This is a genomic window from Polaribacter sp. MED152 (genome assembly GCF_000152945.2).
GTDB lineage: Bacteria > Bacteroidota > Bacteroidia > Flavobacteriales > Flavobacteriaceae > Polaribacter.
Window position 1 is genome coordinate 2,465,317 of sequence record NC_020830.1, and the last position, 57,671, is coordinate 2,522,987.

Consider the following 57,671-nt stretch of genomic DNA (forward strand, 5'->3'; position numbering starts at 1 on the left):
GTAAATACTGTAGAATCTTTAATACCTAAAATAACCAGGTTGCCTTCTTCACCAAAAATTTCTAAAAATTTGTTGTATTCTAAATTAGCTTCATGATTTTCTGGTAACAAATTAGCTTCTGTATATGAAAATTTCATATACTTCATTTGAGAAGCCAACAAAGCTGTAATTATTGCAATGCCTATTAAAACCAAATAACGGTTTCTTAAGATGATACCTGCAACTTTAGTCCAAAAATTCATTCACTATTTTTATAAAGGGTAATTGTATTGATAAAAAAAGAGTGTTTGTAAAACACTCTTTTAATTTTGCTTTCGAAATCTTAGATTGTCATGATCTCTTTTTCTTTGACAGCTAATTTTTCATCTATATTTTTAACGTAGGTATCTGTTAGCTTTTGAACATCATCTTCAGCTATTTTTTTCATATCATCAGAAATCTCTACTTTTTTAATATCGTTATTTGCATCTTTTCTAGCATTTCTAACACCAACTTTAGCATGTTCTGCTTCTGCTTTTGCTTGTTTTGCTAATCCTTTTCTGCGTTCTTCAGTTAATGGTGGTACATTAATCATAATTAAATCACCATTATTCATTGGGTTTAAACCAAGATTTGCAATTTGAATTGCTTTTTCTATTGGTTGTAACATGTTTTTCTCCCAAGGTTGTATGCTTAAAGTTCTAGCATCTGGCGTATTTACATTTGCTACTTGGCTTAATGGAGTTTGAGAACCATAATAATCTACCATAACTGTACTTAGCATAGCAGGTGTTGCTTTACCAGCTCTAATAGATACCAATTCTTTTTCTAAATGCGTAATTGCATTACCCATTGCTTCTTTAGCCGTATCTAAAATAAATTCAATTTCTTCGTTCATCTTTTTAAAATTTAAAAAGTTAGATTTTAATTTTCTACAATTGTACCAACCTTTTCTCCAGAAACTAATCGAATTAAGTTTCCTTGTTTATTCATATCAAAAATAATGATTGGTAATTTATTTTCTTCACTTAATGTAAAAGCAGTCATATCCATAACTTTTAAACCTTTATTTATTACATCTTTAAATGTAATAGATTCAAATTTTACAGCATCTTTTACTTTTTCTGGGTCTGCATTATACACACCATCAACTCTAGTACCTTTTAAAATAGCATCTGCTTGTATTTCTATTGCTCTTAAAACAGCTGCTGTATCTGTCGTAAAATATGGGTTACCTGTACCAGCACCAAAAATAACAACTCTTCCTTTTTCTAAATGACGAATTGCTTTTCGTTTAATGTAAGGTTCAGCAACTTCTTTTATTTCTAAAGCAGTTTGTAGACGGGTGTGTACATCTTCATCTTCTAAAGCACTTTGCAATGCTAAACCATTTATACAAGTAGCTAACATACCCATATGATCACCTTGAACACGATCCATACCATTTGCAGCACCTGCAACACCTCTAAAAATATTTCCACCACCAATTACAATAGCAACTTCAATACCTTTTTCTACAACCTCTTTAATTTCTTTAGCATATTCTGCAAGGCGTTTAGGGTCTATTCCATATTGACGTTCACCCATTAACGCTTCTCCACTTAATTTTAAAAGGACTCTTTTGTATTGCATTTTATATTGCTGTTTGAATTTCTTTCTTAAAAATAAGAAATTTTGAGTTGTGCAAAATTAATGTTTTTTTTTATTTATAATGAAATGTGTCTTATAGTTTTAGTTTTTAAATATTTAACTAAAACGAAATAACTGAAATTGAACTATTTAAACTTTTGTGGGCTTAATTAAATTGACTAATTTTGCACTCGATTTTTTAAGAACTAGAGATTAATAAGAAATGAATATTACAAAAGAAAACGTAGATGCATTAAATGCAGTTGTAAAAGTTGATATTGTTGCAGATGACTATCAAGCTAAAGTAACAGAGGTTTTAACAGATTATCGTAAAAAAGCAGACATTCCAGGTTTTAGAAAAGGTCATGTACCAATGGGAATGATTAAAAAGCAGTATGGTAAGTCTGTAATGATCGATGAAGTTAACAAACTTATACAAGATTCATTAAATAAATTTTTAACTGAAGAAAAGTTAGATATTTTAGGGAACCCTTTACCAAGAGTAAACGAAGACTTTAATTGGGATGCAGATACTTTTACATTTGAATTCGAATTAGGTTTAGCACCAGAATTTGATGTTGATTTATCAGCAAAAAACAAAGTTAAACAGTACAATATTGTTGCTACTGAAGAGTTGATTGATGAAGAAGTGAAAAATATTCAGACTCGTTATGGAAAAATGAGTGCCATAGAGGAAGCAACTGAGCACTCTAATGTAACTGGTACTTTTGTAAATGAAGAAGCAGGTATCAACAAAAAATCTACTTTCTTAGTAAATGATTTAAAGGGTAAAAAGAACGAGAAAAAAGTAATTGGTGCTAAAGTAGGCGATGTTATAGAATTAGGTACTAAGAAACTTTTTGAAGACGATCATAAATTACAACACATTTTAGGTGTAGAGCATGATGTAATTCATGATTTAGATGTAACAGTAACTTTAACTGTAGAAGATATTACTAAAACAGAACCAGCTGATTTAGATAAAGAATTGTTCGATAAACTTTTTGTAGATGGTAGTGTTTCTACTGTAACCGAATTAAGAGAAAAAATTAAGGAAGATGCAGAAAAACAATTCGCACAACAAGGAGATCAGCAATTGTTAAATGCTGTACAAGAGTATTTAATTGAAAATACAAAGTTTGATTTACCTGCAGAATTTCTTAAAAAATGGTTAGCAACTGCTGGTGAAAAAGAATTAACAGCTGAAGAAGCTGCTGCTGAATATGAAAAATCAGAAAAAGGATTACGTTATCAATTAATCGAAGGTAAGATTATGAAAGATAATGATATCAAATTAGATTATAAAGAATTAGTAGATTATGCTAAAGGATTTATCCGTCAGCAAATGGCTCAATTTGGTAACATGAATCCAGAAGAAAAAGAGTTAGATGATATTGCTGGTAGAATCTTACAAAACCAAGATGAAGCTCAAAAATTGCAAGGGCAATTAATTAGCCAGAAATTGTTAGCTTTCCTTAAAGAAAACATGAACTTTAAAACAAAAGAAGTTACTTACGAAGAGTTTATTAAAGAAGTTTATAAATAAGCTTAAGTAGCAATCTAAAAGTAGTTTTAGAATGCAATAAATATTAAAAACCTGAGCTTTTGAGCTCAGGTTTTTCGTTTTAAAATGTAACACAATATTAAGAGAATAGTTCTTATCTTTACACAACCAATAATTTAAAGACTTTAAGACATGAATTACGGAAAAGAGTTCGAAAAATACGCTACTAAACATCATGGTATTAGTAGTACTAGCTATACAAAAATCACAAGTAGTTTAACTCCATATATTATGGAAGAACGCCAAATGAATATTACTCAAATGGATGTTTTTTCGCGTTTAATGATGGATAGAATTATATTTCTAGGAACAGGAATTAATGATCAAGTAGCAAATATTATACAAGCACAGTTATTGTTTTTAGAAAGTGTAGATGCCAATAAAGACATATCAATTTACATTAATTCTCCAGGAGGAGGTGTATATGCAGGTTTAGGTATTTATGATACCATGCAATTCATAAAACCAGATGTTGCTACAATTTGTACAGGTATGGCTGCATCTATGGGAGCTGTTTTAATGTGTGCAGGAGAAAAAGGGAAACGTTCTGCTTTACCTCATTCAAGAATTATGATTCATCAACCTTTAGGAGGTGCTCAAGGTCAGGCTTCAGACATCGAAATTACTGCAAGAGAAATCTTAAAATTAAAAGATGAGTTGTATGCAATTATAGCGAATCATTCAGGTCAAACTGTAGAAAAAGTACATAACGATTCTGATAGAGATTATTGGATGAAAGCAGATGAAGCTAAAGAATATGGAATGATTGATGAAGTTTTAGCTAGAAAATAAAGCCCAAACATCAATTAAAGCAAAAGTAAAAAGCAGATTATAATGTCGAAAGAAGAAAACTTAGAATGTTCATTTTGTGGACGTAAAAAAGCCGAAACAGATTTACTAATTGCTGGTATGGATGCCCATATTTGCGATAAATGTATAGAGCAAGCACATGGTATTGTAGAAGAGGAAATTTCGGAAGCAAAAACATCTAGTTTATCTAAAGATTTAACGCTAAAAAAACCATTGCAAATAAAGGAGTTCTTAGATCAATACATTATTGGTCAAGATGAAACTAAAAGAGCAATGGCTGTTGCAGTTTACAATCATTACAAAAGATTATTACAAGATAAAAATACAGAGGATGATGTAGAGATTGAAAAATCTAACATTGTTTTAGTGGGGGAAACTGGTACAGGTAAAACCTTGGTTGCAAAAACAATTGCAAAAATGTTGAATGTGCCTTTTTCTATTGTAGATGCAACAGTTTTAACACAAGCAGGTTATGTTGGTGAAGATGTTGAAAGCATTTTAAGTAGGTTGTTGCAGGTTGCAGATTATGATGTAGAAAAGGCAGAAAGAGGTATTGTTTTTATAGATGAGATTGATAAAATTGCCAGAAAAGGTGATAATCCATCAATTACTAGAGACGTTTCTGGAGAAGGTGTACAACAAGCATTATTAAAACTACTAGAAGGTTCTGTGGTAAATGTTGCGCCTAAAGGAGGTAGAAAACATCCAGAGCAAAAATTTATAGAAGTAAATACCAAAGATATTTTATTTATTGCTGGTGGGGCATTTTCTGGTATAGATAAAATTATTAGCAAACGTTTAAACAGGCAAGCTGTTGGTTTTGGTGCATCTTTAGAAGAAGACAAGTTAGATGAGGATAATTTATTACAATACATAACACCTTTAGATTTAAAATCTTTTGGATTAATTCCTGAGATTATTGGGCGTTTACCAGTATTAAGTTACATGAATCCTTTAGATGCAAAAACGTTAAGAGCTATTTTAACTGAGCCAAAAAACTCTATTATAAAACAATATGCAAAGCTGTTTGTAATGGATGATGTTAACTTTACCATAGATGAAGAAGCTTTAAATTATATTGTAGAAAAAGCGGTTGAGTATAAATTAGGTGCAAGAGGATTACGTTCTTTATGCGAAGCTATTTTTACAGATGCTATGTTCGATTTACCAAGTTCAGAAGAAAAAGAATTTAATGTAACCAAAGATTACGCAGAAGCTAAACTATCTAATACAACCTTAAAAAAGTTGAGAGCAGCTTCATAAATTATCAAATTATAAAATACTAAACCTCGCTATTTAATTTTAGTGAGGTTTTTGTTTTTATACAATTTCGTTTTATAAACAAAGTTTATATTTGTTTACTGTTTTACAAAATTAAATCATGATTTCTAGAAGTACCATAGACCGAGTTTTTGAATCTGCAAGAGTAGAGGAGGTTATTGGTGAGTTTGTTCAGCTTAAAAAAGCAGGAAGTAATTTTAAGGGGTTAAGTCCTTTCACAGATGAAAAATCGCCATCATTTATGGTATCTCCTGTAAAACAAATTTGGAAAGATTTTTCTACCGGAAAAGGGGGTAATGCTATTTCTTTCTTAATGGAACATGAGCATTATTCGTACCCAGAAGCCATAAAGTGGTTGGCAAAAAAGTACAATATAGAAATAGAAGAAACTGAGCAAACAGATGAGCAAAAAGCGCAAATGAATGAGCGTGAAAGCATGTTTCTAGTTTCAAAATTTGCTAAAGATTATTTTCACGATTTAATGCTAAACACCAACCAAGGTAAAGCCATTGGTTTAAGTTATTTTAAAGAACGTGGTTTTACAGATGAAACTATTAAAAAGTTTGATTTAGGCTATTGTTTAGATGAATGGGATAATTTTACAAATGCAGCTTTAGCCAAAGGTTACGATTTAAAATATTTAGCCTCTACAGGTTTAACAATTGTAAAAGAAAACAAACAATTCGATCGTTTTAAAGGCAGAGTAATGTTTCCTATACATTCCATGTCTGGTAGAATTTTAGGTTTTGGAGGTAGAATTCTAAAAGCCGATAAAAAAGCCGCAAAATATCTTAATTCTCCTGAAAGTGATATTTATCATAAGAGTAAAATTCTTTACGGAATTTATCAGGCCAAAAAAGAAATTGCCAAACAAGACAATTGTTATTTGGTAGAGGGTTATACAGATGTAATTTCATTTAATCAATCTAATGTAGAAAATGTAGTAGCCTCTTCAGGTACAGCATTAACTTCAGATCAAATTCGTTTGGTAAACAGGTTAACCAAAAATATTACAGTTCTTTTTGATGGTGATGCAGCAGGAATTAGAGCTTCAATTCGTGGTATAGATTTAATTTTAGAGCAAGGAATGAACGTTAAAGTGGTTCAATTTCCTGATGGTGAAGATCCTGATAGTTTTGCAAAAGCGCATACCAATTCTGAGCTTAAAGCTTATCTAGAGGATTCTGCTCAAGATTTCATCAACTTTAAAGTTTCACTTTTATTAAAAGATTCTAATAATGATCCTGTAAAAAAGGCAGGTGTAATTAGAGATATTGTAACTAGTATTTCTAAAATTCCAGATTCTATTCAACGTGAAGTTTACATACAAGAATGTTCTAGAATTATGGAAATTTCTGAACGTGTTTTGTTTAGTGAATTGGCACAACTTTTAAAGAAAGAGGTTACTAATAAAGCTAGAAAAAGTAAACCTCAAGCATCTTCTAATCAAGATCCAAACCAACCACCTCCTGAGTATTTTGCAGAACTAGAACAGGCACAAATGGGTGTAGTAAAAGGTGGTGCAGTTGCTTTTAAAAAGGTAGATGAATTATCTATATTAGAAAGAGAAATTATTAGAATTTTGTTGCTTTACGGTAATGAGCAAGTAGATTTTATAGAAGAAATTATAAATGTTGATGAAGATGGTAAAGAAACCATAACAACTAGAAAATATCAAAACACGGTTTCTGCAGAAATATATGTGCATTTGCATGATGATGAAATCGAATTTTCGAATGATATTTTTCAAGAAATATATACAGAAGTTATTCATCAAATAAATCAATCAGACAAATTAAATATTGATAGTTTAGTCAATCATCCAAATCCTTCTATTGCGAATACAGTAACTTCTATTTTAATGGATGAAGAAAAACATCAATTAAGTAATTGGGAAGGTCAAAACATTTTTGTAACCAAAGCAACAGAAGTGCTATACAAGGCTGTAAATGACTCTGTTTTTAACCTAAGAAGAATTTTAATTGGTAAAAAAATAGAGGAGTTAATGAATGAAGCTAAAGACAATGAAGCTCCTATTTTAGATTTAGAGATGATTAAAGACTATACTTCACTAAAAATGAAGCTATTTAATAAACTTAATAGAGTAGTTTAATTAAGAGTTTACCATATTTCAATACCTTATTTTAAGATAACAATAAATTATAGATATTGATATTTATATTTCCATAAAACTTTCCAAAAAGGGTGTATATCCTTTGTTTCAACAAGGGTTTCGTAGTATTTTTGAACAGAAAAAGTTAAGCTACAGTGAAACGAATAGTAAGTATTATAAAGATTGCCCACTTGTTTTTAAAACTGCCTTTTGATATTTCAAATGGTTCAAAAAAGAAGTCATCAATTAGAATAAAAAAGTTAATGATATCTGCACGTTTGTTGTAAAAGCAAAATGTAAAGTGAATTGATTCAGAATGTTATCTTAATATTAACATTCATTCTAAAACTTTAAATAAAACCTTCTAATAATACCTGTTAATTGTTTTTTTGTATATTTGGCGCAAGAAAAAGAAATCGCACATTATGAAAAGAGTATTACAAATTTTAAAAATTATTCAACTATTTATTTTCTTACCATTCGAAATTTCAAATGGTTCTAAGAGAAGAGCTTATATGAGAATTAAGAAAATGATGGTTGCAGCTAACCTTTTATAAAGGTAAGTAACAAAATAAAAAACGGGCTATTAAAATTTACTAGCCCGTTTTTTATGTTTTTATTTTAAATCTTCAGGAATTTCGCAAACAGGTATTGGTTGCATTTTATGCTGATTAATTCTATTTAGTCTTGTATAGATTTTGTAGACTTCTAGTTCTCTTCCAGAAAAGTCATTTTCACTTTTTCCTTCGTCTTGCATTTTCATAGCCCATTCTAATTCATCGTAAGAAGCTCCAATTTGGTCTTCATCAGTTCTACTATCGCCAAATAAACCATCTGTGGGTTGTGCAATTTGTATAGAATTTGGCACACCTAAATGTGCTGCTAATGCATAAACTTCAGATTTCATTAAATCTGCAATCGGACTTAAATCTACACCACCATCACCATATTTTGTGTAAAAACCTACACCAAAATCTTCAACTTTATTTCCTGTACCAGCAACTAAAGAACTGTTAATACCTGCTAAATAATACAAAGTTGTCATTCTAAGTCTTGCTCTTGTATTGGCTAAAGATAAATCTACTTTTGCTTGGTCATCTATTGTAGGTACAGCACTTTTAAAATCTTCAAAAGTAGAGGTTAAATCAACGCGAACTTCATTTACATTATCAAAACGTTCTTTTAATTGTGCAATATGTTCTTCTGCTCTAGAAACTTGACTAGCTGCTTGATGAATTGGCATTTCTACACATAAGGTTGGTAAGCCTGTTTTTGCACATAAAGTAGAAGTTAATGCAGAGTCTATACCTCCAGATACACCAACAACAAAACCTTTTACACCAGCATTAGTTGCATAATCTTTTAACCAATTTATAATATATTCTGCTACTTTTTCGGTATTCATTGATAAACTATTTTAGTATTTTTATCGTTCTTTATTTCAATCACTAAGATACAAAGAATATGAGATTTTACTTTGCGCTATTCATGGTTTTGATGTTATTTTTTTCTTGTTCTGATAAAAATAAGTCGCAAATAGATGTTTCTAACATAAAAGTCGATTTTTCAATAGAACGATTTGATGAAGATTTTTATAATGCGAACAAAGAATCTCTGAGTAATGTAAAACAAAAATATCCATATTTATTTCCTTATTCACTTACAGATAGTATAGCGCTTTCTAAAATTAATGATGCACAAGAAAGAGAATTGTATAAAGAAACGAGACAGGTTTATGAGAATTTAACCAAGTTAAATAAAGATCTAACCTCGTTATTTAAACACGTAAAATATTATTATCCTTCTTTTGAATCACCTAAAGTGATTACCATGCTTAGTAATATCGACTATGATAATCGAGTAATTTATGCAGATAGTTTATTGCTAATTTCATTAGACGCTTATTTGGGTAAAACTCATCGATTTTATGCCGATTTTCCCAATTATATTAAAGAAACCAATACCGAAAACCATATTGTAGTAGATGTTGCAAATGCTATTATTGATAGTCAAATGCCAACATCAATGCAAAGACGCTTTGTAGATAAAATAGTTTATGAGGGTAAGAAAGCATATTTATTAAACAGCTACTTACCTTATGTTTCAGAAGCGATTAAAATGGGCTATTCACTAGAGAAATTGAATTGGGCAAAAATGCACGAAGAACAAATTTGGATGTATTTTATAGAAAAAAACTTATTGTTTGATACGAATTCAAAACTGAGTCAGAGGTTTATAGATAATGCACCTTTTTCCAAATTCTATACTGCAGAAGATAAAGCTACACCAGGCAGAATTGGTGTTTGGTTAGGTTGGCAAATTGTTACTTCTTATATGCAACATAATGATGTATCTTTGCAAGAATTATTGAAAAAAGATTCAGAAGAAATCTTTAATAAATCAAAATACAAACCCAAAAAATAATGGCTGTTCTACATAATTCTGAGGTAAAATTTAATATAGGTTTAGACGAAAATAAAGTTCCTGAAGAAATTTCATGGACTGCAGAAGATGGTGGCATTCAAGATGATTCATCAAAAGCAGTAATGATTTCTGTTTGGGATCATAAGAAAAAAGATACTTTACGCATGGATTTGTGGACCAAAGACATGCCTGTTGATGAAATGAAACAATTTTATCATCAAACCTTAGTGTCTATGGCAGATACTTTTGAAAGAGCTACAGACGATCAAAAAATGAGTGCAACAATGCGTGATTTTTGCGATTATTTTGCAGAAAAGCTAGAGCTTAAAAAGTAAGGTTTATCCTTTTTTTATTTGGTTGATGATATTAATGTAATCTTCAGGATTATTTACAAAATCAAGTTCGGAAACATCAATAACTAAGGTGTTCAAATTTTGTTGGGTGCTTATAAAGCTCTTATAACCATCGTGTATTTTTTGTAGGTAAGAAGCTTCTATATTTTGCTCATACTCTCTACCTCTTTTTTTGATATTTTCTAAAAGACGGGTGGTGTTCTGATATAGATATACATACAAATCAGGTTTAGTAATCTCTTTATACATTAAATCGAACATTTTCCGATACAATAAGTACTCATCGTTTTGCAAAGTAATTTGCGCAAATATTAATGATTTAAAGATGTAGTAATCTGAAACCACGAAGTTTTTAAACAGATCTAATTGGGCCAAATCATCTGATAATTGTTGATATCTATCTGCCAAAAAACTCATTTCTAAAGGAAATGCAAAGCGCTCTTTATCTTCATAAAATTTTGGTAGAAAAGGGTTGTCTGCAAAGCGTTCTAAAACAATTTTTGCGTTAAACTCATCAGACATCATTTTAGAAAGTGATGTTTTACCTGCACCAATGTTACCTTCAATTGCAATGTAATTGTACTTCTCAGAAATAGGTATTGGCCTATTCAAATTTTCGTTTACTACTGAGATTTCAGAAGAATCATTACAATTTTGTAAACAAACTCCAATTTTTTGTTTGGCTATAGGATGTATAACAGAACCTGCAATTTCGGCTAATGGTACCAGAACAAATTTACGTTCTAGCATCTTAGAATGAGGTACAATTAAGGTTTTAGAAAAGATGATTTCATCATCAAACAATAAAATATCAATATCTATATTTCTATCTGCATAACCATCAGAATCATTACGCTCTCTGCCCAATGTATTTTCTATATCTAGCAGAATTTGCATTAATTTTTCTGGTGGATGGTAAGTGCTAATTTTAAGGCAAATATTATAAAAATCATTACTATCAAAACCCCAAGATGAAGTATTGTAGATAGAAGAAATACTTAGAACAGCTCCTGCTTTATCAGCAATAAGTTCTATTGCTTTTTGTAGGTGATTTAATCTGTTTCCTTGGTTTGTACCTAAGGATAAATAGGTAATTCTTTGAATTTTCATAAGAATCACAAAGAAACAAAAAAGCATAAAAAAATCGCCAATTAATATTGGCGATTTTTACTATCTATTTAAAAAGAATTTAATCTTCTTTTCTTTCTCTAGGTTTACGATCATCACGTTTGTTGTCACGTCCACGATTATCTCTTCCTCTGTTGTTGTCTCTTCCACGATTGTTATCTCTTGGAGCTCTTTCTTTATAACCTTCTGGTTTTGGTAAAAGTGCTTTTCTGGATACCTTTTCCTTACGTGTTCTTGGGTCTATACCAAAGTATTTAACATCTAAAACATCACCTAAATTAACAACGTCAGTAACATTGTCTGTGCGTTCCCAAGCTAATTCACTAACGTGTAATAAAACCTCGTTTCCTGGAGCTTCTGTATATTCTACAACTGCACCAAAATCTAACATTTTAATTACTTTAACTTCGTATACAGAACCTTTTTCTGGTTTAAAAAGCATAGATTCAATTTTAGTAATCACAGCATCCATTCCTGCTGGTTTTGTACCTAAAATTTCAATAATACCTTCTTCTGTTACTGGGTCTTCTGTAATTACAATTGTAGTTTCAGTTTCTTTTTGTAACTCTTGAATATGTTTACCTCCTGGACCTATAAACGCACCAATTAAATCGTTTGGAATACGTCTAGTAATCATTTTAGGAGCATGTGCTTTTACATCGCTGTTAGGAGTTTCAATGGTATCTGTTAACTTCCCTAAGATATGTAAACGTCCATCTCTTGCTTGTTTTAATGCTTTTACTAAAATCTCATAACTTAATCCTTTGATTTTAATATCCATTTGACAAGCTGTGATACCATCTGCAGTACCTGTAACTTTAAAGTCCATATCTCCTAAGTGATCTTCATCACCTAAAATATCAGATAAAACTGCATGATTTGTACCATCAGAAATTAACCCCATTGCAATACCAGAAACAGGTTTTTTTAATTGTACACCAGCATCCATCAATGCCATAGTTCCAGAACAAACAGTTGCCATAGAAGAAGAACCATTAGATTCTAATACTTCTGATACTACTCTTACTGTATATGGGCAATCAGCAGGAATCATTCCTTTTAATGCTCTTTGTGCTAAATTTCCATGTCCAACTTCTCTTCTAGACGTTCCTCTTATTGGACGTGCTTCACCCGTTGAAAAAGGAGGGAAGTTATAGTGTAAATAGAAAGTTTCTTCACCTTCATAAGATGGCATATCTATTTGGTTAGCTTCTCTACTTGTACCTAAAGTAACTGTTGCTAAAGCTTGAGTTTCTCCACGTGTAAAGATTGATGAACCATGAGTTGATGGTAAGTAATCTACCTCACACCAAATTGGTCTAATATCTGTAGTTTTACGTCCATCTAAACGTAAACCTTCTTTTAAAGTTAAATCGCGAATTGCATTTTTTTGAGCTTTCGCAACATATTTAGAAATTAAATTTCCATATTCAGCTTGCTCTTCTTCAGAAAATGAATTTTTAACTTCTTCTTTAATTTCACTAAAAGCTGCACTTCTTTCGTGTTTAGCAGAACCTGCTTTCGCAATTTCGTATGTTTTATCATATACTAAATCATGAATCTTTTTCTCTAAATCTTCATCATTAGTTTCTGGTGTGTATTCACGAGTTTCTTTTTTACCAAAAGCTTCAGCTAAGGCTACTTGTGCAGCACACTGTACTTTAATAGCTTCATGAGCAAACTTAATTGCTTCAGCCATTTCTTCTTCAGAACACTCATCCATTTCACCTTCTACCATCATTACAGAATCTGCAGAGGCACCAATCATCATATCAATATCAGCTTCTGCTAATTGTGCTCTTGTTGGGTTGATGATAAATTCACCATTTACTCTACCAACTCTTACTTCAGAAATTGGGCATTCGAATGGTAAATCTGATAACTGAATAGCAGCAGAAGCAGCTAAACCAGCCATTGCATCTGGCATAACATCATCATCATGAGACATCATCTGAATCATAACCTGAGTTTCTGAATGATAATCTTTTGGAAATAATGGACGTAAAACACGGTCTACTAAACGCATTGTTAATACTTCACCATCACTTGGTCTTGCTTCTCTCTTAAAGAAACCTCCAGGATAACGTCCTGCAGCAGCAAATTTTTCTCTATAATCTACAGTTAATGGTAAGAAATCTACATCTTTCTGTTCGTAGTTAGAAACTACTGTACATAATAACATACATTTACCTGACTGAACAACAACTGAACCATGGGCTTGTTTTGCAAGCTTACCAGTTTCTAATGAGATGGTTCTTCCATCTCCAAGGTCTATGACCTCTCTAAATACTTTTGGAATCATAAATGAATTCTAAATTTTTAATTACTAATTTTTTGTTGTTGTGTTGTAGTTGTTGTGTGTTTTTTCCAATGGAAATACAAAAGGGTTGTTACTTCTTTTGATTTTTTTATAAAGTGTCTGTTTTCATCAACAGAAATTAAGTACTTTAAATAAAAAAGAGGCACGTTTATAGAGCCTCTTTATTGTAAGAAATTATTTTCTAATTCCTAATTCTTTAATAATTGCACGATATCTTGCAATATCTTTTTTCTTTAGATAATCTAATAAACTTCTACGCTTACCAACCATCATTACTAAAGAACGCTCTGTATTAAAATCTTTACGATTGTTTTTTAAGTGCTCAGTTAAGTGGTTAATTCTGTGCGTGAATAACGCAATTTGACCTTCTGAAGAACCAGTATCGTTTTTTCCTTTACCGTGTTTTTCGAAGATGCTTTCTTTTACTTCTTTAGTTAAGTACATGCCAATATTATTTAAATGATTTTTATGTATATCAATGATGTATTCATTGAAGGTGCAAATATAGTCTTATTTTTTAGAATAACTAATTGAACTTAAACCTTTTTATTTAGGCTCTTACAGGTATATTTTGAATTAAATCTATATATAAGTTTACTTGTTTTTTTAATTCTTTACGCTCGTAAATAGCATCTAAAAATCCATGTTCTAAAACAAATTCTGATTTTTGAAATCCTTCTGGTAATTCTTTACCAGTAGTATCTTTTACTACTCTTGGTCCTGCAAATGCAATTAAAGCATTTGGTTCTGCTATATTGATATCACCCAACATTGCATAAGATGCAGTTGTACCTCCTGTTGTAGGGTCTGTACATAAAGAAATGTAAGGTATTTTAGCTTCTGCCAATTGTGCTAATTTTGCAGAGGTTTTTACCAATTGCATTAAAGAAAGCGAAGCTTCCATCATTCTGGCTCCTCCAGATTTTGAGACCATTAAAAACGGAATCTTATTTTCTATAGAGTAGTTAATTGCTCTTGCAATTTTTTCTCCAACAACAGATCCCATAGAACCTCCAATAAAAGCAAAATCCATAGCAGCAATTACCAAATCTTTACCTAAAGACTTACCAACTGCAGTTCTTACAGCATCTTTTAGCTTTGTTTTTTCTTGAGCCGCTTTTAATCTGTCTGGATATTTTTTTGTGTCCTCAAATTTTAGAGGATCTTTTGATGTTAGTGATTCGTTTAATTCTTCAAACTTATTGTCGTCAAAGAATAATTCGAAGTATTCCTTACTACCAATTCTTACGTGATAACCATCTTCTGGACTCACATAAAGATTTTTCTTTAATTCTTCTGTATCTATAATTTTACCACTAGGTGTCTTATACCAAAGACCTTTAGGAGTATCTTTTTTTTCTTCTGTTGGTGTTTGTATTCCTTTATCAGTTCTTTTAAACCAAGCCATATAGTTTACTTTTAATTTACTTTTTTACAATTTAATATTTCTTTTTCATCCTAAAGCAAGTGCACAAATATAAGTGTTTTTGTGAACTATCAATATTTCTTTAATTGTTTATTTTTGAGTGTTTTGCATAAAAAAAGCATTTTGATTTTTACATCAAAATGCTTGTATTATTGTAATTAGTTCTGTTTATAAAGTATCTACATTATTTAAATCTGCAAATGCTTGTTTTAAACGCGCTTTAAACGTTTCTTCTCCTAAACGTAACCATTTTCTTGGATCGTAATATTTTTTGTTAGGTTGGTCTGCACCATCAGGATTACCAATTTGAGTAGCTAAATAATCTGCTTTACCTTGCATGTAATCTCTAATTCCTTCTGTAAATGCAAATTGTAAATCTGTATCGATGTTCATTTTTATAACTCCATAACCTATAGCCTCTCTAATTTCCTCTAAAGTAGAACCAGAACCACCATGAAAAACAAAGTCGATATGATTTTCTTCCACACCATATTTTTTGGTGATGAATTCTTGAGAATTCTTTAAAATTTTCGGTGTTAATTTTACATTACCTGGTTTGTAAACTCCATGCACATTACCAAAAGCTGCTGCAATTGTAAATTGTGGAGATACTTTCATTAATTCTTCGTACGCATAAGCTACTTCTTCTGGTTGTGTGTATAATTTAGAAGCATCTACATCTGAATTATCTACACCATCTTCTTCACCACCTGTAATACCTAATTCTATTTCTAAAGTCATACCCATTTTGCTCATTCTAGCTAAGTATTCTTTACAAATCTCTATGTTTTCTTCAATTGGTTCTTCAGATAAATCAATCATATGAGAACTGTATAAAGGTTTTCCAGTTTCTTCGAAGTGTTTTTCTGATGCATCTAATAAACCATCAATCCATGGTAATAATTTTTTTGCACAGTGATCTGTGTGTAAAATTACAGGCACTCCATACGCTTCTGCTAATTCATTTACATGTTTTGCACCAGCTATACCACCAGCAATTGCAGATTTTTGATTTTCGTTAGATAAACCTTTACCTGCATTAAACTGAGCACCACCATTTGAAAACTGAATAATTACAGGAGCATTTAATTCTTTTGCAGTTTCTAAAACAGCATTAATAGTATTAGAACCAACAACATTTACTGCTGGTAATGCAAAGCCTTTTTCTTTAGCGTAGTTAAATATTTCTTGAACTTCTTTACCTGTTGCAACACCAGGTTTTATGTTGTGACTCATTTTTTTTATTTTAATTGATAGATTTCAAAAATACTAAAAATTAACATGTTAATTTTAAATAGCTCCTGATAAAATAACGAAAACGTTTCCTTTTAAAAAGGATAATTGATACCTATATTGTATACTGCATTGCTAAAATTGTAGTTTTTAAACCATTTATTTTCGTTTAAATACGGTTCATAGGTTTTGAAACCAACATCAAATCTTAAGATTAAAAAATTAAAATCTAATCTTGCTCCAACTCCAGAACCTATAGCAATATTTTGTAAAGAGGAGAAACTGTTTAGTTTTTCATTATCATTTACAAAACTAGAGCCAGAGATATCCCAAATGTTTCCTGCATCTACAAATAGTGCTCCTTTTAATCTACCAACTACATCAAATCTATATTCTAAACTTGTTAAAAATTTGAAACTACCTATATTAAATTCTAAACCATTATCTCTTGCTCCAGGTCCTAATTCATAAGTCTGCCAAGCTCTAATATCATTTGATCCACCAGCAAAATAGGCTTTTACAAACGGAATGTTAGAATCATCGTAAGTAAAAATAGCTCCTATAAAAGTTCTAAATGCAAAAACAGAATTGTTACCCATGTCCCAAAACTTTTTGTACTCAATATCTGTTTTGAAGTATTGTGCTAAAGGAATATTTAAAAAAGTCTTTTTATTATTAGCGTTTCTTTTATTTGATAATAAACCTAAGAAATTACCCGAGTTTGCAACTCTAGCTCTAAAAAAAGAAAAGTTATTATCTTTAAAACTGGTCTGGTTATTATAGGTAAATGAATAGGCTAAAATCGGGATTAAAAAATCGGAAGTAATAATATTATATCTGTTTAAAATATTTAAACTTGTATTGTATTCATCTGGATTTGATGCTTGGAAATTAGCGTCATTAACAACAGTATTCATAAAAGAAACAGCGCCATCAGGTAACTGTAAATCTGCATTATTGTTATTGTAAATTTTAGCAATATCATTTAAAGTTTCGTACTCAGAATTATAGATATTAAAAAAACTGCCTACATTTAAATTCTTAATATATTGCGTGTTTAAAATCTCTAATTGAATAGTTTTAGTTGGTGTATATTGCCATTTATAATCGGTTAAAAAAGTAAAGGTTTGCCTATCTAAACCAATGTTTTTTTGAAAACTAGAACCTAAAGAAAATAAGGTTCTTGGAGACATTTCTTTTGGTACGAATTTGCTCAAACCGAAAGGCGCAATAAACCTTGGAATTTCTAAAGATAAGTCTGAACCAATTTCCCAACCAGGACCATTTTGTGAATTAAACCAAGAGCCTAAAAAAGACATTTTAGCCAATTCTGCGCCTTTAAATGTATTTCTATTGGTAAGTGAAAATTTACCTGATACTCCAATATTTCTAATATTAGAATGGGTTAGTTCTGTTTCAAAACCTAAAGTGTATTTTTCTAAAGGCGATAAAAAAACATCCATTATTAATTCATCTTCAGAACCTGGAGTTGAAGAGAATTTAATATTTGTCGACTTAAAATTTTTAAGAGATTTTAAATTTATTCTTGTTAAATTATTTAAGGTGTCTTTATAAATTTCTCCCTTTTTTAAAAAGATATTTTCTGATAAATATTTTGGGTTATACAAGATCTTATCATAAGCAAAAAAGTTTATGCCCTTATAATTTGTAGAATCTGAAAACGTCTCTGAGTTATTATCAAAAGAATAATCTGTAATAACATTTATTTCTTTAATGTTATGAACTCTGTAAGGTTTTTCTAAGTATCTACCATTATCTTCTATAAGTCTGTTTGCAGATATTAAGAAGTCTACGTTTGTTTTGTAATCTGTTCTAGTAGAGTCTACATAAAACCCAAGAGCAGATTCTGTAAAATTATAAATTCCGTTATTTCTAAATAATTTTACGACTTCACTAGCTTCGTTTCTAAAGGTTTGATCTATGTACTGATCTCCTTTTTTTAGTAAACTAACTCTACCAGATTTTTGATAAATAGAATCTAAAACAGGTGACTTTATTTTAATGTTTATGGTGTCAAAAAGGGTAGGTCTACCTTTTTTAATTTCATAAGTTACTTCTGCTTTTTTGTTGATCGTATCAATTTTACTGCTAACAGTAGATTTAAAGTAACCTTGAGTTTTGTAAAATGCCGCTAAATTTTCTGTCGTTTGTTTTACTTTTTTTTCGTTCAATAACTTAGGTTCATCAAAATTTAAAAACCATTGATTTAAATTAATAAAAGAATTGGCATAAGCTATACTTTGCTTTTCAGAAAAAACACTTTTTACAAATTTGTAAGAGGTAGGGTGCTCTAAGGCCCAATTAGATGGTGTTTTAGGTTTGGTATGGTTTCCTAAATTGTGTACATACAATCCAAAAGGCATTCCTAAAAAACGAGAATTTGGTTTTTGAAGTATGTATTTCTGTAACTCAGTACCATTTGTTTTTGTGCTGTCAATTACAATTAAATTTTTTGTAAGTAGGTATTGCCCATCAATAACATGTTCTGTAGAATTACATGAAATTAAAAAGAGAATTAATAAAAAATAAAACGTAAGTTTTTTCATTATTTTAGCAATCCAAAGAAAATCAAAAATAGTATTTTCTTATGGTTTATTTTTATTTACATCCAATTAATGAGCATCTCCAAAAATCAACTTAAAGTTATAACTAGTTTGTCTCAAAAAAAGTATAGAGAAAAACATGGTTTATTTATTGCAGAAGGCGTAAAAGTAGTAGAAGAGCTTTTGCAATTTTCGTTAAAAGTGATGCAATTGTTTGCTTTAGATGGTTATGATTTGGAAGGTTATGAGGATGTAGTAACTCGAATTTCTGAAGCAGAGTTGAAAAAGATAAGTAAACTAAAATCACCTAACAAAGTAGTGGGGCTTTTTAAAATTCCTGATGAACAACAGTTACAACATAAAGGGTTTATTTTAGCATTAGATGAAATAAATGATCCTGGAAATTTAGGTACTATAATTCGTCTGTGTGATTGGTTTGGAGTACAACAATTGGTTTGTTCTAAGAACACTGTAGATTGTTACAATCAAAAAGTTGTGCAGGCTAGTATGGGTTCTTTAACTCGTGTTTCTATTAAATATTTAGATTTAGAAGCCTATTTAAATTCAACTAAAACTCCTATTTATATTGCTGATATGCAAGGTTCAAATGTTTATAGTTCTCAATTACCAGAGGAAGCAATTTTAGTTATGGGTAATGAAGCAAATGGAATATCTGATGCAGTTAGAGCAATTGTACAAAATAAAATATCCATTCCTAGATTTGGAGATACCCAAGAAACAGAGAGTTTAAATGTTGCAACTGCAACAGCTATTTTGTTAAGCGAATTTAAAAGAAGGTAGTTTACTCGAAAGCAAAGTTTAGAAAAATACCACGAGTTCCCATAAAGTTTACAGGAGCTGTCCACTGGCTATTTGGGTTGTCATCGTATTTAATTTCGTTGTTAAATGCAAAAACGCCACGAATGGAAGGTGAAAACTTGAAGAAGTTCAAATAAATATCTATACCCATACCAACTTCGTACATAAAATTATGCGATTGCATTCTAAACTGTCCTGCAGAATTATCATCTTGATTTTCTGCATTACTAGAAAAATTATAATCGTAAGAAACTCCAGCTAAAACATAAGGTCTTATATTTTTGTATCTATCTGTACTAAATTTTAAGATAACAGGTACATGTAAGTAGGTAGAGCCAATTTCTCTAACACTGTCTTGAGCAGTATCAATATGATTAAAGTAGATATTTTTTGAATTTGTAACCAAGCCTGGTTCAAAGCGTAAGTTCAGGTTTTTGTGTAAACGTAAATCTGCAATTAAACCAACATTAAAACCCAGAGAAGGTTCTACTGTAATATTGGCATTACTAATATTACTATTTCTTAAGTTTAGTTTAAAATCGTTTTGGTTTACTCCTAAATAAAAACCATAATGCAGTTTTCTTTTATCGAACGTTGGTAAATTTTCAACACGATCTCTTTGCGCGAATATTGATGCTGATATAAATAAACAAATAGTTAGAAGAAATACTTTTTTGGCCATACTTATTTTCTTGCAGTATAAATTGTTGCTACCCCAAAAGTAACAGGATCTGCTTTTGTATGAGTAAACCCATTTTTTTGCAAAATATTGTTGAACGCTTCTCCAAAAGGAAAAGAATTTGCTGATTCAGACAAATAAGAATAAGCACTTTTATCTTTAGAGAATAATTTACCTACGGTTGGTAAAAATAAATTGGTGTATAATTTATATCCTTGTTTAAAAGGAAATTTTACAGGATTTGAAGTTTCTAAAATAACCAATACACCTGTTGGTTTTAAAACCCTTGCTATTTCTTTTAAACCTTTATTAAGGTTGGCAAAATTACGCACCCCAAAAGAAACTGTAATAGCATCAAAAGTAGCATCATCAAAAGGCATTGCTTCAGAATCGCCAACGATCATTTCTATTTTATCAGATAAATTTGCCTTTGCAATTTTTTGTTTACCTACTTCTAACATTCCTGCAGAAATATCTAAACCTACAATTCTATCAGGATTTAGGTCTGACATCATTAATGCCAAATCTCCTGTACCAGTTGCAATATCTAAAATTTGCCTTGGGTTGTTTTGGCCAACAATTTCTACAACTTTTTTACGCCATTTAATATCAATACCTAAAGATATTACTCTGTTTAAACCATCGTAGTTTTCAGAAATATTATCAAACATTTGGGCAACTTGTTCTTTCTTGCCTAGTTTTGAATCTTTATATGGATTGATTTTTTCTGCTGACATTTGGTTATCCGTTAATTGCTACAACTTCGTTAATTTGATTTGGTAACATCTCTTTTAAAAGAGATTCTATTCCGTTTTTTAAAGTGGCTGTAGAAGATGGACATCCACTACAAGCTCCTTGTAAAATTACGCTTACTACCTTGTTTTGCTCATCATAAGAACGAAAAGCAATATTTCCTCCATCACCAGCTACAGCAGGTTTTATATATTCATCTAAAATATCAGAAATTTGAGCAGGTATACCTTCTAACTCAACTACTGGTGCAACCACTTCTGGAGTTTTGCTAGTTTCTACAGTTGGCAAATCTTTAATAATGGTTTTGCCATCTACTAAATATTCACGAATAAAACTTCTTACTTCTGCAAAAACTTCATTCCACTCAACCATATCATATTTAGTAACAGATATATAATTGTCTGAAATAAAAACTTCTTTTACAAATGGAAAATTAAAAATTGCTTGTGCTAAAGGAGATGATTTACTAGCTTCCTCAATATTTTTATATTCAACATCAGTTTGAGTTAAAGCTTTATTAGTACCAAACTTCATTACTGCAGGATTTGGTGTAACCTCTGCATAAACTTCTATAGCCTCTTTTTTTGATGATGTTGTTTCTTCGTTCACAACAATATTTCCATCAGAAATATATGCTTCTATTTGTTCTGCAACCTCATCTTGTACATCTGCCCATTCTACAATATCAAAACGTTGAATGGCAATAAAATTTGCAGTAATAAAAACCTTTTTTACAAATGGTAAATAGAATAGTTGTTGTGCTAAAGGTGAGTTTTTAGCTTCATCTATATTTGAAAATTCATAACTACCACCATTAATTAAAACCTTTGTACTATTAAATTTTAATATGGTTTCGTTGGTAGTTTCTTGAATAGTAATTTTTGTCTCTTGCATGTGCTTGTCGTAAGTTGCAAAATTAAGGTAAAAAACTCAATTTAAATAAAAAAGACCTTGTATTTATTTTAAAATACAAGGCCTATTTAGGGATAATTTTTCTTACAAACTAAGTGATACTGAAGCTGTAAAAACTTTATTATCTAAAGTTAAGTTGGCAGCATCTACATTAAAGCCCGAGTAAAAGTTATACGCTGCAGTTCTATTACTATCACTATATGATAAGTCTACTTTAAAGTTACCAAAATTATAACCAGCTCCTAATGAATAACCCTTTAAATCGTCTGATTCTAGGGCATTGATATCTGGACTCTGCTCAAAACGATAACCACCTCTTAAACTTAATCTATCTAACCTCCATTCTGCACCTACGTTAAAATTGTGTGTATTTTGATAATCATCTTGAAAAGACTGGTTTTCTTGTGAAAAGTCTGCACCAGACAATGTAATATTTTTAAAGTTTTTGTTGGTGTAGTCGAAACTTAAAAGACCATTTTTACCAAAAATTAATGCACCACTAGCTGTTAATTTACTTGGCGTTCTTAATCTGTACACCAATGCTTGAGATGGAAAAAATCCGCCAGCTGTATTGTCATAAATTGCGCTGTCATTACTTACAAAAATTTCAGTATCTCCAAGATAGCCATCGTTATCTAAAATATTACTTTCTTCAAGAACTTCTGAAAACCAGGTAGGTGTTTGGTAAGATAAACCAAATCTAAAATATTGATTTGCTTTGTAGATAAAACCTAAGTTAGCAGAAAAACCTTGTCCAGAAGTAAAATTTTCTTGGTACAAAAAGGCATCTAACTCGTTACCATTAGAATCGCTATTAAATTCTGATAATGTAGATCGTTGACTGAAATTTAAATCATAAAAATTAAGAGCCAAACCAACATGTAATTTGTTTTGATGTACTGCAGAGAAACCAATGTTAAATTCACTTAAATCACCTCCATAGGTGTTGTTAAAAGCTTGTTCATCTGCAATGTTATAGTTAATTGGAGGATTGTTATTATCTAAAGGAAATTCAGTAAAAGTTGCTACCCCACTATTACCTCTCGCATTAAAATCATCTGAAAAATCTTTTGTAAGTCTGTAGTTAAAACCAACTGCGAATTTATCCCAGCCAGAATTGCTAAATTCTCTAAATACTAAAACAGCACCTGCTTGTGAAAGATTAATAAATTGATTGTCATTCATTAATGAATTTCCATAATAGTCAGATGTAATTTGTGAGTTTCTAGAATTAAAAGTACCAGTAAAACTACTATTATTAAATACAGATAAACCTGCAGGATTGATATTTATTGATGAAATGTCTCCACCAAGAGCACCAAATGCTCCACTCATAGCTGTAAAACGTGCTGTACCTATATTGTCATCTTGAGAGAATAAAAGACCTAAATCTTGGTATCCTAAAGATTGAGAAAAAGACACAGTTGTAAACGCGCTTAAAATCGCTAGTATTAATAATTTCTTCATAATGTATGCTATCTATTTTTTAATTTCTTCTTCTACTAGATGATGATCCTCTACTAGATGTTCCTCTACTTGAAGAAGAACTAGATGAACTTCTTGATGCAGATGATCTAGACGAACTTCTTGAATTTGTAGAAGAAGACCTATAAGATCTATTTGATGAACTAGAGGCTCTATTATTTCTACTTGAACTACTTCTTCTTGAAGTAGAGCTTCCTCTTCTAGAGGTTGTTCCACTTCTTCTGTTCGTAGTTGTAGTACCTCTTCTACTGGTGGTTGTTGTACCTCTTCTATTTGTAGTTGTAGTACCTCTTCTTCTAGTAGGAGTTGTGGTAGTATTTCTTCTAATAGTATTTGTAGTTCTTCTGCCTGTAGTTGTATTTCTTACAGTGTTGTTATTTCTATTTCTAGTGTAGGCATTATTTCTTCTATTATTTGCAATTACAGTATTTCTTCTACCATATCTATAGCCACTATTGTTATTATGATATCTATTATTTCTAAACCCTGTTATTCCAAAATTTGGTAAAAATGGATGTAAATACCCACCATTCCAAAACCCTGAATATGGGTTTATGAATCCCCAGTTTGCATAAGAGGCATCCCAAGTATTGAACCCCCAAGGTCTTCCAAATCCTCTTCTCCATCTCCAAGGGTTATTGAAACCCCAATTATTCCAACCACCAACAGCCCAAACATTAAAACCCCAATTTCTAACAAATCCGCCCCAATAAGGATTGTTTCTAAAGTTTAAATTCACAATCACATTATTATCTTCATAACCCCAAGGTTGTGCTCCATTATAGCTCGTGTTTTCTCCAGCAAATTCTCCGTTATTTAAGCCATCATCGTAATAATAGTCATCTACATCTGTAAATATTTCGTTATTATCAATATTTTGTAAATCCTCTAGTTTTTTAGTAAAATAATCCTCCTCATAATCATTATATTCCTGTTCATTTACAACAATAATTTTCTTTTCTTGATTTTGAGGATTAGTATCACCATAGATACCATCGTCATTATAAACACTCTGATATGTACCACATGAAACTAAAAATAAATTAGCCGTAACAAATAGTACAAGTTGGGTAAGCTTTACGTTCTTATAATGTAGTTTCATAATTGTTTGTTTTTTAATGTTATGCTTTATTTCTAAAATCATTACTAAAAACTCCTAAATTATAGTAATTTTGCTACTATTAATGTTAAAAGTGATTTTAATTAAATAATATTCACTTTAAAGGTAGCAACATTTGTGCCAAAGTTTTAAATATGAGTAAGAAGTTAACAAAAAGAGCCGAAGATTATTCTAAATGGTATAACGAATTAGTGGTGAAAGCAGATCTTGCAGAAAATTCTGCGGTAAGGGGTTGTATGGTTATAAAGCCTTACGGATTTGCAATTTGGGAAAAAATGCAAGCAGAATTAGATAGGATGTTTAAAGAAACTGGGCATGAGAATGCATATTTTCCTTTATTTGTTCCTAAAAGTTTGTTTGAAGCCGAAGAAAAAAATGCAGAAGGTTTTGCTAAAGAATGTGCAGTTGTTACTCATTATAGATTACAGAATGATCCTGATAACGAAGGTAAGTTAAGAGTTGATCCAGAAGCAAAGTTAGAAGAGGAATTAGTAGTAAGACCAACCTCTGAAGCTATTATTTGGAATACCTATAAAGGCTGGATACAATCTTACAGAGATTTACCCTTGTTAATTAATCAATGGGCCAATGTTGTTCGATGGGAAATGAGAACACGTTTGTTTTTAAGAACAGCAGAGTTTTTATGGCAAGAAGGGCATACTGCTCATGCTACTAAAGCTGAGGCAGTAGCCGAAGCAAAACAAATGCAAGATGTTTATGCAGAGTTTGCTGAAAACTTTATGGCAATGCCAGTTATTAAAGGAGTAAAATCAGATAGTGAGCGTTTTGCAGGTGCTGAAGATACCTATACTATAGAAGCATTAATGCAAGATGGTAAGGCATTACAGGCAGGTACTTCTCATTTTTTAGGTCAGAACTTTGCAAAAGCTTTTGATGTAAAGTATACCTCTAAAGAAGGTAAGCAAGAATATGTTTGGGCCACATCTTGGGGAGTTTCAACTCGTTTAATTGGAGGTTTAATTATGACACATTCAGATGATAATGGATTAGTACTACCTCCTAAACTAGCTCCTATACAAGTAGTAATAGTTCCTATTTATAAAAATGATGAACAATTAGAGGCAATTTCTGATAAAGTAAACGCTATAAGTATTGAGTTAGGAAAAAAAGGAATCTCTGTGAAATATGATAATAGAGATACTTTTAGACCAGGAGCAAAATTTGCCGAGTACGAACTTAAAGGAGTTCCTGTAAGGATTGCATTAGGCGCACGTGATTTAGAAAATGGAACGCTAGAAGTTGCAAGAAGAGACACTTTAGAAAAAAATACAATTGATATTAATGATGCTGTGAGTTATATTGATGGTTTATTAAAAGACATTCAAAATAATTTATTTGATAAAGCTATAAACTTTAGAAAAGAGCACACTACAGAGGTTAACGATTTTAAAGAATTCAAAAAAGCCTTAAAAAATACTGGAGGATTTATTTCTGCACATTGGGATGGAACAGAAGAAACAGAAGATCGAATAAAGGAATACACTAAAGCTACTATTAGGTGTATACCAAATGATGCTGAAAATGAGCCTGGAGTATGTGTTTTAACTGGTAATCCTTCTGCTAAAAGAGTGCTTTTTGCGAAGGCGTATTAATTTTTTTGAAAAAAAAATAAAAAAAGGTTGCAGAATTTCAAAAACGTTGTATATTTGCATCCGCAATTGAGAGATAATTGATTGTTATGGTCCGTTCGTCTAGGGGTTAGGACGCATGGTTTTCATCCATGTAACACGGGTTCGATTCCCGTACGGACTACAAAAGTTTTAAATAAAAAACGAGAAAACAAAGTTATGGCAAATCACAAGTCAGCATTAAAAAGAATTAGAAGTAACGAATCTAAAAGATTACGTAACAAATATCAGCACAAAACTACTAGAAATGCCGTTAGAGATTTACGTACAGTTGAAGATAAGAAGGAAGCTGAAGGTAAATTAAGTAATGTTATTTCTATGTTAGACAAATTAGCAAAGAATAATATTATTCACAAGAATAAAGCTGCAAATTTAAAATCTAAATTAACTAAGCATGTTGCTGCGTTATAGATTTTAATTTTAGAATATAAAATGAAACTCTGATAGAAATCAGAGTTTTTTTTTGCTCTAAAATTACGTAAAGTATTTTTTAGAAATCGTAGTTTTTGTGAGCATCTAATCTTATAAAGATAAATAGTAGGATTGTAAAACCCCATAAAGATGATCCTCCATAACTAAAAAAGGGTAGAGGTATACCAACAGTTGGCAGTATTCCTATTACCATACCTATATTTACAATTACATGAAAAAATAGAATTGAAGCTAATCCATAGCCATAAATTCGACCAAATTTATTGGTGTGTGTTTCTGCTTGATAAATAATTCGAAACATAAGTAGCATAAAAAAGATGATTACCAAACTACTTCCTATAAATCCCCATTCTTCACCTACAGTACTAAAAATATAATCTGTATGTTGTTCTGGAACAAAATCTCCTTGTGTTAAGTTTCCATTTAAAAATCCTTTACCATACAATCCTCCAGAGCTTATTGTTAGTTCAGATTGATAAGAATTATAACCAATACCTTTATTATCAATTTTTTTGCCTAAAAGTATATCAAAACGATCTTTTTGATGCGAAGGCAATACATTTTCGTAGATATAGCCAGTACCGAATATAAAACCACCTAAAACAAAGTAAAGGCCGAAAATTTTATACCAGTTAAATCTGAAAAATCTTTTTCCTCCTTTATAGATAAGATAGATGGCAAGTATGCTCAAAAGTGCAAAAGCAGATAACAAAACTATTTTAAATCCGAAATAAATGGTTAAAATAAATAGAGCTATTATAACTGCACCAAGCAAAATGTAATTTAGAGTTAAACCTTCTCTATGTAGCACAAAGAAAAAGGATACATATATTAAAGCAGATCCTGCATCAGGTTGTAAGAAAATAAGAAATGCTGGAAAAAATACAATGATAAACGATTTAATTTGATTTTTTATCAACTTAAAGTTATACTGTCTATCACTTAAAAGTTTGGCAATTGCTAAGGCTGTAAAAGCTTTTACAAATTCTGAAGGTTGTAAGCTCATTACTCCAAAATTAAACCAAGATTTTGCTCCATTTATTTCTTTTCCTAAGGGAAAAAGTAGAATTAAACTTAATAGCGACAAGACATAAAATAGAGGTGCATATCGTTCGTAGAACTTGGAATTAAAAAATAAAACACCAATGGCTAGTGGAATACATAGCACTATCCAAATTAATTGTTTGCCATATTTTGTTGAGAAATCGAAAATTTCATTGTTTTCTTCGGAAGATGAAGCTGCATAGATATTTAACCAGCCAAAGCCAACTAAAATAGCATAGAGCAAAACCATTAGCCAATCAACACCTGCAAAAATATTATTTCGTTCCTGACGCAATTTCTTCTGGGTTTTCTATTTGTTTGGCATAAATGTGTTCTAAGCTCATATTAAACATAGAATTTTCTCTGTATTTATTTTTATCAGAAATAGATCCGTTAATATATTTTTCTATGATGAGACTGCTAATTGGTGCTGCGATTGTAGAGCCATACCCACCATTTTCTACAAAAACGGCTAAAGCTATTTTTGGATTATCTTTAGGAGCAAATGCAACCAAAATCGAATGGTCATCTAACTGAACCTTATTTCCGTTTTTAATAACAAAATTTTCTGCAGTTCCAGTTTTACCACATATTTCAATACCTTTTACTTGACTGTATTTACCAGTTCCGCTTTTAAAAACTTCATGCATTGCTTCAATTACAGGAGAAAAATTCTCTTTATCAATTGTAGTTTGTTTTGGTTTAACGTAATTCGGATCATCAATAAACTCGTCATTAATTTTTTTAACAATATGAGGCGTGTAAAAGAAACCTCTATTTGCAATAGCTGCAGTAAAATTAGCCAATTGAATGGGTGTAGTTAGCACTTCTCCTTGGCCAATTGCATTAGAAATATTTGTAGATGCATTCCAGGTGTATTTATAGCGGCTATCATAATATTTGCCATCTGGAATTAATCCAGGAACTCCAGCAGGTAAGTCATATCCTAAATAATTTCCTAATCCAAAACTACTTACATGTCTGTTCCAATTATCTAAACCTTCAGATGCATTTTTATCTTTCTCCACAATTCTTCTGTAGGTATTAGAAAAATAGCTATTACATGATCTTGCAATGGCCGTTTTTAATTTGATGGGTCTATTGTAAATTCCACAGTGGCAACCCATAAATTCATTTGGTCTATTACCATATCTATGCCCATGATAACATCTAAAAGTAGTTTGTTTATTAATCACGTTTTCCTGAAGACCAATTAAAGCATTCATCATCTTAAAAGGTGAACCTGGAGGATATGCTGCCAGTAAACCTCTATCAAAAGTGGGTTTCTCGATGCTATCTAAATTAAAAAGTTTGTAGGAGTTCGGAGATCTTTTTCTACCAACTAACATGTTAGGATCGTAAGAAGGTGCTGTTACTAGTGCCAAAATTTCGCCTGTAGAAGGTTCTATAGCTACAATTCCTCCACGTTTACCCTTCATTAATTTTTGAGCATACATTTGTAACTCAATATCTAAGGTTAACATCAAGTCTTTACCATTAACAGGCAAGGTGTCTTTAGATCCGTTTTGGTAAGAACCAGTAACTTTATTAAAGCGATTTCTATGTAAATACTTTTTACCTTTTCTGCCTCTTAAAACATCTTCATATTGCCTCTCAATACCATCTTTACCCTCTAACTCTCCTTGTTGATAATAGCTATTAGTTCTAGCCTTTTGCTCATTAACTTCACCAATATAACCTAAAACATTGGCTGCTGCTGGCAATGGATAATCTCTTATTATTCTTTTTTGGATGTAAAACCCTGAATATTTATGCAATTTTTCTTGTAAAAAGGCAAAATCTTCTTTAGCTAATTGTTTCAAAAATACTGAAGGTAGATAAGAAGCATACCTTTCTGCTCTTTTAAACCTTTTTAAAAAATCTTGTTTATCAATTTTTAAAAGATTGCAAAACTCTAAAGTATCTAATGGTTTTACTTGGTTTGGCTGAACCATAACATCATAAGATAATTGGTTGGCTACCAATAATTCTCCATTTCTATCATATACATAGCCACGTTCTGGATAATCGTAAACAACTTTTACAGCAGCATTGTGTATAGGATCATAATTTTTACTTTTAATTATTTGCAGTTGAAATAATCGTCCAATAAAAACTAAACCTGTAATAGTAATTAAAAAATATAGTAAAAAACTTTTTTGCATTATTCAATTTTAGTAAAAATATAACTCCCTAAAAAGTATAAAACTAACGTAAAAATACTAGAAAATAGTGTGTCTAAAATGACACCAGAAATATTCTGAAGGCTAAAATTAGCAAAAGAAAAGTAAATAAGGTGATGTATTAAAGTTAAAGTTACAACATAGTTAAATCTTTTACCAAAAGGTTCTGATTTTAACTTGAAAAAAGCATAATCTGTTGCTACTTTTCTAAAATATAATTTAACAAAAAACAATCTTGCATAAGCTATAATTAAGGTTGAAAAAGCGTGTATACCTCCTGAATCAGAAAAGAAATCTACTCCTAAACCCAACAAAAATGTATAAAATAAAAAAGGAATTCTGTTTTCTTTTAAAGGATATAGAAAAACAAAAACAATATATAAATAGGGATTAATATGTCCTAAAAACAAAATATTGTTCAAGATGAATACCTGTAAAAACAGCAAACCAAAGAATAAGAAAATAAGACGTACACTGCTATTCATTCTGAGTCTCTAGTTTTTTAATTTCCAGTTTATCAAAGTTCTTAATAATGTAAACATACCCTAAATTACTCATATCATTAAAAAGAGTGACATTTACTTTGTTATCGGCACTATTACCTTTGTTAATTTCAGAAATTGTTCCAATTAAAATCCCTTCTGGAAAAATAGTGGATTTACCTCCAGTTTCAATAGTATCTCCTATTTTTAAAGGGGCTTGTCTTGGTATATCAGAAAGTTGAACAGTATTATAGTCTTTACCATCCCAACCTAAAGAGCCAAAGTAATTGCTGTTTTTTAAACGTGCATTTATTTTACTATTCTTATTTAAGATAGATTGTACTCTAGCATAATTATTTGTAGCATTTTCTGTAATACCAATAACTCCTCTGCTATTTACAACTGCCATTTCTTTTTGCACTCCTTGTTTTTCACCCTTGTTTATAGTAATAAAATTAAAATCTTTGGAGTAGTTGTTGTTTATAATTTTTGCTGTTGTAAAAGTATATTTTTGATTAAAGTTTAAAGTATCCAATATGGTAGAGTCTTTACTTACCAAATTAGAGTTGCTTTTAGCTAGCAAATTTTTCAATCGAGTATTTTCTTCTGCTAAAAGTTTATTTTCTTTTTTTAATCCAAAATATTCTGAAATATTAGAAGATTGTGAGTATAAGCCACCAGTAATGGTATTTGCTGAATTGACAAACTTACTTTTATGAAAACTAAGATTATTAAAAATAAGAAAAAGGGCAATAAATTCTAATACAAGAAAAAATAAGAAGTACTTAAACTTTTGAAAAAAGTATATAATTTGTTGCATTCTTAAAAATTAATAATGCTAGTTCATTAAAACATTCTTGTATTTGTTTAATTCTTTTAAAGCTATTCCTGTTCCACGAACAACAGCTCTTAAAGGATCTTCTGTAACATAAACTGGTAAATCAGTTTTTCGAGATAAACGTTTGTCTAAACCTCTTAACATAGATCCACCTCCTGCTAAATAAATACCAGTATTGTAAATATCTGCAGCCAATTCTGGTGGAGTTTTAGATAACGTTTCCATCACAGCATCTTCAATTCTTAGAATAGATTTGTCTAAAGCTTTAGCAATCTCTCTAAAAGAAACCTGAACTTGCTTTGGTTTACCACTCAATAAATCTCTACCTTGAACTAACATTTCATCTGGTGGAGTGTCTAAATCTTCAGTTGCTGCACCTATTTGAATTTTTATTTTCTCAGCAGTTGTTTCACCAACGTGCAAGTTGTGCTGAGTTCTCATGTAGTACATTATATCACTAGTAAATAAATCACCAGCTACTTTTACAGATTGATCACATACAATACCACCTAAAGCAATAACTGCAATTTCTGTAGTACCACCACCTATATCTATAATCATGTTACCTTTAGGTTCCATGATATCTATACCAACACCAATTGCAGCAGCCATTGGTTCATAGATTAAATATATTTCTTTGGCATTCATGTGTTTTGCAGAATCTCTAACCGCTCTTTTTTCTACCTCTGTAATTCCTGATGGAATACAAATTACCATACGTAAAGCAGGTGGAAATAATTTCTTTTTAATAGAGGGAATCTGTTTTACAAATTCCTTAATCATTTCTTCAGAAGCTTGAAAGTCTGCAATTACACCATCTTTTAAAGGACGGATGGTTTTTATATTTTCATGGGTTTTTCCTTGCATTAAGTTGGCTTCTTGACCAATAGCAATGATTTTACCAGAAACTCTATTTCTGGCAACTATAGAAGGGCTATCAATAACAACCTTTCCATTATGTATGATAAGCGTATTTGCGGTTCCTAAATCAATCGCAATATCTTCTGTCATAAAATCAAAAAAACCCATAGAAATTATTTCTTATTTGAAAGTGTGTATTCTTACAAATTTACAAAAATTAATCTTGTAAATATGATTATTAATTTAATGTTTAAAATGTCTTGTACCTGTCATTACCATAGATAAATTGTTATCATTACAGTAATCTATACTTAGTTGATCTTTAATAGATCCTCCAGGTTGAATAACACTTGTTATACCAGCTTTATCAGCTATTTCTACACAATCAGGGAATGGGAAAAAGGCGTCACTTGCCATTACTGCTCCTTTTAAATCGAATCCAAAACTTGTAGCTTTTTCAATAGCTTGTCTTAATGCGTCAACTCTAGAAGTTTGTCCTGTTCCGCTTGCTAAAAGTTGATTGTTTTTTGTAAAAACAATAGTATTAGATTTAGTGTGCTTGCAAATTTTTGAAGCAAATAATAAATCTTTTAACTCGCTTTCAGATGGTTTTGTATTGGTAACGTAAGTTAAATCCTCTAAAGTATCTGTCTTAGCATCTTTATCTTGAACTAATAACCCATTTAAAGCAGTTCTAACGTTTTGTGAAGGTAAATCTGTGGTTTTTTGAATTAATAAAACTCTATTTTTCTTTCCTTTTAAAATTTCTAAAGCTTCATCTGTAAAAGAAGGTGCAATTACAACCTCACAAAATAATTTGTGAATTTCTTCTGCAGTTTCAGCATCTATTTCTGTGTTAGAAATTAAAACGCCTCCAAAAGCAGAAACAGGGTCTCCTGCTAAAGCATCTAAATAAGCTTGTTTAATGGTGTTTCTTTGAGCAAAACCACAAGCATTGTTATGTTTTAAAACCGCAAAAGTTGGATCTTCACCAACAAACTCGTTCATTAAATTTACTGCAGCATCAACATCTAAAAGGTTGTTGTAACTTAATTCTTTACCATGTAATTTATCGAACATTCCATCTAAATCTCCAAAGAAATATCCCTTTTGATGAGGGTTTTCTCCATATCTTAAAGTTTTAGAAGTAGTCTCACTGGCTTTATAAACGATTTCATCTTCATTAAAATAGTTGAAAATAGCAGTGTCATAGTGAGAAGAAATATTGAATGACTTTGCAGCGAATTTCTTGCGTTGTTCAATTGTAGTTTCTCCATTGTTCTCAGATAAAATTTCTAAAAACTCATCATATTGTTCCATTGATGAAACAGTAAAAGTGTCTTTAAAGTTTTTTGCAGATGCTCTAATTAAAGAAATACCACCAATGTCAATTTTTTCTACAATATCTTGTTCAGGTGCTCCTGAAGCAACTGTTTTTTCAAAAGGATAAAGATCAACAATAACTAAATCTATTTGAGGAATGTTATATTCTTGCATTTCTGCAATATCTCCTTCATGATCTTGTCTGTTTAAAATTCCTCCAAAAACTTTAGGGTGAAGCGTTTTTACACGACCTCCTAAGATAGAAGGATAAGAAGTTACATCTTCTACAGGTACTACATCAATACCTAATTCTTTAATAAATTTTTCTGTACCTCCAGTAGAATAAATGGTCACATTTAGTTCATTTAATTTTTGAACAATAGGTACTAAACCATCTTTGTGAAATACCGAAATTAATGCTGATTTAATTGTTTTTGAAGTGCTCATTACAAGTTGTGTTGTTAAGCAAGCAAATCTAAGCAATCATTAAAGAAATCGCAATGAAAAGATAGTAACAAAACTACTAAGTAATTAACATTTTGATTTCTTTAATTTGCTAGTAATTATTCTGCACTGTCTAGAAAATCTCTAAACCAATAAACAAATTGGTCATAAACAGTGTCTTCTTCTTTTAAATTGAATTTTTTGCTAGATTTAGCGTACGAGGTAAAGTATTCTTTAGTTCTCATCATGTGGGGGTATTAATGATTATCTAATGTGTTTCAGCGAACTAATTTATAGAATATTTTTATAAAAACAAATTTTTATAAAATATTAGCCACTTTTTCGCAAACATATTCTAAGAGTTCTTCGTCTTTTTCCGTAAAAGTATTGGCAGTATGAGAGTCTATATCTATTTGACCAATATTTTCGTTATTCACAAAAATCGGGATTACAATTTCTGATTTCACCTTCCAACCACAAGAAATGTAATTATCTTGTTCAGAAACATCTTGAACTACAAAATTTTCATTGCTAACTGCAACTTGTCCACAAATTCCTTTTCCAAAAGGTATAATGGTATGCTCTGTTTCTTCTCCTGTATATTGTGCTAATTTAAGTTCGTTTTTGTCTCCGTTTTTGAAATAAAAACCAACCCAATCATAGTAAGAAATTTCATTTTCTAAATAATCACAGATAGCTTGTAATTTTTCATCTTTAGAATTATTTGTGGTAATTATATTATTTATGTTCTCTTTTAAAACTGCTATATTCATAACTTAATTATGTAAATTTTATCAAATTAAATTCCCTTTCTTATATAAAATTAAGGGTTACAAATTTAACACAAAGTTAGAATATCTTTTCTTAAATTTGTAGTTCTAAAATGAAACATTTTTTTATTAAAATATCATCTGTTGCACTATCGTTTTTAGTGCTGTTTTCAACATTATCTTTTACTGTTGATGCACATTATTGTGGAGATTTTTTAGTGGATGTTTCTCTTACAGGTAAAACCGATGATTGTGGTATGCAAATGGATTCTGATGCCACAGAAACTATGAAAGGTTGTTGTAAGGACGAAGTTCAAAAAGTAGAGGGTCAAGAAGAGTTGCAGAATCAAAAAGTAGAAGAGTTTACATTTGATCAACAACAATTTGTAGCTGCTTTTTTTATCACTTATAAAGATCTTTTTAGCGATCAGAGCTTAAATATTTTCTTTTCTAAAGATTTTTCTCCACCTGATATTCCTATAAATTACCAGGTACAATACCAAACTTTCTTAATCTGATTTTTTTTAATTGCCCACAGTTCACTGCTTTAATAGCGGTATAAAACACGTGTTCTCAATTAAAAAATAAATAAATGAAAAAATATTTTATAAGTAGTATTTTACTATTTATTCCGTTCTTAATCTTTTCTCAAAATTCTTTTACAGGAATGATTATGGATAAAAACAACCCTAAAGATAATTTAGGAGTAGAAGGTGTTAGTGTGCATTGGCTAAATACAAATGTTGGCACAATAACAAATGAAAATGGTTGGTTTACAATTAAATATAAACCAGAATACAAAAAATTAGTAGTTAGTTATTTGGGTTATAAGACAGATACTTTAATTATAGATAACTTAAAACCAATCCATCACTTTTTAACTTTAGAAAGTGAGCTAGAAGAAATTACCATTAATAGTAAACGAAATGCTGTTCAGAAGTCATTTTTGTCTACTACAAATATGTTTACGGTAAATGCAGAAGAATTGCTTAAGGCAGCCTGCTGTAATTTGGCAGAAAGTTTTGAAACGAATCCGTCAATAGATTTAAGTTTTTCTGATGCATTAACGGGTACAAAACAAATTCAAATGCTGGGTTTAACTAGTCCTTATTTGCTAATTACGCAAGAAAATATTCCTTCTGTAAGAGGTGCAAGTCAGGTTTTTGGACTCACATTTACACCAGGAACTTGGGTAGAAAGTATACAAATAACCAAAGGTGCAGGTTCTGTTGTAAATGGTTTTGAAAGTATTTCTGGTCAAATAAATGCAGAATTGGTAAAACCGTTAACGGATAATAAATTCTTTTTAAATGCCTATGCTTCTCAAATGGGGCGTTTTGAATTAAACACGCATTTCAATCAGAAAGTATCAGATAAATGGAATACAGGTTTATATGTTCATGGCAATTATAGAGGTCAAAAGTTTGATAGAAATAATGATAACTTTTTAGATATGCCATTAGCAAATCAAATAAATGTAATGAACAGATGGCAGTTTACAGATGCTGAAAAAGGTTGGGTAAGTTTTATAAATGTTCGTTTTTTAAATGATGAAAAACAAACTGGAGAATTAAATTATAATCCTGACATAGATAAGGGAACAACCAATAATTGGGGAAGTGAAATAGATACCAAACTTTTTGATACTTCTTTTAAACTAGGTTATGTTTTTCCTGAATTGCCTTTTCAAAGTATTGGTTTTCAAATGGCATATAGTAATCATAAACAAGATTCTTATTTTGGGCTAAGTGTTTATGATATACAGCATCAGAGTATGTATTCTAATCTTATTTTTAATTCTATAATAGGGGATACTCGTAATAAATTTAAAACAGGGTTAAGTTTTACCTATGATAAATTTGATGAGCTGGTAAACACCACAAATTTTGATAGAAGAGAAAATTCGTTTGGAGGCTTTTTTGAGTATGCTTTTGATAATTTAAACGATTTTAGTTTAACAGCTGGTATTAGATTAGATACTCATAATTTACTAGGTACATTTGTTACACCAAGATTGCATTTAAGATATGTGCCTTGGGAGAAAGGTGTTCTTAGAGCATCTGTTGGTAGAGGTAAAAGAAGCGCAAACATTTTTGCAGAAAATCAGCAATTATTTGCCAGCTCTAGACAAATAAATATTGATGATGTTGGTGGTAATATTTATGGATTAAATCCAGAAATTGCATGGAATTATGGAGTTTCTTATCTACAGAAATTTAATTTATTTAATCAGAAAGGAGACGTAACATTAGATTTTTATCAAACAAAATTTGACAATCAAGTGGTTGTAGATTGGGAAAATCCTCAGGAAATTGCTTTCTATAATTTAGATGGTAATAGTGTTGCAAATAGTTTTCAAATAGAAGTAAATTATACCTTAGCAGAAAGATTGAATTTAAGAACGGCTTATAAGTATTTTGATATTTCTACAGATTATAAATCTGGTAATTTACAAAAGCCTATTCAGCCAAGAAATCGCTTTTTTGCCAATTTATCTTATGAAACAGAACTTAGTCCTAATAATGGGCAATGGAAGTTCGATGTAACATTTAACAATATTGGTAAGCAACGTTTGCCTAATACAAGCACTAAACCAGCACAATACCAATTATCTGATATGGTAGATGCTTATCAGTTATTAAACGCACAAATAACCAAGGTATTTTCTAAAAGGTTTGAGGTGTATTTAGGAGCAGAGAATTTAACAAACGTGCAACAAAATAATCCTGTTTTGGCAAGCGATGATCCTTTTGGAGCACATTTTGATACAACAATTGTATACGCACCAATATTTGGAAGGTCTGTATACACAGGTTTAAGATTTAATATTAATTAAAAACAGATATAAAAAATGAATAAAATAATTTTAACTTTAGGTATAATTTTGATTGGTTTTACAGCGCAATCTCAAGAAATTAAAAAGAACAAAAACGCAAAAGAGGTGATAAAGGTTGATGGCGTTTGTGGTATGTGTAAAAAACGAATTGAATCTGCAGCATTAAAGACTAAAGGTGTAAAGTTTGCTATTTGGAGCCCAGAAACACATCAATTAAATGTAATTTTAGATGAACGTAAAACAGAAGTGGCAACCATACAACAGAATATTTTGAATGTTGGGCATGATATTTTATTAGATGATAATAAGAAGTTAATCGCTAAAGAAGAAGCTTACAATTCTGTTCATCCTTGTTGTAAATATAGAAGTGATGAGATTGTGAAAGATCATAAAGGAGAATTAAAGAAACAAAAGAAGAACAATAAATAGTTAGCATGAAACATACATATTCGGTTTCTGGAATGACTTGCAATGGATGTAAAAATTCGGTTGAAAAAGCATTATTAGCGCTTCCTGATATAAATACAGCACAGGTTAACTTAGAAGAAAATGAGGTTGAAATTAACTTTGACAATAAAGTTTCCTTGTCAAAATTACAAGCTGCTTTACCCGATAAATTTACTATTACTAAACAAAAGGAAATTCCTGATGTAGCATTTATTGAAGATGGAAAATCAGAAATTCAGCAACTTTATCCATTATTTTTAATTTTTGCTTTCATAACAACAGCTTCAATACTTATAAATAGAAATCCTTGGCAAACCTCTGAGTTTATGTTTACGTTTATGGGGCTATTTTATGTGGTATTTAGTTTTTTCAAGTTTTTAGATGTAAAAGGATTTTCTACCAGTTTTGCAATGTACGATCCTATAGCTAAACGTATACCAAATTATGGGTTGATATACCCTTTTATAGAATTGCTTTTGGGTTTCTTTTTTCTAATGCGATTTCAAATAGTACCAGCTCTAATAATTACAATTATAATTTTGGGCATAACTACAATTGGTGTAACAAAATCATTACTTAGCAAGCAAAGTATTAAATGTGCTTGTTTGGGTTCAGTTTTAAATTTGCCAATGACAAAAGCAACATTTATAGAAAATTCTATAATGATTTGTATGGCAGTTTATATGTTAATTGTAATGATTTAATTGGTTGATATAAAAATAGAAAACCCGCTAATTTAGTTAGCGGGTTTTCTATTTAAAGTAGTTTTTGTGTTAATTTCTACTGTATTTGTTGTAATTACGAAACTATCGTAAAATAATTAAATAGGTTTCTTAGAACTTAACTTCACTTCTTTTGTGATAAGCTTACCTGATGAAGAAATACCTTCCAAATAAACTTTAATATTTTTTTGTTGATTAATAGGAACTTTAAAATCATACATAGAGTTTTTATCAATAGAAATTAAAGGTTTCCAAAAAATTGCACCATAATTAATATAAGTTTGATCTAAAAAACTAGGGTATTTAGGGCTATAATATTCTATTTCTTTTGAGAAACCAACAGGGAGAAAGAATTCTTTAAATTCAGAATTTTTTCTGCTATATTCTTTTGCTGATAGTGAATACATGTAAATAACTTCGTTAAATTGACTTGGGTCTTGACCAAAAGAAATACTCTTAAGTGTGTTTAAGTAAAGACCGTCTAAAATCCATAAACTTTGAGTTATTTCAGATCCGTCTAAATAAACCCTAACATTTCTTAATTGCCTTGTATAGTTATCACTATTTCCAGACATACTATGATTTCTGTCTGGTCTTCTCTTACCAATAAAAATATCACCATTATTCACTTGCACATCAAATCTTTTTTGTGATAAGAAGTTTAAGACCAAATCACCACTGGTAACAAGCATGTCATCCATTCTAAAAGTGGTAAGCATGGTTGCTATTCCAAATGCATTGGCTTCATTCTTAACTCTTTTAGTTTTTACAATAACTTCATCTAAAGTACTAACACCATCTGTTAAACTTTTAAAGTTAGAAATTTCAAGTTCAGCTTTATTTGACTCTTTTTCTAGAGTTTTGTTTAAAATATCTGTGATAGAACTTTTTGAGTAGGTTAAACTCGGGCCAATTTTAGTAACAGAATTATTATTAGTTTTTAAGCCGAAGTTAAATTTAGAATCTTTAATAAGAAATGAATTATCTATAAATAACTCTTTATTATCTGGTTTCATTTCTACAATCAAATCGTTTTCATCTGAATAAACAATAACAGTCTGATTTTTCTTTGGAGCATTATTGAGTGTAAATTTCACATCAATACCTTGTTCAAAATCATATTTTGGTTTTTCAATTTCATCAAATATATTTTTCCAGCTGTATTTACTCCATCCTTGAGTAATTAATAATAAATCTAATTCTTGTAATCTATTGGTATTATTTTGATTGAAATAATATTCAGGATTTTCGATTTGCCCTCTCACAAAAGGGTTCAAAATAAAAGCGCTTTTAATAGTGTTTTGTGGTTTGTAGGCTTTTGTGTTATTAGGCAAAAAAGAAGTACTTAAATAAACCTTTTCATTTAAGTCATTAACAATTCTAATAGCGATAGAATCTTTAGAAGACGCTAATTGATTTAGTTTAACATCAAAAAATAAATTAGGATTTTCATTGTAAAATACACGTTCGCATATTGCGTTTTTCTCTTCATTGAAAAGAGTAATAACATTCATACCGTTTTCTATGTTCTCTTTTTTTAATGCCACTAAATACCTTGTGTTTTCTGCATTAAATTGAATATTATATTTCTTGTAAGATCTAGTATTGTGTACAAATAGGGTGTAGGCTTTATCTTTTAATAATGCAGCAGTTATGGGGTTGGTTTCAATAAGTATTTCAACACCATTTGTGGTTTGAGTGGTTTTTAAAAGAACACCAACAGTTCTTGGTTCTATAATTTTATTTTCAATTTTTATACCATTAGAAAATTCTACTTCAAATGTATAAATATCATCTTCTGGTAGATAGAAAGATACTTTACCTAAACCAAATTTATTGGTAGAAAAGGTGTCTATAAATTCACCATCACTATTCTTAATAATTCCTTCTTTAATTTCTAAACCTTTATTATTTGCGTCTTTTAATAAAATGCCAACTGTATTTTCAGCATTCACTAAATAGTGCCCACCTTCAGGAAATAATTGAAATTCGAAATAATCTTCTTCATTATAAGTAGAAACTATTTCTTCTTTATTTTTATCTGAGTTTAAAACACTAATTTTTTGCTGATAAGAATTGTTTTCTTTAAAGTTGAGCATCCAATTGGTGGTTGCTTTTACATAATAATTCTTGTTTATAAATGTAGAATCTATGTCAATAGAACCTCTACCAATTCCGTTTTTTATTTTTATAAGTTGTTGACTTTTCTTCTTACCTGTTTCTTCAAAAACGGTTACATATAAATTTGTTGTGTTCGGATGAAGTTTACTCGTGTTTTGTTCGTTTACATATGCCTGAAACCATAGTTTCTCACCCAATAAAAAAGTGGTTTTATTTAAATGTAAATACGGAATTTCTCGTGTATTTTCGAAGTAATTCTTAAAGGAGTTTTCGATGCTTTTCTCTTGGCTATAAATATTTAGGCCAATTGAAAATAGAAATAGATAAAGTAAAAACGGTTTTATTTTCATAGCTAGAGGATTAATTTTTTTAAAGATAATGAAATTAAATATTAATACTAGCTTATGAGATTTAATGCTTTGAAAATAAGGTGTTTGAGTTTTATTTTTTCTGAGGTAATCACATAAAAAATCCGTTAAAAAATTTTAACGGACTTATATTCTTTATTTTAAGCTTTTTATGTATTTCTTGGAGAAAATCTGAATATTCTTATCATAACCAACACTAGATCTACTTATGCTCTGAATTTCATCTGTTCTCGTAAATTCAATCACGTAAAGTCTATTTATACCTTCACCAAAAATTTGTTTTCCATCATAAAAGATATTAGTCAAACTTGTGGTACCATTACCAAATTGTTTAGAATCTCTTAAGGCATATTCTCCATCACTATAAATATTTGGTTTTAATAGTATGTTTTTTATCTTTCTGCTTAAGTTTAATCTATTATGATTTCTTAAATATCTAGTTAGAAATTGTGAAGGTCTACCATTTTCATCGGGTATAAAAGTATCAAAAGATTCAGACGTATCTATTACCTCTGGATTATTTTGTGCATTAAAAGTAAAAGAAAGTAAAATTGCGAAGACAAATATTATTTTTTTCATAGTATTTAGGGTTTTATGTTAGTTATTCAATAAATAAATATCAAAAAATATGCCAATATTGTAACTGTTTACATTGTTTTGACGGGTTATTTTAGTTTATGAACTTTAGGTTGATTTTATTTTAGTACTATTTTACTAACAGGTATTTTAAGATTGCTTTCTAGTAATAGTCCTTCTTCATTAATACCTTCTAAAAACAGGTTAAGAATAGTGTTATTGGTATTTGCAATTTTGAATTCTATGTAATCTTTAGATGATATTTTTATATTAGGTTCCCACCAAATTGCACCATGTTTGGTAAATGCTTCTGTTTGTAAAGAAGGATATTTAGGGCTATAATATTCTTTAGCTTTTGCAAAGCCAACAGGCAATGTTACTTCTTGTAAATCGACATATATGTCTTGTAAACCGACATATTTATCTGGCTCTATTCCATAGTCAAAAGATGCTGATCCACTATATGAGCTATCATTCCATGCAAAAACTTGTGATCCAGTATAGCTTGCCCACTCACCTGCACTTCCTGTGAAATTATTAAAACCAAAAGGGTTTGGGATACCTGCGTTATTCCAAGTGATATATTTATCACCCCATCCTTCTCTGTTATTAATTGAACCTCTATTCCCATTAGACCAATTGATTAAATCGTTTCTTTCATTAGAATTCTTTTCATTACTCTTACTAGCAATGGATATTTCTTCTAGAAGTATATAGTTTTCTTCTAAAAAAGGAAATAAAGTATATTCTGGGATTGTTTTTTTTAATTCTTTAAGGTGATTTGGCTTTACCTCTTCAAAAAGATGCGTATTTGAATAAGTAATACTTGGCCCAATTTTGAAATAGTTATCACCGTCTTTTATTGCGAAATTTAAGGTAGAATTTTTTGTAAAGTAGCTATTTTCAATTTTGTAAAGCATGTTTTCTTTAAAAGTGGTTTCACCCTTAAACTCATTGTCTTCAGATTCTATGAAAAAAGTTTTTCTAGTATTTACATTCTGATTTATTCTCATTAGAATATCAATTCCCTTTTCAAATTTAAAATTGTCTTTTGGTGGCGATTTATAAATATTATTCCAATCGTATTTACTCCAACCTTGCGTAAGTAGTAGTAAATCTAAATTCTTTAATCTGTCTTTTACATTTGAATTAAAGTATAATGATGCTTCTTCAATATCACCTTTTACAAATGGTTTTAATAAAAATGATGATTTAATAGAATTTGTAGGATTGTATGCCTTTGTTTCTTTTGGTAAAAATGAAGCGCTTAGCATAACATTGTTATTGTTGTTATTTTTTAAACGAATCGTTAATGAATCACTTTCGTAACCAATTATTTCAGTTTTTATTCCATCAAATGCTGTTTTTTTTAAATCATTATAAATCATTCTTTCTAAAACAGGCTGATTCTTTTCATTGAATACAGTAATAATGTTTATACCTTTAAAAAGTATTTCTTTGTTTAAATCGAATGAATATTGAGTTGTTTTTGAAGTGAAACTAAATTGGTTTTTCAAGAACCTTCTGCTATTATGCACAAAAATTGAATATTTTTGACCAACCAGATTTGGCAATGAATTGGTGTTTGTGTTTATTTTTAAAATAAACTTTTTATTTAACTCATCGTTAAGGATATTCAGTGCCACTCAGTATTTTTTTACGGCTGGTGTTTTTACTGTAATTTTAATATTGTCTTTTGTAGTTGCATAAAAAGTATAATCTTCATTTTCTTTAATTAATAAAAGTGTTTCTCCAATTCCAAATGAATTGGTCGTAAAAGTTTCTAAAATAGTACCATATTTATCTTTTACTACACCCTCCTTAATTTGTATACCTTTATTATTGGCGTCTTTTAGTAAAATGCCAACTCTATTATAGGTATTTGCTAGTAGGTGACCACCTTCTGGTAAGATTTGAAAATCGTAAAAATTCTCTTTTTCAACAATTTCAGGCTTGTTTTCTGAGTTTTTTAAAATGATAATCTTCTGTGAAAATGATTGGTCTTCCTTAAAGTTTTTCATCCATTTTGTAGATGCTCTAATGTAGTATGCTTTTTCTGTAAAGGTGGAGTCAATTTTGATATTACCTTTTCCTAAGCCATCTTTAATTCTTATTAAATGTTGATCTTTTAAACCACCACTTTCATCATATAATGAAACATATAAATTAGAAGTTTCTGGATGTAACTTTTCTGTATTTTGTTCTTGAATGTAGGCTTGAAACCAAAGATTTTCACCTGTTAAAAAAGTGGTTTTGTTTAAATGTAGGTGAACATTTTCTCTGGTTTTTTTAAAGTACTCTCCATATTTTATTTCAGGATTTTCTTTTTGACTAAAAATTATACTTGTGATAAATAGAAAAGTAAGGGGTATTAATGTAATCTTTTTCATAACAATTATTTTGCAAAATATTAACAAGGTTTATGCCAAAGTGTTAATTTTTACAAAAAAATGCAATGAATAATTGAATAAAGTTAGGGTTATATTCATAAAAAAAAGTTCGATAGAAAGAGATCTATCGAACTTTTAATAAGTATAAAACAAGTTAAGTTACAGATTAAAACTTGCTTTTTAAATTTACATCATTCCTGGCATTCCACCACCCATTGGAGGCATTCCACCACCTGCAGGTGCATCTTCTTTAATATCAACTAAAGCACATTCAGTAGTTAAAATCATACCAGCTACAGAAGCAGCATTTTCTAAAGCAACTCTAGTTACCTTTTTAGGATCGATTATGCCAGCTTCTAACATATCTACATATGTTTCGGTTTTAGCATCGTAACCAAAATCTTTTTTACCTTCTAAAACTTTGTTAATTACAACTGAACCTTCACCACCAGCGTTTTCTACTATTGTTCTTAAAGGCGCTTCAATTGCTTTGTTAACAATTTGTACACCTGTAGTCTCATCTAAATTATCTGTAGTTAAAGCTTCTAAAACTTTTTTAGCTCTTACTAAAGCAACTCCACCACCAGCAACAATACCTTCTTCTACAGCAGCTCTAGTTGCATGTAAAGCATCATCAACTCTATCTTTCTTTTCTTTCATTTCTACTTCAGAAGCAGCACCAACATATAAAACAGCAACACCACCAGCTAACTTAGCCAAACGTTCTTGAAGTTTTTCTTTATCATAATCAGAAGTGGTAGTTTCTATTTGCGCTTTAATTTGGTTTACTCTTGCTTTAATAGCTTCTGCATCTCCAGAACCATTTACAATTGTAGTATTGTCTTTATCAATTGTAATACCTTCTGCAGTACCTAATAAATCTAAAGTTGCATTTTCTAGTGAGAAACCTCTTTCTTCAGAAATTACAGTACCACCAGTTAAAATTGCAATATCTTCTAACATTGCCTTTCTTCTGTCTCCAAATCCAGGTGCTTTTACAGCAGCAATTTTTAAACCTCCTCTTAATTTATTAACTACTAAAGTAGCTAATGCTTGGCCATCTACATCTTCTGCAATAATTAATAAAGGTCTACCAGATTGAGAAACTGGTTCTAATATTGGTAAAATTTCTTGTAAGTTAGAAATCTTCTTATCGAATAATAGTACGTAAGGATTTTCTAAATCTGCGATCATTTTGTCTGCATCAGTAACAAAGTAAGGAGATAAATATCCTCTATCAAACTGCATACCTTCCACAACATCTACATAAGTATCTGTACCTTTTGCTTCTTCTACAGTAATTACACCCTCTTTACCAACTTTATCAAAAGCTTTCGCAATTAAATCTCCAATAACAGAATCGTTATTTGCAGAAATAGATGCTACTTGTTGAATTTTATCTGATGAATTACCAACTTTTTGAGTTTGTTTCTCTAAGTCTGAAACAATTGCTTCTACAGCTTTGTCAATTCCTCTTTTTAGATCCATTGGATTTGCACCTGCAGCAACATTTTTTAATCCTTCTTTTACAATTGCTTGTGCTAAAACAGTAGCAGTTGTTGTACCATCACCAGCTAAATCGTTGGTTTTAGAGGCAACTTCTTTTACCATTTGAGCTCCCATGTTTTCAAGCTCGTTTTCTAATTCTACTTCTTTTGCAACAGAAACACCATCTTTAGTTACAGTTGGTGCACCAAATGCTTTAGAGATAATTACGTTTCTACCTTTAGGTCCTAAAGTTACTTTTACTGCATTTGCTAATGCATCAACTCCACGTTTTAAACCATCTCTTGCTTCAATATCAAATTTAATATCTTTTGCCATTTTGTTTTTATTTTTTTGCTTTTAGCTGTGAGCTCTTGGCTTTTGGCTAAAATAATTTTCATTAATTTTTTATTGTTTTTGCTAAAGGCAAATAGCCCAAAGCAAATAGCTTTATTATATAATTGCTAGAATATCAGATTCACGCATCATTAAATAATCTTTACCTTCTAATTTTAAGTCAGTTCCACCATATTTACCATATAAAACAGTGTCACCCACTTTTACAGTTAAAGGCTCATCAACTTTACCATTACCAACTGCAACTACAGTTCCTTTTTGTGGTTTTTCTTTTGCATTATCTGGAATAATTAAGCCAGATGCTGTTTTTGTTTCTGCTGGTGCAGGTTCTACAAGAACTCTGTCTGCTAAAGGTTTAATGTTTAATCCCATTGTTTTATAAATTTTGATTAATAAAATTATTTTTTATGCTACTATTTAGTCAGAAATTATGCCATCGCTTAAAAACTGACAATTTTTCTTTGATTGATTTTTAATCGTAAAATTGAAGCAAAAAAAAATGCCAACGTGTCATTTTCGTTGGCATTTTAAATTGTTTAAGATGGTATTTAGTTAATACTATCGTTTGATGATGGTAATGTGTTTTCTACAGGTGCTGTAGTTTCAACACCATCTAAGGTGTTGTTTAAGTTTACATCATTTTCTCCACCTCTAGGAATGGCTACATTTGATAATAAAATTAATGCAAACATTGCTATAGCTAACGTCCAAGTTGTTCTGTCTAAGAAATTGTTCGTGTTTTGCACACCTCCTAAAGATTGTGCACCTCCACCACCAAATGAAGAAGATAATCCTCCTCCTTTAGGATTTTGAACCATTACTATTAATACTAAAGCTACTGCTACAATTAAGATTAATATGATAAAAGCTGTATAACTCATTATTTATGTTTTTGTAAAATTTGTATTCTTTTAATTTGGTCTGCAAAGAAACCACTTTTTTCTGGATATTTCAAACTTAAAATTCGATAGGCCTGAATTGCATTTTCGTACTTCTTTTGATCTAAATAAACCTTGGCTAAAGTTTCTGTCATTAACATAGAATCTTGTTGGTTCTCGGCTATAGAAATGTTTACATTTTTATCTTTGGCTAAAGGTTCTATTTTAGGATTGCTTTGTATAAATTTTTCTATAATTTCTTCTTTCTTTGCAACTTTTTCATTCTTTTTTTCAATCCTAATAATTGGTTTTTTAGAAGATAATTGCAACCATTGATTAAAGGAGTAATTTTCTGAATTGGTAAATGCAATGGGTTTACCAACCTCTAAATCTTTTTCAGTTTGTGAAACCACATCTTTTGATGGCTCACTAGTTTTAGATTCAGAAATTTTAGGTTCTTTTGTTTGTTGATCATTAACAGAATCTATTTCAACTTCAATGTTTTTATGGAAATCTGTAGAAGTAATGTATTCAAAAAGTATGGCTCTATCTCTTGTTACAGAGGCTGTATTTTTTAATTCTTTATTGTATTTGAAACTGTTAGCTTGTTTTAATTTGTTTAAATAAAGAACTCTTGCTGCTTGAAAGTATGGGTAGTTATCTACTATAGACTTTAAATCAGAAGTATTTAAATTTTCCAATTCTTGTCTATTGTTCAATGCTTTTATGAATGATGATGTTTTCAAATTTATAGGCATTACCATTTTGCTACAGAAGCATTAAATATGTCTTGAATTATTCTTTCTAAAATTTCATCTAGAGCAGTTTCTAGAACACTTCCTGAAAGTTGAGCATTTGCATCGAAATCGGAGTAGAAAGAAAATGTTTTTTCAAAATCATCTTTTTCTTCTAATTTATTTACGAAACGAACATTTACTGAAACCGTTAGTCTGTTTTGGGCAGCAGTTTGATTAGATGTTCCACTCATAGGTGTAATTCTATATCCTGTGATTTCTCCACTAAAATATAAATCACCATTAGAATTCGTAAGGGTTAAATTAGTTTGACGTGTAAATAGGTCTTGTAGATCATTGGTAAAACGTTGTGTTAAAACAGGTTCTACTAATGGTGCTTGATTCGGAAAAAAATCAATTTGAATGGTTTTTGCATCACCTGTGTTACCACCTGTAAATGAATAAGGCCCACAACCTATAAAAGTGATTACTATAAACGCGGATAAGATAAATTTCTTCATGTTGTAATATTATAAATCGTACTGCTTAATTTTTCGGTATAAGGTTCTTTCAGAAATCCCTAACTCTTTAGCTGCCAATTTACGTTTGTTGTTATTTTTTTCTAGAGATTTTTTAATCATCTCTATTTCCTTGTCTTGTAAAGATAAAGATTCGTCTTCCTCAATAGTCTCAATAAAATCATAATCTTTTTCAGAAGGCGTGTTTTGAGGCACATTTAAAACTTCAATATCTAATTCTTCTAAATCTTTATTATTATAAATTTTTTCTAACAATCTATGGTTTTCTTCTTGTACTTCTTCTACATTACCATTCTTCATTAAATCAAGCGTTAACTTCTTTAAATCGTTGATGTCATTACGCATGTCAAAAAGAATTTTGTACATAATATCACGTTCAGTAGAAAAATCATTTTCTTTTTTACCACCTACAATCGCTGGTAAATTACCTGAATTATTTGGTAAATATTGTTGTAATTTTTGACCACTAATACTTCTTTCTTCTTCTATAACAGAAATTTGTTCTGCAAGGTTTTTTAACTGACGAATATTACCTGGAAATCTATAATTCAATAGTACATTTACAGCACTTTCATCTAATCGAATGGAAGGCATTCTGTATTTTTGAGCAAAATCTGCAGCAAATTTTCGAAATAATAAATGGATGTCTTCGTTTCTTTCTCTTAATGGAGGTAAATTGATTTCTACAGTACTAAGTCTGTAGTACAAATCTTCTCTAAATTTTTCTTTTTCAATCGCAGATTGCATATTAACATTGGTAGCAGCTACAATTCTAACATTTGTTTTTAAGACTTTAGAAGACCCTACTTTTATGAATTCACCATTTTCTAAAACACGTAATAAACGTACTTGGGTGGTTAAAGGTAATTCACCAACTTCGTCTAAAAAAATAGTACCACCATCTGCAACTTCAAAATATCCTTTTCTATCTTGTGTTGCCCCTGTAAAAGCTCCTTTTTCATGACCAAAAAGTTCACTATCAATAGTTCCTTCTGGAATTGCGCCACAGTTTACTGCAATATACTTGGCGTGTTTTCTGTGTGATAAAGAATGAATAATTTTCGGAACACTCTCTTTACCAACACCACTTTCTCCAGTTACTAGCACAGAAATATCAGTAGGTGCAACTCTAAGTGCTTTTTCTAAAGCCCTATTAAGTTGAACATCATTACCAATAATTCCAAAGCGTTGTTTTAAAGCTTGTAAGTTTTCCATTTTCTTTTCTTAGAATCGATAAAAAAGAATTGAGAGAAAAGTAGATACTTTAACTCTTGCTTCTCTTTTCTAAAAATTAATTATTATCTGAGTATCCAACTGCAGTACCTTTTAAGGTTGCAGAAGTACAATCTTCTACTTTAACGTTTACAAAATCACCTAATTTATAGTGCTCTTTAGGAAACACAATCACTGTGTTTTGTGTATTTCTTCCTTTCCATTCATTAGGATTTTTCTTGGATGTACCTTCAATTAAAACTTCTTCAACTTTGCCCAAATGTTGTTGAGTTCTGTATAAAGCATGTTTTTGCTGTAAATCGATGACCTCTGTCAATCTTCTTTTTTTAACAGCTTCTGGTACATCATCTTCCATTTTTTTACCAGCTAAAGTTCCTGGTCTTTCAGAGTAGGCAAACATAAATCCAAAATCATACTTCACATACTCCATTAAATCTAAGGTATCTTGATGATCTTGCTCTGTTTCTCCACAAAAACCAACAATCATATCTTGAGATAATGCCATTTCTGGAACTATTTTAAAAATATTATCAACCAATTCCATATACTCTTCACGTGTATGTTGTCTATTCATGGCTTTTAACATAGCATTACTTCCACTTTGTACAGGCAAGTGAATGTATTTACAAATATTTCTATGTTTGGCCATTACATGAATTACATCTAAACTCATATCTTGAGGATTAGAAGTAGAAAAACGAAAACGTGTTTTTGGAAATTGAGTGGCACACATATCTAATAACTGAGCAAAATCAACAGCAGTTGCCTGAGCCATTTCAGAAGCTTTTTTGAAATCCTTTTTTAAGCCTCCTCCATACCACAAGAAGCTATCTACATTTTGACCTAAAAGTGTAATTTCTTTATAGTTTTTATCAACCATTTGTTGTATTTCCTCTAAAATACTTTTAGGATCTCTACTACGCTCTCGTCCACGAGTAAAAGGAACAACACAAAAAGTACACATATTGTCACAACCTCTCGTAATCGAAACGAATGCAGATACTCCATTAGAATTTAAACGAACAGGAGAAATATCTCCATAGGTTTCTTCTTTAGATAAAATTACGTTTACAGCATCTCTACCTTCATAAACTTCTTCTAATAAGTTTGGCAAATCTTTATAAGCATCTGGCCCAACGACTAGGTCAACAATTTTTTCTTCTTCTAAGAATTTTTCTTTCAAACGTTCAGCCATACAACCTAAAACGCCAACTTTCATTTTTTTGTTAACCTGTTTTACTGCATTGTATTTTTGCAATCTTCTACGAACTGTAGTTTCAGCTTTTTCACGAATAGAACATGTGTTTACCAAAACTAAATCTGCCTCTTCTAAAATTTGAGTAGTGTTGTAGCCTTCTTTGTCTAAAATTGCTGCTACAATTTCACTATCATTCATATTCATTTGACAGCCATAGCTTTCTATGAATAATTTTTTAGTATTCTCTTTCTTATTTTCTGTAACAAGGGCTTTTCCTTGTATTTTTTCGTCAATAATTTTCTCTACTTGTTGCATCTTTCAATTTGTAATTTGAAGGTGGGCAAAGATACAACCAATTTTATATTTTTATGACAAATTGGCAGAAAATTAATGTTGTTTTTCTGTTAATAATTGATCTAATATTCGTGAAAAAATTTTTTTTAATAAAAAACTAACTACTTTTGCACTTTAAAATAGCCCTTGTTTAATGGGTTTTGAGTGATAAATGAGAGATATATGGCAAAGAATTTAGTAATAGTAGAGTCACCAGCAAAAGCTAAAACTATCGAAAAATTTCTTGGAAAAGATTTTCAAGTAGAGTCGAGTTATGGGCACATTGCAGATTTACCATCAAAAGAATTGGGGATTGATGTAGATGGTGATTTTAGTCCTAAATATATAGTTTCCGATGATAAAAAACCAGTTGTTAAAAAATTAAAAAGTTTAGCAAAAAAAGCAGAAACGGTTTGGTTAGCAAGTGATGAAGATAGAGAAGGAGAGGCTATTGCTTGGCACTTAAAAGAGCAACTAGATTTAAAAGAAAATAATACCAAACGTATTGTTTTTCACGAAATCACTAAGAAAGCTATTCTTAAGGCTGTAGAAAATCCTAGAGATATAGATTATCATATGGTAAACGCTCAGCAAGCACGTAGAGTTTTAGATAGACTAGTGGGTTATGAGTTATCACCAGTATTATGGCGAAAAGTAAAAGGAGGTTTGTCTGCAGGTAGAGTACAATCTGTAGCTGTGCGTTTAATTGTAGAGAGAGAAAGAAGTATACAAGAATTTAAGCCAGAAACTCATTATAAGGTTGTTGCTGAATTTTCGAACAATGAAGGAAAGAAGTTTAAAGCAACGATTCCTAAAAATTTTGATTCTAAAAAAGAAGCAGAAAGTTTCTTAGAATCTTGTGCAAATGCCGATTTTAAAATTGCAGATTTAACAAAAAAGCCTGCAAAAAAATCGCCAGCAGCACCTTTTACAACATCAACTTTACAACAAGAAGCATCTCGTAAATTAGGTTTTGCAGTGGGTAGAACTATGCAGGTTGCACAACGTTTGTATGAAGCTGGTTTAATTACCTATATGAGAACAGATAGTGTAAATTTATCTGTTGATGCAAGAAACGAAGCTGAAGAAGAAATTATAGCTTCTTATGGTAAAGAATATAGTAAGCAAAGAGTGTTTAAATCTAAAGCCAAAGGTGCTCAAGAAGCACATGAAGCAATTAGGCCTACTAACATGAAAATGCATTCTATAGATACTGAATATGATCAAAATAGATTGTACGATTTAATCTGGAAAAGAACATTAGCCTCTCAAATGAGTGATGCTCAATTAGAGAGAACTAACATTAAAATAGAGAATTCAGAAAACGAAAAAATCTTTACTGCAAATGGTGAGATGATTAAGTTTGAAGGATTCTTAAAAGTGTATTTAGAAGGTAAAGATGATGATGAGGAAGAACAAGCTGGTATGTTGCCTAATCTTAAAGTTAATGAAAGTTTAGATTATATTTTTATTAATGCTACTCAGCGTTTTACAAGTCCACCTTATCGTTTTACGGAAGCATCTTTGGTTAAACAGTTAGAAGAATTGGGTATTGGTCGTCCATCAACCTATGCACCAACAATTTCTACTGTTCAAAGAAGAGGTTATGTAGAAAAAGGTCAGAATGAAGGTATAGAAAGGGCTTATGAGCAAATGATTTTGACTAGTGGTGCTGTAAAAACACAACAATTAACCGAAAAAACAGGTTCAGATAAAAATAAACTAGTACCAACAGATATAGGAAACATTGTAAATGACTTTTTAGTAGCAAATTTCTCAAATATACTAGACTTCGGATTTACTGCGAAAGTGGAAAATTCTTTTGACGATATTTCTGAAGGAGAGGAAGATTGGACAGAAATGATTAAAGATTTTTACACCAAATTTCATGACAATGTAGAGGATGTTAAAGAAAATGCAGAAAGAGAAAGCGGAGAACGCATTTTAGGGAAACATCCAAAATCTGGTAAAACAGTTTTAGTTAGATTAGGTAAATTTGGACCTATTGCTCAAATTGGAGCTCCAGATGATGAAGAAAAGCAATTTGCAAGTTTAAATAAAGATCAGAATTTAGGAACAATAACTTTAGAAGAGGCTTTAGAGTTGTTTTTGTTGCCTAAAACCTTAGGAACTTACGAAGATGAAGAAGTTGTAGTTTCTAACGGACGATTTGGACCTTACATTCGTTTTGGAAAAATGTTTGTTTCTTTAGATAAAGGTGAAAACCCTATGGAAGTTGATTTACCAAGAGCCGAAAAATTAATTAGAGCAAAGCAAAAGGCAGATGCTCCTATTTACCATTATGAAGATTTACCAGTGCAAAAAGGTGTAGGTAGGTTTGGGCCATTTATAAAATGGAATGGTATGTTTATCAACGTAAATAAAAAATACGATTTTGATAATCTTTCTGATGATGATATTGTAGAATTAATCGAAGTTAAGAAACAGAAAGAGATAGATAAGGTTATTCATAATTGGGAAGATGTTGGTATTCGTGTGGAAAAAGCAAGATGGGGGAGATTTAATGTTTTAAAAGGCAAAGTAAAAATTGAGCTTCCTAAAACTACAGATATTGAGAAACTATCTAAAGAAGAGGCTGTTAAGATGATTGAAGCAAAAACACCCAAGAAAAAAACAGCAAAGAAAAAAACGACTAAGAGAAAAACAGTAAAAAAGAAATAGTATTTTTGGTATATTGCATACACAATTATAATTAATGAATAAAGACTTCTTATCCCCTATAAAAGAAACCGCGCTTGCTCATTTGGTGTTACACTCACCTTTATGTTTAGGGAATAAAATTAAAATTCATTCTAACCAAAATGGTTTTCCAGAATTAGACGATGTTAAGATTGCCATTTTTGGTGTTCAAGAGGACAGAAACTCGGAAAACAACTTTGGTTGTGGAGAAGATTTACATTTTGTAAGAAGAAAAATTTACGAACTTTTTCCTGGAGATTGGCATACAGAAATCGCAGATATTGGCAATATCGCTAAAGGTGATAAAGTTTCTGATACCTATTTTGCAGTTTCTGAGGTAATTACTTCTTTGCTTAAAAAAAACATCATTCCTATTATCATTGGTGGTGGTCAAGACATAACCTACGTAAACTATAGAGCGTACGATTCTTTAGAGCAGTCTGTAAATATTACAGCTGTAGACAGCAGGTTTGATTTAGGAAATATAGATGATGAGTTAACCTCACAATCTTATTTGAGCAAAATTATAATGCAAGAGCCTAATAATTTATTCAATTACTGTAATGTCGGTTACCAAACGTATTTTAATTCTCAAGAAGCAATTCAACTTTTAGATAGCTTATTTTTTGACGCATACAGACTTGGTAATGCTAAAGAATTAGAAAATATAGAGCCTGCTTTTAGAAATGCAGATATTGTGTCTATAGATTTAGGAGCTGTAAGACAAAGTGAAGCTCCTGCTAATAATAATGCCTCTCCAAACGGATTTTATGGTGAAGAAATTTGTGCAATTTCTAGATATGCTGGTTTAAGTGATAAAGTGTCTTCATTCGGAATTTACGAGTACAATTCTAAGTTAGACAACAACCACCAAACTGCAAATCTTATTGCTCAAATGATTTGGTATTTTATTGAAGGTGTGAATTATAGGGTAAAAGATTATCCGTTTTCGGGTAAAGAAAACTATCAAAAATTCACAGTAATGTTAGAAGATGACGACCCTTTAGTTTTTTATAAAAGTAACAAAACAGGTCGTTGGTGGATAGAGATAAATATTTTATCAGATAATAAATACAAAAGACATGCGTTAATACCATGTACATTTAAAGATTATACAGAGGCTACCAAACAAATTATACCAGAAAGGTGGTATAAGGCCATGCAAAAAATGATGTAACTAAATAATAATATAAATTTCAATACGTTAAAATGCAGATTCAACATTGTATTTTAGCAAAAAAAATAATAGGTTTACGAACTTTTAGTAAAGACAAAAATAAAATATGAAGAAAGCAGCAATATTTGCACTTTTAATAGCCGTTTTTTACAGTTGTGGTTCTAATGATAGAGGGGAATTAGTAGGAGTCAAGTCTAAAAAGAAGTGGTTTTCAGAGAAACCATTTGGTATGGTGTTAATTCCAGGAGGCTCATTTACAATGGGTAAGCAAGATGAGGACATTATTGGTACAATGAACTCACCAACAAAAACAGTAACTGTTAGGCCATATTTTATGGATGAAACAGAAATTACAAATAACGAATATAAAGAATTTGTTTTTTGGGTTAGAGATTCTGTAGTAAGAACAAAATTGGCCTATCAAGCAGAGTTTGCAGCTTTAGGTTCTGAGCCAGATCCTACAGGTAATAATAACAGAGCTACAGGTATTCAGTTATACAAGTTTAAAGATACAGTAGAAAACTCTACACCTTACCAAAGATATATGTATGAAAACTATTATCAGTTTGATACGATACAACCTTTGAATTGGGAAGAAGATTTAATCTGGAAGAAAGAAGAATATCCAGATATGGATTATGTAGAGGTTATGGATTCTCTATATATTAGTAGAGAGGATGCAGTAGATGGTGTAAGAACATTTAATACTAAATTTTTAAAGTACAAATACTCTTGGTTTGATAGAGATAATGCTGCAAGAAAAGGTGGTGATAGAAAAGATTTTGTGCAAACAGAAATTTTAAATATCTATCCAGATACAACAGTATGGGTTAAAGACTTTAATTATTCTTATAACGATCCAATGCACCAAGATTATTTTTCTCACCAATCTTATGGAGACTATCCTGTTGTGGGTGTAACTTGGGGGCAAGCCAATGCTTTCTGTAATTGGAGAACTAAGAAAAAGAACGATTATTTAAAGAATAAAAAGAATGCAGCTCAAGTGCCTGCATTTCGATTGCCAACAGAAGCTGAATGGGAATATGCAGCAAGAGGTGGTCTAGAATTTGCAACTTATCCTTGGGGTACAGGAAGTACAACTAGTGATAGAGGTTGTTTCTTAGCAAACTTTAAACCAGTTAGAGGTAATTACGCTGTAGATGGTGCTCTATATACAATGGAGGCTGAATCATACAATGCAAATGATTACGGTTTATACAACATGGCTGGTAATGTTTCAGAATGGACAAACACAGCATATAACTTATCATCTTACTACATGGCTTCAACTATGAACCCGAATGTAGAGGATAGAAAAAATAAAAGAAAAATTGTAAGAGGAGGTTCTTGGAAAGATGTAGCATATTATTTAGAAGTGGGGTCTAGAGATTATGAGTATGCAGATACAGCTAGAAGCTATATTGGCTTTAGAACCGTTCAAAATTACATTGGTACAACTAATAACTAAAACTTTAAAAAAAACAAGAAGAATCATGGCACAGTCAAGAACTTATAAGAAAACAATGAATTTCGTTTACGGAATGGGAGCAGCAGTTGTAATTATTGGAGCTCTATTTAAAATTCAACATATTTCAATTGGTCCTATTACAGGAGGTGTAATGCTTACTATTGGTTTATTAGTGGAAGCAGGTGTATTCGCCATTTCAGCTTTCGATACTCCAGAAGATGAATTCGATTGGTCCAAAGTATATCCTGAATTGGGTGAAGATAGTGTAACAGTAGAAGAAAAAGTAGGTGCAGAAGGTATGTTATCTCAAAAATTAGATAATTTATTGCACGAAGCTAAGATTGATGCTGAATTGATGCAAAATTTAGGTAGCAGCATGAAAAATTTTCAAGGAGCAGCAGAAGGTTTATCTGCAGCATCAGAAACAATTTCATCTACAAACAAATACAATGAGCAAGTCTCTATGGCAGCTGTTCAAATGGAAACATTAAATAATTTATACAAAGTTCAAGTAGAAAACTCTAGCAAGCAAACTGAATTAAATTCAGCAGTTGTAGAAAATACAGAAAGGTTAAAAGAGCAGATGGATTCTTTAGCGAAAAACCTATCTTCTTTAAACGGAGTTTATGGTAATATGTTATCTGCAATGTCAAGCAAATAATTAGTTCAATTTAAATATTAACAAAAAAACTAATTAAGATATGGCAGGAGGAAAAATGTCTGCAAGGCAGAAGATGATTAACTTAATGTACTTAGTATTTATTGCAATGTTAGCAATGAATATGAGTAAAGAGGTTTTATCAGCTTTTGGCTTCATGAACGAAAAATTAGTAGAGAATAATATCTCTACAATTGAGAAAAATCAAGAGGCTTATGCAAATTTAGATTTGAAAGCGTCAGAACAGAAAGAAAAGTTTGGACCGTTAAAAGTTCAAGCAGATAAAATTAAAACGTATTCAAATGATTTCTATGATTATCTAGCTGCATTAAAGTCTAAAATGTTGACTGAAATTGAAGATAAAGATGATTATGAAGCAATGGATAAAACAGACTGGTTAGATTCATATTTCTTTAAAGGAGATACATATACTGCAGAAGGTCAAGAGTTTTTAGATAGAATAAATGCTTACAGAACTAACGTAATTGACGTTTTGGGTAGTGATAGTAAATTTGTACCTGTCTTAAAGAAAAGATTTTCTACAGATCCAGTAATAGATTCTGAAACAGAAAAAGAAGTTCCGTTTTTAAAAGCAAGATATGAAGGTTTTCCAATGGTGGCCTCATTAACGAACTTTACACAAATGCAAGCAGATATCAGAAACACAGAATCTGATATTGTTACAGATCTTTTAGGGGGTAAATTAGAAGAAGCTTTATCACTAAACAATTATACAGGAATTGTACGTTTAAATAAAAGTGCATATTTCGCAGGCGAGAAAGTTACAGGTGAAGTTGTTTTAGGTAGATATGACGCCTCTTTAGTACCAGATA

The 57,671-nt window shown here is 30.6% G+C and carries 53 protein-coding genes and 1 tRNA gene (2 of these 54 only partly in view); 20 read left to right on the plus strand and 34 right to left on the minus strand.

Annotated elements, in window-relative coordinates:
- From MED152_RS10870 to pyrH, 3 genes are all read right to left on the minus strand, one after another.
- Positions 1-242, minus strand: partial view of an RND family transporter gene (locus MED152_RS10870; protein ID WP_015481934.1) — the start only. The gene continues 2,137 nt to the left of window position 1, outside the view; only the first 242 of its 2,379 coding nucleotides appear in the window; its start codon is at positions 240-242; its stop codon lies off the left edge, out of view.
- An 80-nt stretch (positions 243-322) separates the two neighbouring features.
- A complete protein-coding gene (gene frr, locus MED152_RS10875) occupies positions 323-877 on the minus strand; it encodes a ribosome recycling factor (RefSeq protein ID WP_015481935.1) in 555 nt (184 codons plus the stop codon).
- Positions 878-903: 26 nt separating this feature from the next.
- Complete coding sequence (gene pyrH / locus MED152_RS10880) at positions 904-1,611, minus strand: UMP kinase (protein ID WP_015481936.1); 708 nt, start codon at positions 1,609-1,611, stop codon at positions 904-906.
- Between the two features lie 220 nt (positions 1,612-1,831).
- Between pyrH and tig the strand changes: the two genes are divergently transcribed.
- The 5 genes from tig to MED152_RS13865 all read left to right on the plus strand — a co-directional run bounded on the left by tig (position 1,832) and on the right by MED152_RS13865 (position 7,933).
- Positions 1,832-3,154 (plus strand): trigger factor, encoded by a 1,323-nt coding sequence (gene tig, locus MED152_RS10885; protein ID WP_015481937.1) that lies wholly within the window; start codon positions 1,832-1,834, stop codon positions 3,152-3,154.
- A gap of 150 nt (positions 3,155-3,304) precedes the next feature.
- On the plus strand, positions 3,305-3,964 hold the full coding sequence (clpP, locus tag MED152_RS10890; protein ID WP_015481938.1) for an ATP-dependent Clp endopeptidase proteolytic subunit ClpP: 660 nt from the start codon (positions 3,305-3,307) through the stop codon (positions 3,962-3,964).
- Between the two features lie 42 nt (positions 3,965-4,006).
- Positions 4,007-5,245, plus strand: a complete 1,239-nt coding sequence (gene clpX, locus MED152_RS10895; protein ID WP_015481939.1) for an ATP-dependent Clp protease ATP-binding subunit ClpX — start codon at positions 4,007-4,009, stop codon at positions 5,243-5,245.
- 118 nt (positions 5,246-5,363) lie between these two features.
- Complete coding sequence (gene dnaG / locus MED152_RS10900; RefSeq protein WP_015481940.1) at positions 5,364-7,376, plus strand: DNA primase; 2,013 nt, start codon at positions 5,364-5,366, stop codon at positions 7,374-7,376.
- Positions 7,377-7,801: 425 nt separating this feature from the next.
- On the plus strand, positions 7,802-7,933 hold the full coding sequence (locus tag MED152_RS13865; protein WP_015481941.1) for a hypothetical protein: 132 nt from the start codon (positions 7,802-7,804) through the stop codon (positions 7,931-7,933).
- Between the two features lie 59 nt (positions 7,934-7,992).
- Here the strand turns inward: MED152_RS13865 and nadE are convergent, their stop codons facing one another.
- Positions 7,993-8,781 carry an NAD(+) synthase gene (nadE, locus tag MED152_RS10905; RefSeq protein ID WP_015481942.1) on the minus strand — a complete coding sequence of 263 codons (789 nt, stop codon included), beginning with the start codon at positions 8,779-8,781 and terminating at the stop codon, positions 7,993-7,995.
- 59 nt (positions 8,782-8,840) lie between these two features.
- Here nadE and gldB point away from each other — a divergent pair, with 59 nt between their 5' ends.
- Both gldB and gldC read left to right on the plus strand, forming a co-directional pair.
- Positions 8,841-9,800, plus strand: a complete 960-nt coding sequence (gldB, locus tag MED152_RS10910; RefSeq protein WP_041383624.1) for a gliding motility lipoprotein GldB — start codon at positions 8,841-8,843, stop codon at positions 9,798-9,800.
- Positions 9,800-10,135, plus strand: coding sequence for a gliding motility protein GldC (gene gldC / locus MED152_RS10915; protein ID WP_015481944.1), 336 nt, complete (start codon positions 9,800-9,802; stop codon positions 10,133-10,135). Before gldB ends, gldC begins: the two co-directional genes overlap by 1 nt.
- Before the next feature lie 3 nt (positions 10,136-10,138).
- Here gldC and folK read toward each other — a convergent pair whose 3' ends face one another.
- The 6 genes from folK to MED152_RS10945 form a co-directional block, all read right to left on the minus strand.
- The gene (folK, locus tag MED152_RS10920; RefSeq protein ID WP_015481945.1) at positions 10,139-11,263 is read right to left on the minus strand and encodes a 2-amino-4-hydroxy-6-hydroxymethyldihydropteridine diphosphokinase; all 1,125 of its coding nucleotides are present in this window, start codon (positions 11,261-11,263) and stop codon (positions 10,139-10,141) included.
- Between the two features lie 79 nt (positions 11,264-11,342).
- Positions 11,343-13,583: a polyribonucleotide nucleotidyltransferase gene (locus tag MED152_RS10925; protein WP_015481946.1), complete on the minus strand. Its 2,241-nt coding sequence runs from the start codon at positions 13,581-13,583 to the stop codon at positions 11,343-11,345.
- Between the two features lie 192 nt (positions 13,584-13,775).
- Positions 13,776-14,045, minus strand: coding sequence for a 30S ribosomal protein S15 (gene rpsO / locus MED152_RS10930; RefSeq protein WP_015481947.1), 270 nt, complete (start codon positions 14,043-14,045; stop codon positions 13,776-13,778).
- A 106-nt stretch (positions 14,046-14,151) separates the two neighbouring features.
- A complete protein-coding gene (accD, locus tag MED152_RS10935; protein WP_015481948.1) occupies positions 14,152-15,009 on the minus strand; it encodes an acetyl-CoA carboxylase, carboxyltransferase subunit beta in 858 nt (285 codons plus the stop codon).
- 186 nt (positions 15,010-15,195) lie between these two features.
- Complete coding sequence (gene fbaA / locus MED152_RS10940) at positions 15,196-16,263, minus strand: class II fructose-bisphosphate aldolase (RefSeq protein ID WP_015481949.1); 1,068 nt, start codon at positions 16,261-16,263, stop codon at positions 15,196-15,198.
- Positions 16,264-16,355: 92 nt separating this feature from the next.
- The gene (locus MED152_RS10945) at positions 16,356-18,827 is read right to left on the minus strand and encodes a BamA/TamA family outer membrane protein (protein WP_015481950.1); all 2,472 of its coding nucleotides are present in this window, start codon (positions 18,825-18,827) and stop codon (positions 16,356-16,358) included.
- Between the two features lie 69 nt (positions 18,828-18,896).
- Between MED152_RS10945 and MED152_RS10950 the strand changes: the two genes are divergently transcribed.
- Complete coding sequence (locus tag MED152_RS10950) at positions 18,897-19,625, plus strand: RNA methyltransferase (protein WP_015481951.1); 729 nt, start codon at positions 18,897-18,899, stop codon at positions 19,623-19,625.
- 1 nt (position 19,626) lies between these two features.
- Here MED152_RS10950 and MED152_RS10955 read toward each other — a convergent pair whose 3' ends face one another.
- The 5 genes from MED152_RS10955 to MED152_RS10975 all read right to left on the minus strand — a co-directional run bounded on the left by MED152_RS10955 (position 19,627) and on the right by MED152_RS10975 (position 24,574).
- Positions 19,627-20,325, minus strand: coding sequence for a porin family protein (locus MED152_RS10955; protein WP_015481952.1), 699 nt, complete (start codon positions 20,323-20,325; stop codon positions 19,627-19,629).
- 2 nt (positions 20,326-20,327) lie between these two features.
- A complete protein-coding gene (ubiE, locus tag MED152_RS10960; protein WP_015481953.1) occupies positions 20,328-21,059 on the minus strand; it encodes a bifunctional demethylmenaquinone methyltransferase/2-methoxy-6-polyprenyl-1,4-benzoquinol methylase UbiE in 732 nt (243 codons plus the stop codon).
- A 4-nt stretch (positions 21,060-21,063) separates the two neighbouring features.
- Complete coding sequence (locus MED152_RS10965; protein ID WP_015481954.1) at positions 21,064-21,969, minus strand: NifU family protein; 906 nt, start codon at positions 21,967-21,969, stop codon at positions 21,064-21,066.
- 102 nt (positions 21,970-22,071) lie between these two features.
- Positions 22,072-23,454, minus strand: coding sequence for an OmpP1/FadL family transporter (locus tag MED152_RS10970; protein WP_015481955.1), 1,383 nt, complete (start codon positions 23,452-23,454; stop codon positions 22,072-22,074).
- A 19-nt stretch (positions 23,455-23,473) separates the two neighbouring features.
- A complete protein-coding gene (locus tag MED152_RS10975; RefSeq protein WP_015481956.1) occupies positions 23,474-24,574 on the minus strand; it encodes a hypothetical protein in 1,101 nt (366 codons plus the stop codon).
- A 152-nt stretch (positions 24,575-24,726) separates the two neighbouring features.
- Between MED152_RS10975 and proS the strand changes: the two genes are divergently transcribed.
- From proS to rpsT, 3 genes are all read left to right on the plus strand, one after another.
- On the plus strand, positions 24,727-26,205 hold the full coding sequence (gene proS, locus MED152_RS10980; protein ID WP_015481957.1) for a proline--tRNA ligase: 1,479 nt from the start codon (positions 24,727-24,729) through the stop codon (positions 26,203-26,205).
- A gap of 88 nt (positions 26,206-26,293) precedes the next feature.
- Positions 26,294-26,365 (plus strand) — tRNA-Glu (locus tag MED152_RS10985).
- 35 nt (positions 26,366-26,400) lie between these two features.
- Positions 26,401-26,652 (plus strand): 30S ribosomal protein S20, encoded by a 252-nt coding sequence (gene rpsT / locus MED152_RS10990; RefSeq protein ID WP_015481958.1) that lies wholly within the window; start codon positions 26,401-26,403, stop codon positions 26,650-26,652.
- A gap of 79 nt (positions 26,653-26,731) precedes the next feature.
- On the opposite strand, the gene rodA is transcribed toward rpsT, so the two are convergent.
- The 8 genes from rodA to MED152_RS11025 all read right to left on the minus strand — a co-directional run bounded on the left by rodA (position 26,732) and on the right by MED152_RS11025 (position 34,621).
- A complete protein-coding gene (gene rodA, locus MED152_RS10995) occupies positions 26,732-28,012 on the minus strand; it encodes a rod shape-determining protein RodA (RefSeq protein WP_015481959.1) in 1,281 nt (426 codons plus the stop codon).
- Positions 27,993-29,882, minus strand: a complete 1,890-nt coding sequence (gene mrdA, locus MED152_RS11000; protein WP_015481960.1) for a penicillin-binding protein 2 — start codon at positions 29,880-29,882, stop codon at positions 27,993-27,995. The genes rodA and mrdA overlap by 20 nt, the downstream gene beginning before the upstream one ends.
- On the minus strand, positions 29,882-30,385 hold the full coding sequence (locus tag MED152_RS11005) for a hypothetical protein (RefSeq protein WP_015481961.1): 504 nt from the start codon (positions 30,383-30,385) through the stop codon (positions 29,882-29,884). The genes mrdA and MED152_RS11005 overlap by 1 nt, the downstream gene beginning before the upstream one ends.
- A complete protein-coding gene (gene mreC, locus MED152_RS11010; protein ID WP_015481962.1) occupies positions 30,378-31,202 on the minus strand; it encodes a rod shape-determining protein MreC in 825 nt (274 codons plus the stop codon). The genes MED152_RS11005 and mreC overlap by 8 nt, the downstream gene beginning before the upstream one ends.
- A gap of 18 nt (positions 31,203-31,220) precedes the next feature.
- Entirely contained in the window at positions 31,221-32,249 is a 1,029-nt protein-coding gene (locus tag MED152_RS11015; protein ID WP_015481963.1) for a rod shape-determining protein, read from the minus strand.
- 75 nt (positions 32,250-32,324) lie between these two features.
- Positions 32,325-33,851: a bifunctional phosphoribosylaminoimidazolecarboxamide formyltransferase/IMP cyclohydrolase gene (gene purH / locus MED152_RS11020; RefSeq protein ID WP_015481964.1), complete on the minus strand. Its 1,527-nt coding sequence runs from the start codon at positions 33,849-33,851 to the stop codon at positions 32,325-32,327.
- A gap of 116 nt (positions 33,852-33,967) precedes the next feature.
- Complete coding sequence (locus MED152_RS13870) at positions 33,968-34,096, minus strand: hypothetical protein (RefSeq protein WP_302846643.1); 129 nt, start codon at positions 34,094-34,096, stop codon at positions 33,968-33,970.
- 72 nt (positions 34,097-34,168) lie between these two features.
- Positions 34,169-34,621, minus strand: coding sequence for a GAF domain-containing protein (locus MED152_RS11025; RefSeq protein ID WP_015481965.1), 453 nt, complete (start codon positions 34,619-34,621; stop codon positions 34,169-34,171).
- A gap of 110 nt (positions 34,622-34,731) precedes the next feature.
- On the opposite strand from MED152_RS11025, the gene MED152_RS11030 reads away from it, so the two are divergent.
- The 4 genes from MED152_RS11030 to MED152_RS11045 all read left to right on the plus strand — a co-directional run bounded on the left by MED152_RS11030 (position 34,732) and on the right by MED152_RS11045 (position 38,605).
- Complete coding sequence (locus tag MED152_RS11030; protein ID WP_015481966.1) at positions 34,732-35,136, plus strand: hypothetical protein; 405 nt, start codon at positions 34,732-34,734, stop codon at positions 35,134-35,136.
- A gap of 74 nt (positions 35,137-35,210) precedes the next feature.
- Positions 35,211-37,454, plus strand: a complete 2,244-nt coding sequence (locus MED152_RS11035; RefSeq protein ID WP_015481967.1) for a TonB-dependent receptor — start codon at positions 35,211-35,213, stop codon at positions 37,452-37,454.
- Positions 37,455-37,469: 15 nt separating this feature from the next.
- The gene (locus tag MED152_RS11040) at positions 37,470-37,883 is read left to right on the plus strand and encodes a heavy-metal-associated domain-containing protein (RefSeq protein WP_015481968.1); all 414 of its coding nucleotides are present in this window, start codon (positions 37,470-37,472) and stop codon (positions 37,881-37,883) included.
- A 5-nt stretch (positions 37,884-37,888) separates the two neighbouring features.
- Positions 37,889-38,605: a heavy-metal-associated domain-containing protein gene (locus tag MED152_RS11045; protein WP_015481969.1), complete on the plus strand. Its 717-nt coding sequence runs from the start codon at positions 37,889-37,891 to the stop codon at positions 38,603-38,605.
- 116 nt (positions 38,606-38,721) lie between these two features.
- On the opposite strand, the gene MED152_RS11050 is transcribed toward MED152_RS11045, so the two are convergent.
- From MED152_RS11050 to miaB, 11 genes are all read right to left on the minus strand, one after another.
- On the minus strand, positions 38,722-41,094 hold the full coding sequence (locus MED152_RS11050; protein ID WP_015481970.1) for a hypothetical protein: 2,373 nt from the start codon (positions 41,092-41,094) through the stop codon (positions 38,722-38,724).
- A 153-nt stretch (positions 41,095-41,247) separates the two neighbouring features.
- Complete coding sequence (locus MED152_RS11055) at positions 41,248-41,691, minus strand: hypothetical protein (protein ID WP_015481971.1); 444 nt, start codon at positions 41,689-41,691, stop codon at positions 41,248-41,250.
- A gap of 116 nt (positions 41,692-41,807) precedes the next feature.
- The gene (locus tag MED152_RS11060; RefSeq protein WP_015481972.1) at positions 41,808-43,334 is read right to left on the minus strand and encodes a hypothetical protein; all 1,527 of its coding nucleotides are present in this window, start codon (positions 43,332-43,334) and stop codon (positions 41,808-41,810) included.
- Positions 43,335-44,078: a hypothetical protein gene (locus MED152_RS11065; RefSeq protein ID WP_015481973.1), complete on the minus strand. Its 744-nt coding sequence runs from the start codon at positions 44,076-44,078 to the stop codon at positions 43,335-43,337.
- A gap of 186 nt (positions 44,079-44,264) precedes the next feature.
- Positions 44,265-45,902, minus strand: coding sequence for a chaperonin GroEL (gene groL, locus MED152_RS11070; protein ID WP_015481974.1), 1,638 nt, complete (start codon positions 45,900-45,902; stop codon positions 44,265-44,267).
- Positions 45,903-46,016: 114 nt separating this feature from the next.
- Complete coding sequence (gene groES, locus MED152_RS11075) at positions 46,017-46,292, minus strand: co-chaperone GroES (RefSeq protein ID WP_015481975.1); 276 nt, start codon at positions 46,290-46,292, stop codon at positions 46,017-46,019.
- A 176-nt stretch (positions 46,293-46,468) separates the two neighbouring features.
- A complete protein-coding gene (gene secG / locus MED152_RS11080; RefSeq protein ID WP_015481976.1) occupies positions 46,469-46,801 on the minus strand; it encodes a preprotein translocase subunit SecG in 333 nt (110 codons plus the stop codon).
- On the minus strand, positions 46,801-47,556 hold the full coding sequence (locus tag MED152_RS11085) for a hypothetical protein (protein ID WP_015481977.1): 756 nt from the start codon (positions 47,554-47,556) through the stop codon (positions 46,801-46,803). The genes secG and MED152_RS11085 overlap by 1 nt, the downstream gene beginning before the upstream one ends.
- Entirely contained in the window at positions 47,556-48,053 is a 498-nt protein-coding gene (locus tag MED152_RS11090) for an LptE family protein (protein ID WP_015481978.1), read from the minus strand. The genes MED152_RS11085 and MED152_RS11090 overlap by 1 nt, the downstream gene beginning before the upstream one ends.
- A gap of 9 nt (positions 48,054-48,062) precedes the next feature.
- A complete protein-coding gene (locus MED152_RS11095) occupies positions 48,063-49,286 on the minus strand; it encodes a sigma-54-dependent Fis family transcriptional regulator (RefSeq protein WP_015481979.1) in 1,224 nt (407 codons plus the stop codon).
- Between the two features lie 76 nt (positions 49,287-49,362).
- Positions 49,363-50,817: a tRNA (N6-isopentenyl adenosine(37)-C2)-methylthiotransferase MiaB gene (miaB, locus tag MED152_RS11100; protein ID WP_015481980.1), complete on the minus strand. Its 1,455-nt coding sequence runs from the start codon at positions 50,815-50,817 to the stop codon at positions 49,363-49,365.
- A gap of 201 nt (positions 50,818-51,018) precedes the next feature.
- Here miaB and topA point away from each other — a divergent pair, with 201 nt between their 5' ends.
- From topA to gldM, 5 genes are all read left to right on the plus strand, one after another.
- Positions 51,019-53,517: a type I DNA topoisomerase gene (topA, locus tag MED152_RS11105; protein ID WP_015481981.1), complete on the plus strand. Its 2,499-nt coding sequence runs from the start codon at positions 51,019-51,021 to the stop codon at positions 53,515-53,517.
- Between the two features lie 34 nt (positions 53,518-53,551).
- Entirely contained in the window at positions 53,552-54,712 is a 1,161-nt protein-coding gene (locus MED152_RS11110) for a formimidoylglutamase (protein ID WP_015481982.1), read from the plus strand.
- A gap of 106 nt (positions 54,713-54,818) precedes the next feature.
- Positions 54,819-56,180: a gliding motility lipoprotein GldK gene (gldK, locus tag MED152_RS11115; RefSeq protein ID WP_015481983.1), complete on the plus strand. Its 1,362-nt coding sequence runs from the start codon at positions 54,819-54,821 to the stop codon at positions 56,178-56,180.
- 25 nt (positions 56,181-56,205) lie between these two features.
- Complete coding sequence (gene gldL, locus MED152_RS11120; RefSeq protein WP_015481984.1) at positions 56,206-56,841, plus strand: gliding motility protein GldL; 636 nt, start codon at positions 56,206-56,208, stop codon at positions 56,839-56,841.
- Positions 56,842-56,881: 40 nt separating this feature from the next.
- A protein-coding gene (gene gldM / locus MED152_RS11125; RefSeq protein ID WP_015481985.1) for a gliding motility protein GldM crosses the window boundary here: on the plus strand, positions 56,882-57,671 show its 5' portion. Its footprint extends 743 nt past the window's final position; the window shows 790 of its 1,533 coding nt (coding positions 1-790); it begins with the start codon at positions 56,882-56,884; its stop codon lies beyond the right edge, outside the window.

Excerpts from the sequence above, each read along its gene's own strand:
- frr (WP_015481935.1), bottom strand. The coding sequence starts at position 877 with ATGAACGAAGAAATTGAATTTATTTTAGATACGGCTAAAGAAGCAATG.
- dnaG (WP_015481940.1), top strand. The coding sequence starts at position 5,364 with ATGATTTCTAGAAGTACCATAGACCGAGTTTTTGAATCTGCAAGAGTA.
- fbaA (WP_015481949.1), bottom strand. The coding sequence starts at position 16,263 with ATGAGTCACAACATAAAACCTGGTGTTGCAACAGGTAAAGAAGTTCAA.
- gldB (WP_041383624.1), top strand. The coding sequence starts at position 8,841 with ATGAGATTTTACTTTGCGCTATTCATGGTTTTGATGTTATTTTTTTCT.
- folK (WP_015481945.1), bottom strand. The coding sequence starts at position 11,263 with ATGAAAATTCAAAGAATTACCTATTTATCCTTAGGTACAAACCAAGGA.
- MED152_RS11110 (WP_015481982.1), top strand. The coding sequence starts at position 53,552 with ATGAATAAAGACTTCTTATCCCCTATAAAAGAAACCGCGCTTGCTCAT.
- proS (WP_015481957.1), top strand. The coding sequence starts at position 24,727 with ATGAGTAAGAAGTTAACAAAAAGAGCCGAAGATTATTCTAAATGGTAT.
- MED152_RS10965 (WP_015481954.1), bottom strand. The coding sequence starts at position 21,969 with ATGCAAGAGACAAAAATTACTATTCAAGAAACTACCAACGAAACCATA.
- clpX (WP_015481939.1), top strand. The coding sequence starts at position 4,007 with ATGTCGAAAGAAGAAAACTTAGAATGTTCATTTTGTGGACGTAAAAAA.
- MED152_RS11045 (WP_015481969.1), top strand. The coding sequence starts at position 37,889 with ATGAAACATACATATTCGGTTTCTGGAATGACTTGCAATGGATGTAAA.
- MED152_RS10955 (WP_015481952.1), bottom strand. The coding sequence starts at position 20,325 with ATGGCCAAAAAAGTATTTCTTCTAACTATTTGTTTATTTATATCAGCA.
- MED152_RS13865 (WP_015481941.1), top strand. The coding sequence starts at position 7,802 with ATGAAAAGAGTATTACAAATTTTAAAAATTATTCAACTATTTATTTTC.
- MED152_RS11035 (WP_015481967.1), top strand. The coding sequence starts at position 35,211 with ATGAAAAAATATTTTATAAGTAGTATTTTACTATTTATTCCGTTCTTA.
- mreC (WP_015481962.1), bottom strand. The coding sequence starts at position 31,202 with ATGCAACAAATTATATACTTTTTTCAAAAGTTTAAGTACTTCTTATTT.
- MED152_RS10970 (WP_015481955.1), bottom strand. The coding sequence starts at position 23,454 with ATGAAGAAATTATTAATACTAGCGATTTTAAGCGCGTTTACAACTGTG.
- MED152_RS11005 (WP_015481961.1), bottom strand. The coding sequence starts at position 30,385 with ATGAATAGCAGTGTACGTCTTATTTTCTTATTCTTTGGTTTGCTGTTT.
- MED152_RS10945 (WP_015481950.1), bottom strand. The coding sequence starts at position 18,827 with ATGAAAAAACTTACGTTTTATTTTTTATTAATTCTCTTTTTAATTTCA.
- gldC (WP_015481944.1), top strand. The coding sequence starts at position 9,800 with ATGGCTGTTCTACATAATTCTGAGGTAAAATTTAATATAGGTTTAGAC.
- groL (WP_015481974.1), bottom strand. The coding sequence starts at position 45,902 with ATGGCAAAAGATATTAAATTTGATATTGAAGCAAGAGATGGTTTAAAA.
- MED152_RS11015 (WP_015481963.1), bottom strand. The coding sequence starts at position 32,249 with ATGGGTTTTTTTGATTTTATGACAGAAGATATTGCGATTGATTTAGGA.
- purH (WP_015481964.1), bottom strand. The coding sequence starts at position 33,851 with ATGAGCACTTCAAAAACAATTAAATCAGCATTAATTTCGGTATTTCAC.
- tig (WP_015481937.1), top strand. The coding sequence starts at position 1,832 with ATGAATATTACAAAAGAAAACGTAGATGCATTAAATGCAGTTGTAAAA.
- rpsO (WP_015481947.1), bottom strand. The coding sequence starts at position 14,045 with ATGTACTTAACTAAAGAAGTAAAAGAAAGCATCTTCGAAAAACACGGT.
- nadE (WP_015481942.1), bottom strand. The coding sequence starts at position 8,781 with ATGAATACCGAAAAAGTAGCAGAATATATTATAAATTGGTTAAAAGAT.
- gldL (WP_015481984.1), top strand. The coding sequence starts at position 56,206 with ATGGCACAGTCAAGAACTTATAAGAAAACAATGAATTTCGTTTACGGA.
- MED152_RS11050 (WP_015481970.1), bottom strand. The coding sequence starts at position 41,094 with ATGAAAATAAAACCGTTTTTACTTTATCTATTTCTATTTTCAATTGGC.
- MED152_RS10950 (WP_015481951.1), top strand. The coding sequence starts at position 18,897 with ATGAGCATCTCCAAAAATCAACTTAAAGTTATAACTAGTTTGTCTCAA.
- topA (WP_015481981.1), top strand. The coding sequence starts at position 51,019 with ATGGCAAAGAATTTAGTAATAGTAGAGTCACCAGCAAAAGCTAAAACT.
- MED152_RS11095 (WP_015481979.1), bottom strand. The coding sequence starts at position 49,286 with ATGGAAAACTTACAAGCTTTAAAACAACGCTTTGGAATTATTGGTAAT.
- MED152_RS11055 (WP_015481971.1), bottom strand. The coding sequence starts at position 41,691 with ATGAAAAAAATAATATTTGTCTTCGCAATTTTACTTTCTTTTACTTTT.
- groES (WP_015481975.1), bottom strand. The coding sequence starts at position 46,292 with ATGGGATTAAACATTAAACCTTTAGCAGACAGAGTTCTTGTAGAACCT.
- MED152_RS11025 (WP_015481965.1), bottom strand. The coding sequence starts at position 34,621 with ATGAATATAGCAGTTTTAAAAGAGAACATAAATAATATAATTACCACA.
- MED152_RS11040 (WP_015481968.1), top strand. The coding sequence starts at position 37,470 with ATGAATAAAATAATTTTAACTTTAGGTATAATTTTGATTGGTTTTACA.
- ubiE (WP_015481953.1), bottom strand. The coding sequence starts at position 21,059 with ATGTCAGCAGAAAAAATCAATCCATATAAAGATTCAAAACTAGGCAAG.
- rpsT (WP_015481958.1), top strand. The coding sequence starts at position 26,401 with ATGGCAAATCACAAGTCAGCATTAAAAAGAATTAGAAGTAACGAATCT.
- pyrH (WP_015481936.1), bottom strand. The coding sequence starts at position 1,611 with ATGCAATACAAAAGAGTCCTTTTAAAATTAAGTGGAGAAGCGTTAATG.
- gldK (WP_015481983.1), top strand. The coding sequence starts at position 54,819 with ATGAAGAAAGCAGCAATATTTGCACTTTTAATAGCCGTTTTTTACAGT.
- MED152_RS11090 (WP_015481978.1), bottom strand. The coding sequence starts at position 48,053 with ATGAAGAAATTTATCTTATCCGCGTTTATAGTAATCACTTTTATAGGT.
- MED152_RS11085 (WP_015481977.1), bottom strand. The coding sequence starts at position 47,556 with ATGCCTATAAATTTGAAAACATCATCATTCATAAAAGCATTGAACAAT.
- MED152_RS13870 (WP_302846643.1), bottom strand. The coding sequence starts at position 34,096 with ATGATGAGAACTAAAGAATACTTTACCTCGTACGCTAAATCTAGCAAA.
- mrdA (WP_015481960.1), bottom strand. The coding sequence starts at position 29,882 with ATGCAAAAAAGTTTTTTACTATATTTTTTAATTACTATTACAGGTTTA.
- MED152_RS11030 (WP_015481966.1), top strand. The coding sequence starts at position 34,732 with ATGAAACATTTTTTTATTAAAATATCATCTGTTGCACTATCGTTTTTA.
- secG (WP_015481976.1), bottom strand. The coding sequence starts at position 46,801 with ATGAGTTATACAGCTTTTATCATATTAATCTTAATTGTAGCAGTAGCT.
- clpP (WP_015481938.1), top strand. The coding sequence starts at position 3,305 with ATGAATTACGGAAAAGAGTTCGAAAAATACGCTACTAAACATCATGGT.
- MED152_RS11065 (WP_015481973.1), bottom strand. The coding sequence starts at position 44,078 with ATGAAAAAGATTACATTAATACCCCTTACTTTTCTATTTATCACAAGT.
- accD (WP_015481948.1), bottom strand. The coding sequence starts at position 15,009 with ATGGCTTGGTTTAAAAGAACTGATAAAGGAATACAAACACCAACAGAA.
- miaB (WP_015481980.1), bottom strand. The coding sequence starts at position 50,817 with ATGCAACAAGTAGAGAAAATTATTGACGAAAAAATACAAGGAAAAGCC.
- MED152_RS10975 (WP_015481956.1), bottom strand. The coding sequence starts at position 24,574 with ATGAAACTACATTATAAGAACGTAAAGCTTACCCAACTTGTACTATTT.
- MED152_RS10925 (WP_015481946.1), bottom strand. The coding sequence starts at position 13,583 with ATGATTCCAAAAGTATTTAGAGAGGTCATAGACCTTGGAGATGGAAGA.